38 protein-coding genes and 1 pseudogene are annotated in these 48,297 nt (G+C 41.1%); 20 read left to right on the forward strand and 19 right to left on the reverse strand.

Going from position 1 to position 48,297, the window contains the following annotated elements:
• The first annotated feature begins 223 nt into the window (after nucleotides 1–223).
• Together recD2 and JOC28_RS03995 are read left to right on the forward strand one after the other, a co-directional pair.
• A complete protein-coding gene (gene recD2, locus JOC28_RS03990) occupies nucleotides 224–2,722 on the forward strand; it encodes an SF1B family DNA helicase RecD2 (protein WP_205009349.1) in 2,499 nt (832 codons plus the stop codon).
• 212 nt (nucleotides 2,723–2,934) lie between these two features.
• Nucleotides 2,935–3,408, forward strand: coding sequence for a hypothetical protein (locus JOC28_RS03995; RefSeq protein ID WP_205009350.1), 474 nt, complete (start codon nucleotides 2,935–2,937; stop codon nucleotides 3,406–3,408).
• A gap of 34 nt (nucleotides 3,409–3,442) precedes the next feature.
• Here the strand turns inward: JOC28_RS03995 and dinB are convergent, their stop codons facing one another.
• Nucleotides 3,443–4,555 (reverse strand): DNA polymerase IV, encoded by a 1,113-nt coding sequence (gene dinB / locus JOC28_RS04000; protein WP_205009351.1) that lies wholly within the window; start codon nucleotides 4,553–4,555, stop codon nucleotides 3,443–3,445.
• 288 nt (nucleotides 4,556–4,843) lie between these two features.
• On the opposite strand from dinB, the gene pflB reads away from it, so the two are divergent.
• Nucleotides 4,844–7,153 carry a formate C-acetyltransferase gene (gene pflB / locus JOC28_RS04005; RefSeq protein ID WP_205009352.1) on the forward strand — a complete coding sequence of 770 codons (2,310 nt, stop codon included), beginning with the start codon at nucleotides 4,844–4,846 and terminating at the stop codon, nucleotides 7,151–7,153.
• 142 nt (nucleotides 7,154–7,295) lie between these two features.
• Nucleotides 7,296–7,736: a GNAT family N-acetyltransferase gene (locus tag JOC28_RS04010; RefSeq protein WP_205009353.1), complete on the forward strand. Its 441-nt coding sequence runs from the start codon at nucleotides 7,296–7,298 to the stop codon at nucleotides 7,734–7,736.
• A gap of 18 nt (nucleotides 7,737–7,754) precedes the next feature.
• Here JOC28_RS04010 and JOC28_RS04015 read toward each other — a convergent pair whose 3' ends face one another.
• On the reverse strand, nucleotides 7,755–8,681 hold the full coding sequence (locus JOC28_RS04015) for a serine hydrolase domain-containing protein (protein WP_386701304.1): 927 nt from the start codon (nucleotides 8,679–8,681) through the stop codon (nucleotides 7,755–7,757).
• Nucleotides 8,681–9,430 carry a CppA family protein gene (locus tag JOC28_RS04020; RefSeq protein WP_205009355.1) on the reverse strand — a complete coding sequence of 250 codons (750 nt, stop codon included), beginning with the start codon at nucleotides 9,428–9,430 and terminating at the stop codon, nucleotides 8,681–8,683. Before JOC28_RS04020 ends, JOC28_RS04015 begins: the two co-directional genes overlap by 1 nt.
• Before the next feature lie 178 nt (nucleotides 9,431–9,608).
• On the opposite strand from JOC28_RS04020, the gene JOC28_RS04025 reads away from it, so the two are divergent.
• Complete coding sequence (locus JOC28_RS04025) at nucleotides 9,609–10,493, forward strand: TSUP family transporter (protein WP_205009385.1); 885 nt, start codon at nucleotides 9,609–9,611, stop codon at nucleotides 10,491–10,493.
• A gap of 59 nt (nucleotides 10,494–10,552) precedes the next feature.
• Here JOC28_RS04025 and JOC28_RS04030 read toward each other — a convergent pair whose 3' ends face one another.
• Entirely contained in the window at nucleotides 10,553–11,329 is a 777-nt protein-coding gene (locus JOC28_RS04030) for a trypsin-like serine peptidase (protein WP_239548875.1), read from the reverse strand.
• A gap of 153 nt (nucleotides 11,330–11,482) precedes the next feature.
• A complete protein-coding gene (gla, locus tag JOC28_RS04035; protein ID WP_205009356.1) occupies nucleotides 11,483–12,337 on the reverse strand; it encodes an aquaglyceroporin Gla in 855 nt (284 codons plus the stop codon).
• A gap of 334 nt (nucleotides 12,338–12,671) precedes the next feature.
• On the opposite strand from gla, the gene JOC28_RS04040 reads away from it, so the two are divergent.
• The 3 genes from JOC28_RS04040 to JOC28_RS04050 all read left to right on the forward strand — a co-directional run bounded on the left by JOC28_RS04040 (nucleotide 12,672) and on the right by JOC28_RS04050 (nucleotide 17,335).
• Nucleotides 12,672–14,948 carry a Xaa-Pro dipeptidyl-peptidase gene (locus JOC28_RS04040; RefSeq protein WP_205009357.1) on the forward strand — a complete coding sequence of 759 codons (2,277 nt, stop codon included), beginning with the start codon at nucleotides 12,672–12,674 and terminating at the stop codon, nucleotides 14,946–14,948.
• A gap of 71 nt (nucleotides 14,949–15,019) precedes the next feature.
• On the forward strand, nucleotides 15,020–15,319 hold the full coding sequence (locus tag JOC28_RS04045) for a YbaB/EbfC family nucleoid-associated protein (RefSeq protein WP_205009358.1): 300 nt from the start codon (nucleotides 15,020–15,022) through the stop codon (nucleotides 15,317–15,319).
• A 303-nt stretch (nucleotides 15,320–15,622) separates the two neighbouring features.
• The gene (locus JOC28_RS04050; protein WP_205009359.1) at nucleotides 15,623–17,335 is read left to right on the forward strand and encodes a hypothetical protein; all 1,713 of its coding nucleotides are present in this window, start codon (nucleotides 15,623–15,625) and stop codon (nucleotides 17,333–17,335) included.
• Nucleotides 17,336–17,475: 140 nt separating this feature from the next.
• Here JOC28_RS04050 and JOC28_RS04055 read toward each other — a convergent pair whose 3' ends face one another.
• Nucleotides 17,476–18,063 carry a 3'-5' exonuclease gene (locus JOC28_RS04055; protein ID WP_205009360.1) on the reverse strand — a complete coding sequence of 196 codons (588 nt, stop codon included), beginning with the start codon at nucleotides 18,061–18,063 and terminating at the stop codon, nucleotides 17,476–17,478.
• Between the two features lie 48 nt (nucleotides 18,064–18,111).
• Nucleotides 18,112–18,627 carry a DUF536 domain-containing protein gene (locus JOC28_RS04060; protein ID WP_205009361.1) on the reverse strand — a complete coding sequence of 172 codons (516 nt, stop codon included), beginning with the start codon at nucleotides 18,625–18,627 and terminating at the stop codon, nucleotides 18,112–18,114.
• 159 nt (nucleotides 18,628–18,786) lie between these two features.
• On the opposite strand from JOC28_RS04060, the gene JOC28_RS04065 reads away from it, so the two are divergent.
• Nucleotides 18,787–19,137, forward strand: a complete 351-nt coding sequence (locus JOC28_RS04065) for a metal-sulfur cluster assembly factor (protein ID WP_205009362.1) — start codon at nucleotides 18,787–18,789, stop codon at nucleotides 19,135–19,137.
• A gap of 82 nt (nucleotides 19,138–19,219) precedes the next feature.
• Here JOC28_RS04065 and JOC28_RS04070 read toward each other — a convergent pair whose 3' ends face one another.
• Entirely contained in the window at nucleotides 19,220–20,314 is a 1,095-nt protein-coding gene (locus JOC28_RS04070; protein WP_205009363.1) for a low temperature requirement protein A, read from the reverse strand.
• A 158-nt stretch (nucleotides 20,315–20,472) separates the two neighbouring features.
• On the opposite strand from JOC28_RS04070, the gene JOC28_RS04075 reads away from it, so the two are divergent.
• On the forward strand, nucleotides 20,473–21,102 hold the full coding sequence (locus tag JOC28_RS04075; RefSeq protein WP_205009364.1) for a cysteine hydrolase family protein: 630 nt from the start codon (nucleotides 20,473–20,475) through the stop codon (nucleotides 21,100–21,102).
• A gap of 106 nt (nucleotides 21,103–21,208) precedes the next feature.
• Here JOC28_RS04075 and ilvD read toward each other — a convergent pair whose 3' ends face one another.
• On the reverse strand, nucleotides 21,209–22,912 hold the full coding sequence (gene ilvD, locus JOC28_RS04080; RefSeq protein WP_205009365.1) for a dihydroxy-acid dehydratase: 1,704 nt from the start codon (nucleotides 22,910–22,912) through the stop codon (nucleotides 21,209–21,211).
• Between the two features lie 123 nt (nucleotides 22,913–23,035).
• On the opposite strand from ilvD, the gene aao reads away from it, so the two are divergent.
• Nucleotides 23,036–24,211 carry an aminoacetone oxidase gene (gene aao / locus JOC28_RS04085; RefSeq protein WP_205009366.1) on the forward strand — a complete coding sequence of 392 codons (1,176 nt, stop codon included), beginning with the start codon at nucleotides 23,036–23,038 and terminating at the stop codon, nucleotides 24,209–24,211.
• Nucleotides 24,212–24,316: 105 nt separating this feature from the next.
• Here aao and glgP read toward each other — a convergent pair whose 3' ends face one another.
• From glgP to JOC28_RS04100, 3 genes are all read right to left on the reverse strand, one after another.
• Complete coding sequence (glgP, locus tag JOC28_RS04090; protein ID WP_205009367.1) at nucleotides 24,317–26,578, reverse strand: glycogen/starch/alpha-glucan family phosphorylase; 2,262 nt, start codon at nucleotides 26,576–26,578, stop codon at nucleotides 24,317–24,319.
• Nucleotides 26,568–28,076 carry a 4-alpha-glucanotransferase gene (gene malQ / locus JOC28_RS04095; protein WP_205009368.1) on the reverse strand — a complete coding sequence of 503 codons (1,509 nt, stop codon included), beginning with the start codon at nucleotides 28,074–28,076 and terminating at the stop codon, nucleotides 26,568–26,570. The genes glgP and malQ overlap by 11 nt, the downstream gene beginning before the upstream one ends.
• 255 nt (nucleotides 28,077–28,331) lie before the next feature.
• Nucleotides 28,332–29,351 (reverse strand): substrate-binding domain-containing protein, encoded by a 1,020-nt coding sequence (locus JOC28_RS04100; RefSeq protein WP_205009369.1) that lies wholly within the window; start codon nucleotides 29,349–29,351, stop codon nucleotides 28,332–28,334.
• Between the two features lie 185 nt (nucleotides 29,352–29,536).
• Between JOC28_RS04100 and JOC28_RS04105 the strand changes: the two genes are divergently transcribed.
• The 5 genes from JOC28_RS04105 (at nucleotide 29,537) to pulA (ending at nucleotide 36,569) form a co-directional block, all read left to right on the forward strand.
• Nucleotides 29,537–30,784: an extracellular solute-binding protein gene (locus tag JOC28_RS04105; RefSeq protein WP_205009370.1), complete on the forward strand. Its 1,248-nt coding sequence runs from the start codon at nucleotides 29,537–29,539 to the stop codon at nucleotides 30,782–30,784.
• A 146-nt stretch (nucleotides 30,785–30,930) separates the two neighbouring features.
• Nucleotides 30,931–32,292, forward strand: coding sequence for a carbohydrate ABC transporter permease (locus JOC28_RS04110; protein ID WP_205009371.1), 1,362 nt, complete (start codon nucleotides 30,931–30,933; stop codon nucleotides 32,290–32,292).
• The gene (locus JOC28_RS04115; protein ID WP_205009372.1) at nucleotides 32,292–33,128 is read left to right on the forward strand and encodes a sugar ABC transporter permease; all 837 of its coding nucleotides are present in this window, start codon (nucleotides 32,292–32,294) and stop codon (nucleotides 33,126–33,128) included. Before JOC28_RS04110 ends, JOC28_RS04115 begins: the two co-directional genes overlap by 1 nt.
• Before the next feature lie 33 nt (nucleotides 33,129–33,161).
• On the forward strand, nucleotides 33,162–34,292 hold the full coding sequence (locus tag JOC28_RS04120) for an ABC transporter ATP-binding protein (protein ID WP_205009373.1): 1,131 nt from the start codon (nucleotides 33,162–33,164) through the stop codon (nucleotides 34,290–34,292).
• A gap of 21 nt (nucleotides 34,293–34,313) precedes the next feature.
• Nucleotides 34,314–36,569: a type I pullulanase gene (gene pulA, locus JOC28_RS04125; protein WP_205009374.1), complete on the forward strand. Its 2,256-nt coding sequence runs from the start codon at nucleotides 34,314–34,316 to the stop codon at nucleotides 36,567–36,569.
• A 319-nt stretch (nucleotides 36,570–36,888) separates the two neighbouring features.
• Here pulA and JOC28_RS04130 read toward each other — a convergent pair.
• The 3 genes and pseudogenes from JOC28_RS04130 to JOC28_RS04140 all read right to left on the reverse strand — a co-directional run.
• A pseudogene (locus JOC28_RS04130) lies at nucleotides 36,889–37,396 on the reverse strand (NADPH-dependent FMN reductase); the annotation flags it as partial.
• Nucleotides 37,397–37,662: 266 nt separating this feature from the next.
• On the reverse strand, nucleotides 37,663–38,271 hold the full coding sequence (locus tag JOC28_RS04135; protein WP_205009376.1) for an NADPH-dependent FMN reductase: 609 nt from the start codon (nucleotides 38,269–38,271) through the stop codon (nucleotides 37,663–37,665).
• Nucleotides 38,272–38,459: 188 nt separating this feature from the next.
• A complete protein-coding gene (locus JOC28_RS04140; protein WP_205009377.1) occupies nucleotides 38,460–39,320 on the reverse strand; it encodes a helix-turn-helix transcriptional regulator in 861 nt (286 codons plus the stop codon).
• A 92-nt stretch (nucleotides 39,321–39,412) separates the two neighbouring features.
• On the opposite strand from JOC28_RS04140, the gene JOC28_RS04145 reads away from it, so the two are divergent.
• From JOC28_RS04145 to rpsN, 3 genes are all read left to right on the forward strand, one after another.
• Complete coding sequence (locus JOC28_RS04145) at nucleotides 39,413–40,924, forward strand: FAD-dependent oxidoreductase (RefSeq protein WP_338058056.1); 1,512 nt, start codon at nucleotides 39,413–39,415, stop codon at nucleotides 40,922–40,924.
• Between the two features lie 19 nt (nucleotides 40,925–40,943).
• Entirely contained in the window at nucleotides 40,944–42,134 is a 1,191-nt protein-coding gene (locus JOC28_RS04150) for an MFS transporter (protein WP_205009379.1), read from the forward strand.
• Nucleotides 42,135–42,291: 157 nt separating this feature from the next.
• The gene (rpsN, locus tag JOC28_RS04155) at nucleotides 42,292–42,561 is read left to right on the forward strand and encodes a 30S ribosomal protein S14 (RefSeq protein ID WP_205009380.1); all 270 of its coding nucleotides are present in this window, start codon (nucleotides 42,292–42,294) and stop codon (nucleotides 42,559–42,561) included.
• Nucleotides 42,562–42,619: 58 nt separating this feature from the next.
• Here the strand turns inward: rpsN and JOC28_RS04160 are convergent, their stop codons facing one another.
• Nucleotides 42,620–43,099: a GNAT family N-acetyltransferase gene (locus JOC28_RS04160; protein WP_205009381.1), complete on the reverse strand. Its 480-nt coding sequence runs from the start codon at nucleotides 43,097–43,099 to the stop codon at nucleotides 42,620–42,622.
• Between the two features lie 4 nt (nucleotides 43,100–43,103).
• A complete protein-coding gene (locus tag JOC28_RS04165) occupies nucleotides 43,104–44,129 on the reverse strand; it encodes a threonine aldolase family protein (RefSeq protein ID WP_205009382.1) in 1,026 nt (341 codons plus the stop codon).
• A 104-nt stretch (nucleotides 44,130–44,233) separates the two neighbouring features.
• On the opposite strand from JOC28_RS04165, the gene JOC28_RS04170 reads away from it, so the two are divergent.
• Nucleotides 44,234–44,638, forward strand: coding sequence for a MarR family winged helix-turn-helix transcriptional regulator (locus JOC28_RS04170; protein ID WP_205009383.1), 405 nt, complete (start codon nucleotides 44,234–44,236; stop codon nucleotides 44,636–44,638).
• Nucleotides 44,639–44,840: 202 nt separating this feature from the next.
• On the opposite strand, the gene JOC28_RS10710 is transcribed toward JOC28_RS04170, so the two are convergent.
• Together JOC28_RS10710 and JOC28_RS04180 are read right to left on the reverse strand one after the other, a co-directional pair.
• The gene (locus tag JOC28_RS10710) at nucleotides 44,841–46,019 is read right to left on the reverse strand and encodes a restriction endonuclease subunit S (RefSeq protein WP_239548877.1); all 1,179 of its coding nucleotides are present in this window, start codon (nucleotides 46,017–46,019) and stop codon (nucleotides 44,841–44,843) included.
• 16 nt (nucleotides 46,020–46,035) lie between these two features.
• Complete coding sequence (locus tag JOC28_RS04180) at nucleotides 46,036–48,102, reverse strand: HsdM family class I SAM-dependent methyltransferase (protein ID WP_205009384.1); 2,067 nt, start codon at nucleotides 48,100–48,102, stop codon at nucleotides 46,036–46,038.
• Between the last annotated feature and the right edge of the window lie 195 nt (nucleotides 48,103–48,297).

The raw sequence follows: 48,297 nt of genomic DNA on the forward strand, positions 1-48,297 counted from the left end.
ACGAGCTGTGCAAAAAAGATAAACTGCCTTGTGTCTTATCGACACATCGTCAGTTTCCTATTTTTGCTTTGCTCGCTTAACGGCTTTTGTATCATCTGATTTGAACACAACCTACGAGCTGTGCAAAAAAGATAAACTGCCTTGTGTCTTATCGACACATCGTCAGTTTCCTATTTTTGCTTTGCTCGCTTAACGGCTTTTGTATCATTTTGAAAGGTTTTCTATGTCTTATTTTTTTTCTGGTAGGGTTGATCGTATTATTTTTGAGAATGCGTCAAACTTTTTCAAGATTCTTTTGTTGGAGATTGAGGATAGCGACAGCGATTATCCTGAACCCGATATTATCATTACTGGAACTATGGGGGATGTCATGGAGGGTGAAGACTACACCTTCTGGGGGGACTTGGTCCAGCATCCCAAGTATGGTCAACAGCTTAAGCTAGAACGTTATGAACGTGCTAAACCTAGTCAATCTGGTCTGGTCAAATACTTTTCTGGCGATAATTTCAAGGGAATTGGTAAAAAAACAGCTGAGAAAATTATCGATCTCTATGGTGAAGATCCTATTGACAAGATTCTAGAAGATCCGTCTAAGCTAGATAGTATCACTGGACTTTCTAAGGTCAATCGTGAAAAATTTGTTGCCAAGCTCAAACTCAATTATGGTACGGAACAAATTTTGACCAAGCTAGCCAGCTATGGACTCTCTTCCAAGTTTGCTGTGCAAATCTTCAATGAATACAAGGAAGACAGTCTCGATATTATCAAAGAAAATCCCTATCAACTGGTTGAAGAAATCAAGGGTATCGGCTTTAAGATGGCTGACCAATTAGCAGAGCAACTAGGTATTGCAGCTGATTCTCCCCAACGTTTCCGCGCAGCCCTTATCCATGTCCTCCTTGAACGCTCTCTTGAAGAGGGAGACACCTATCTGGAAGCTAGAGAACTCCTTGAAGGATCGCTCTACCTGCTTGAGGACAGTCGCCAGATTGAACTAGATCCTGCCCTTGTTGCCAATGAACTCAGCAACCTCATCGCAGAGGACAAGGTGCAGCATATCGGTACCAAGATTTTTGACAATAGCCTCTATTATGCTGAAGCAGGTATCCACAAGCACCTCAATCGTCTCTTGGAAACTAAGACCAGTCTCGACTTTTCCACAGAAAAAATCGAGCAGGAGATTGAGGAGATACAAGATGATTTGGGAATTTCCTATGATAGCGTTCAAAAGGAAGCTATCCACAAGGCTCTAACCAATAAGGTCTTCATCTTAACTGGTGGACCAGGAACAGGGAAAACCACTGTTATCAATGGTATTATCGAGACTTATGCCCGCCTGCGCCGTATCAATCTCAAAAAGGATGAGTCACCTATCCTCCTTGCCGCTCCCACTGGACGTGCAGCCCGACGCATGAACGAGCTGACTGGGCTCCCTAGTGCCACTATCCACAGACACCTTGGTCTGACTGGGGATAGCGATGATTTCCAGACTCTAGATGATTTCCTAGATGCCGACCTCATCATCGTGGACGAGTTCTCCATGGTGGACACTTGGCTTGCCAATCAGCTCCTATCTGCCATCTCCTCCAACACCCAGCTCATTATCGTGGGCGATAGCGACCAGCTACCTTCTGTTGGACCTGGACAGGTTTTGGCTGACCTTTTGAAAATAGCAGAGCTGCCACAGATTGCCCTAACTAAGATTTTTAGACAGTCTGATGACTCAACAATCGTTACCTTGGCAAGTCATATTCGACAAGGCCAACTACCAGATGACTTTACCAGTAAAAAAGCAGACCGTTCCTATTTCGAAGCTGGCCCTGCCTTTATCCCAAGTATGGTAGAAAAAATTGTTCAATCAGCCATCAAAAGTGGTATTGAACCATCTGAAATCCAAATCCTTGCTCCCATGTACCGAGGACAGGCTGGTATCAATAACCTCAACCAGCTGCTACAAGACTTGATCAATCCACTAGACGATGAGATCGAATTTCTCTTTAACGAGACCCGTTTTCGTAAGTATGACAAGGTTCTTCACCTCATCAACGATGCCGAATCCAATGTCTTTAATGGCGATATCGGTTATATCACAGACCTGATTCCCGCCAAATACACCGAGTCCAAGCAAGATGAGATTATCCTCGATTTCGACGGAACTGAAGTCAGCTACCCTCGTAACGAATGGCCTAAGATTACCTTGGCCTATGCCATGTCTATCCACAAGTCACAGGGCTCAGAGTTTCAAGTGGTCATTCTACCAATCACACGCCAAAGCGGGCGCATGCTGCAACGCAACCTGATTTATACCGCCATTACTCGTTCTAAAAGCAAGCTCATTCTCCTAGGAGAATACCAAGCTTTTGACTACGCCGTCCAAAATGAAGGTGCCAAACGTAAAACCTACCTTGTCCAACGCTTCCAAGAAGAAACCAAAGAAGTTATCAACAGCTCTGTGGATAATTTTCAAGATAAAAGTTCCAATAATCTTGAAAATTCAAGCCAAGAAACCCCTTCAAAACCCTTAAATGAAGCTATTTCTAGCGATAAAAAAGACTTATCAACTACTTATACACAAGTTGTTGATAAGTCAGTGGATAAATCTGTGAATTCTGTTCATAAGTCCCAATCTTACCGACTAACAGAGGACAATTGGACTGATATCGATCCTATGATTGGACTGACACAGAAAGATTTGGAGCTCTTCTTCACCAAGAAAGAGTAAGGCTGACTAAGGAAAGTTACTGAAAGATAATTTTTGCTTTGCTCGCTTAAGAGCTTTCGTATCATCGTATTCGAATACGGGACTAATTTTCTATGGGAAAAGAGAAATTATACCTAGACGCAAGCGTCGTCGGTAAATTTCCTATTTCCTTACGAAAATTTCCAGCAAGCTGGAATGTCCCTTTATATCATATTCTAACAAGGAGATTTTGTATGATTCTTACTTCGAGTGAAAAACTCAAAAAACATATTACTAATACATCAATTTTAACCATCATTCTTAATTTATTTATTGGTTTGATTGCTCTTTTGAACTTAATTGGGCTGATTTATGTAGCTACTCAAAGCGACAGCCAACTATCATCTAACTATGATAGTCAGACCCTTGCTGCCATTCGTCAAGCCCAAACCTTTGGCACTTATGCTCAAGCTATCCTCGTTCTTGCCCTCTACCTAGTCATCGCTGGGCTCTTGATTCGTAATCTCAGACGATTGAAAAAAGGGAAATCGATTTCCCTCTTGCCCTACTATCTTGGTTTTGTTTTGACACTTATTTCCCTTGGATTAGTCCTTTATAGCATTGCTATTGGACAAACAAGCCCACACATCAGTAATTTTGTTGCACCAGTTCTCTTTAGCTGCCTCTACGGTTATGGCTATCAGTGTAGCAAGACCTATCTAGGATAAAAGAAAGTCTGGAATTCACTCTTCCAGACTTTTTCTATTTACCTTGCTCTCTATCCTCCAGGAGATTCAACTCAATCGATTGATCCTCAAGTGAGGTAGCTGTAACGCCTAAAAGGCGGATGCCAGATTGATTTTCCTCCAATTCGTCAAAAATAGCATGAGCTTGTCTTTCGATAAGCGTAAAATCCTGAGTTGCCACTTCTAAGCTATGACGCTTGGTCAAGGTTGAAAAATCAGAATAGCGAACCTTGATAACAATACTCTTGGCTGATTTCTGATTCTTAATCAGGGCATCTGCTACACGTTGCGCATTTTTACTCAGCTCTGCCTTGATATCTTCCTCACTAAAAAGAAGTTTAGCATAAGTCCTCTCACTCCCAATAGATTTGCGGATGCGATTGGGCTTAACAGCAGAGTTAGAAATGCCACGAGCCTTACGATAAAGGTCATAGCCGAAACGACCAAAAAGGTCAATCAGCTGATTTTCAGAAACTTCCTGCAAATCTTTTCCCGTAAAGACACCAATCTCGTGCAACCTCTCAACCGACTTGATTCCAACACCGTGAAACTTCTCAATAGGCAAATCAGCTAGAAAGCTCTCTGCCTCATCTGGTAAAATCAAGGTTAAGCCAGCTGGCTTTTGAAAATCACTGGCCAGTTTAGCTAGAAATTTATTGTAGGAAACACCAGCTGAACAGGTCAAGCTCAGCTCCTTCCAGATATCGTGTTGAATCAGCTTGGCTATTTTTACTGCCGAAGCGCTAGCAATCTTATTCTCCGTCACATCCAGATAGGCCTCATCAATAGACATAGGCTCAACCAAATCTGTATAGCGCTTAAAAATCTCCCTAACCTGATAACCAACTTCTCGGTATTTACTGTAATTTCCCGAAATGAAAACGGCCTGGGGACAACGCTCAAAGGCCTCCTTGGAACTCATGGCAGAGTGGATACCAAACTTTCTCGCCTCATAGTTGCAGGTGGAAACCACCCCACGACCTCCTGTCTTTCTGGGATCACTCCCAATCACAACTGGCTTACCCTTGAGACTAGGATTATCCCTTTCTTCGACAGCAGCAAAAAAAGCATCCATATCGATATGGATGATCTTGCGTGATGTGTCATTGATGAGGGGAAATTCTAGCATAGACACTCCTTGGATAGACTAGACCTGGGTATAATACTTAGAATGGTTCATATCATTATTTAGACTAATTCTCAGTAAGTTTTTCATTACTTAGTATTATATAACATTTTGACTGTCAATACTATTTTCTGATATTTATAATACAGTTAATATTTTTTAGAAAACTGTATTATAAAAGAAAGTCAAATAATATGCTCAAATTTATTTGTGTAAACGCTTACTGTATGATAGAATATAATTGTAAGTATAACAGATTTACTGTTATTAGAATTAATAAGGAGAAATGTCATGGCAACTGTCAAAACTAACACTGATGTTTTTGAAAAAGCTTGGGAAGGCTTCAAAGGTACTGACTGGAAAGAAAGAGCCAGCGTATCACGCTTTGTTCAAGCAAACTACACACCTTATGATGGAGATGAAAGCTTCTTGGCTGGTCCAACTGAGCGCTCACTCAAAATTAAAAAAATCGTAGAAGAAACTAAAGCTCACTATGAAGAAACTCGTTTCCCATACGATAACCGTCCAACTTCAATCGCTGATATCCCAGCTGGTTACATCTCAAAAGAAGATGAATTGATCTTTGGTATCCAAAATGATGAGTTGTTCAAACTCAACTTCATGCCAAAAGGTGGTATCCGTATGGCGGAAACTACTCTTAAAGAAAATGGCTATGAACCAGATCCAGCTGTTCACGAAATCTTTACAAAATACGTAACTACTGTTAACGACGGTATCTTCCGTGCCTACACTTCAAATATCCGTCGTGCACGTCACGCTCACACAGTTACTGGTCTTCCAGATGCTTACTCACGTGGACGTATCATCGGTGTTTACGCACGTCTTGCTCTTTACGGTGCAGACTACTTGATGCAAGAAAAAGTTAACGACTGGAATGCTATCACTGAAATCGACGAAGAATCAATCCGTCTTCGCGAAGAAGTTAACATGCAATACCAAGCACTTGGTGAAGTTGTTAAACTTGGTGATCTTTACGGAGTTGACGTTCGTCGTCCAGCTGAAAACGTTAAAGAAGCTATCCAATGGGTAAACATTGCATTCATGGCTGTATGTCGTGTTATCAATGGTGCCGCTACATCTCTTGGACGTGTGCCAATCGTTCTTGATATCTTTGCAGAACGTGACCTTGCTCGTGGAACATTCACAGAGTCAGAAATCCAAGAATTCGTTGATGATTTCGTTATGAAACTTCGTACAGTTAAATTTGCTCGTACAAAAGCTTACGACCAATTGTACTCAGGTGACCCAACATTCATCACAACTTCTATGGCTGGTATGGGTAACGACGGTCGTCACCGTGTTACTAAAATGGACTACCGTTTCTTGAACACTCTTGACAATATCGGTAACTCACCAGAGCCAAACTTGACAGTTCTTTGGACTGACCAATTGCCATACTCATTCCGTCGCTACTGTATGTCAATGTCACACAAACACTCTTCAATCCAATACGAAGGTGTGACAACAATGGCTAAAGACGGTTACGGTGAAATGTCATGTATCTCATGCTGTGTATCACCACTTGACCCAGAAAATGAAGAACAACGCCACAACATCCAATACTTTGGTGCTCGTGTTAACGTTCTCAAAGCTCTTCTTACAGGTCTTAACGGTGGTTACGACGATGTTCACAAAGACTACAAAGTATTCGACATCGATCCAGTCCGTGATGAAGTTCTTGACTTCGATACAGTTAAAGCTAACTTCGAAAAATCTCTTGACTGGTTGACAGACACTTATGTAGATGCCCTTAACATCATCCACTACATGACTGATAAATACAACTACGAAGCTGTCCAAATGGCCTTCTTGCCAACTCACCAACGTGCTAACATGGGATTCGGTATCTGTGGTTTCGCAAATACTGTTGATACTTTGTCAGCTATCAAGTACGCTACTGTTAAACCAATCCGTGACGAAGATGGTTACATCTACGACTACGAAACTGTTGGAGAATTCCCACGTTGGGGTGAAGATGATCCACGTTCAAACGAATTGGCTGAATGGTTGATCGAAGCTTACACTACTCGTCTTCGTAGCCACAAACTTTACAAAAACGCTGAAGCAACTGTATCACTTCTTACAATCACTTCAAACGTTGCCTACTCTAAACAAACTGGTAACTCACCAGTTCACAAAGGTGTTTACCTCAACGAAGATGGTTCAGTGAACTTGTCTAAACTTGAATTCTTCTCACCAGGTGCTAACCCATCTAACAAAGCTAAAGGTGGTTGGTTGCAAAACTTGAACTCATTGGCAAGCCTTGACTTCTCATACGCTGCTGATGGTATCTCATTGACAACTCAAGTATCACCACGTGCCCTTGGTAAAACTCGTGACGAACAAGTTGATAACTTGGTTACAATCCTTGACGGTTACTTCGAAAACGGTGGTCAACACGTTAACTTGAACGTTATGGACCTTAACGACGTTTACGAAAAAATCATGGCTGGTGAAGATGTTATCGTTCGTATCTCTGGATACTGCGTAAACACTAAATACCTTACACCAGAACAAAAAACTGAATTGACACAACGTGTCTTCCACGAAGTGCTTTCAATGGATGACGCTCTTGCATAAGAGTTCATCACTAAGTCGAGCTTAGGCTCGACTTTTTTGTTTGTTTTACCCATAAACCCTACAAGATAATGGCGGTCTAGATGATAATAAAAAATATCTCAAAGGTCTTGATTATCTCTTCAAATCATTTTAAAATGACAGTATGAAAATTTTGCAGACTAGAGACACCATGTCAAAAACCTATCTTCATGCCATGAAAATCAGACATCAGGTCTTTGTGAAAGGACAGGGAATTCCTCGTTCTAGGGACTTGGATAAAGACGAGGCTAACTGCCTTCATTTTGTCCTCTATGATGATAATAATCAAGCTGCCGCAACCTGCAGACTCTTATTTTCGCAGACAGAAAAAAGCGCCAGTCTTCAACGAATGGCGGTCTTAGATAAGTATCAAGGTCATGGTTTAGGCAATCAGCTGCTCCAATACGTTTGTGACTTTGCCAAGGAAAGACAAATAAGGAGTATAAAGGCACATTCACAGCTATCTGCTCTGCCATTTTACCAGAAAAACGGCTTTATTCCTCAGGGAGAGACTTTTCTCGACACAGGAATTGAGCATCTCCTTGTCATTAAGAAGCTCAGCTAGACGAAAGACCCCTTTGCACTAAGCAAGGAGGTCTTTTTTGATGATTTCAATCAATTCATTACGGTCCAAAATCCACTGAGCACGCTCATCCTTTTCGTAAGTCCTATTACTTAGGAAAATAGCTGCGCTCTGCTGGGGGATATTTATCAAAATAAAGGTCCCTGTATAGCCAGTATGAAGGAGCCAATCATCCTGAAGATCCCAGGCAAGACTTCTTTCCTTAGAGCTGTAAGAATAGTTTTTGACTAGGTCCTCAGCAAAGTCATCTGTCAAATAGTGATTGACAAAACGCTCCAAATCTCTAAGGTTTGAAAATAGCCCTGCAGAGCCTGTGTGGACGCCTAAGACACGAGCCTTAGGATCATGGACAAGACCAGCTTTTTGACCTTTGACAGTCGGCACAGCCATTTCTCTAGGTCCAAAAGAGGTCTCAGTCATCTGCCAAGGACCAAAAATCTTGTCCTGAAAGAGCTGATCCAGAGTCTGCTTGTTCTGATACTCTAGCATAAGCCCCAACAAAATAAAGTTGATATCAGTATAGAGAAAATCCTTTTCTTCCTTAACTGTAATTTTATTAATCGCTGCAATCAGTTCCTCTTGATTAAGCTGGTCACGGTTGGGAATGAAAGGATCAATACCAGATGCGTGGGTCAACAGGTCTCTGATAGTCAGTTTCTCATTTTCAACTGCTGGATAGTAGGACTTGAGACTAGCGTCAAGGTCTAGTTGACCAGACTGATAAGCTAGGATCAACAAGGTGCCAACTCCAACAACCTTAGAAACACTAGCCAAGTCATAGATAAGCCCTGCCTTAACAGGCTCACTACCATCTTGAGTTCCAAAATAAGCCTCCTGCCATTTTCCCTTTTGGAAATAAGCAAGGCTAGCACCAGGATAGATAGCCTGACTGATCTGTTCTTCTATTTTTTGGAAAGTTTCTTCCATCATTTACGGAACCAAATCTCGATTTTTGAAGGATCAGACAAGACAAGGATAGTTTCTTTCTTATCCATATAAACGTCTAGCCCTTTAGCATCAAAGTAGGCTTTGATAGCAGCCATATCTGCTGATTCATCAAGCTTGAACTCAAAGATTTCCAAATCCCAAGTCACATTTGGCTCGACAGTCAAGTCTGCTCCTTCTCTTTGAGTGAAGCTGATTGTCAGCGGTAGACCGTCAGCAACTAGTTCTTGATAGAAGTCAGCAGTTTCTTGAGATGGGACGTTTAACTCAAAGCCATCAAATTGGAAATCAGCCAAACCTTCAAAACCTTCTACTGCTGTGAAGTCAGCCTCCTCAGTCACTTCAAGGCAGCTTATATCATCTTCTGCATGGAGTAGGAAAAGATCATCTTCTGGAGATTTAACCTCAAAAGCGTAGCCATTTTTTCCCTTGAAAATAGCTGTCGCATCAACTCCTCTAGCCAAGAGAGACTCAATGGAAGCTGCATCTGTCTTGAGACGAACACGCGCCAGCTTCTTAACACCGTCAGCAACCGCACGGGTACGCATCGATGGTGATTCTTCGATGATAAACTGGCGCTCTCTGTTTTCCCAACCAGTCATGATAGCAATAGCATTTTCTTCGTAGGTCAATCGCATCCCAAGATTTTCTTGATAAAATTGGATATTTAAATCACGATTGTTAACTCGAATAAGCGGTGTGTTAAAATACACATTTTCAAAAATAGACATCATTTCCTCCAATCTTTACTATTGTAATGTAAATCACTTGATTTGACAAATAATTATCGGTTTATAGCCCTTAATGTTAGCCTTTTGAGGAATTTTTCATAGACTTCTAAATATGGAAAATCTGACTTTGTTTTCAATCTGTATTTACTAACGAGAGACTTTGATTTATAATAATAGAATGACTAATAATTTGATTCTACATATCATTCAGTTGCTCTTGATCTTCTTGATCATTTTTATTTTTGCAACGATTATCCTGCATGCCCGTAAACAGAAAATCAATCTTCGTGAAAAATTCTTCACGGGATTTTGGATTGGTTTAGTGACTGACCTCCTAGATACACTCGGTATCGGGACATTTGCCACATCAACAGCCCTCTTTAAGGCGACAAAATTAGTTGATGATGATAAAAAGATTCCTGCAACTCTGACTACAGCTCACGTCATTCCTGTTCTGGTAGAGGCTCTGCTATTTATCACGATTGTTAAGGTGGATATTACAACCTTGGTTTGTATGGCTCTTGCATCCTTCTCAGGTGCCTTTGTCGGGGCTCGTATCACTAAGAATTGGAATACTAAGCAAGTGCAGCGTATTCTAGGTACTCTGCTTATCATTGCCTCTCTAATCATGGTTTACCGTATGTGGACTAATCCTGGTGCTGATAATTCAGATGCTATCCGAGGTCTTTACGGTATTTGGTTGATTGTCGGAATTATCTTTGACTTTATTATCGGAATGCTGATGACAATGGGACTTGGAAACTATGCGCCTGAACTGATTTTCTTCTCTCTGATGGGAATCAATCCGTCCATCGCCCTTCCTGTTATGATGCTAGATGCTGCAATGATTCTAACTGCCAGCTCTCGTGAATTTATCAAGTCTGACCGTGTCAATTGGCCTGGTGTTCTCGGTATCATTATCGGTGGCGTTATTGGAGTTCTTATCGCAGCACTCTTCCTCAGCAGCCTAGATATCAATAACCTTAAAATCCTGGTTGTTTTTATCGCCATCTTTACAGGTATCAGCCTCCTAAGATCATCATTGAAAAAGACTATGAAATAAAAAAGCACTCGCCAATGCGGGTGCTTTTTTGGTAAAGTATTTTATTTTAGGAAGCGAGATTAATAAAAGCTGACATTATAAACACCGTTTGGTGCTAAAAGTTGATTATAAATATCAGTTGTTAGGGGAGTAAATAGGATATTTGATGTCGCATTTTCAATATTAGTTGCCACACCAACAATTTCACCATCTACAATAATTGGTGAGCCAGACTGACCACTGACACCCTTGATATTAGTTGTTATAAGACCATCAGCTCTAACACCAGTAATTGTGCCAACTTCGTACTCCCAACGTCCCCAAAGGTTGAGACTGTTGCTGACAATGGTAAATTGTTTACCAACCAAGGATTGAGGATTGTTGTAAACTGCCAATCTGACCTGACTGGTATCAATCTGTTGTGTCTTGCTGCTTGGCTCTGCAATTTTAACCAAGGCAATATCACGTTTTACATCACGATTACCAGTGTAACCTGGCATAACGATGAAAGGATTATCATAAGATGTCCTTTGAATCTGAGATGCCTCATAATAAGGTGAAGCATCTCCCCATACTGCTACTGCAGACGTTGTCTGACTGGTTACCTGACCTGTGCTGTTGTCAGCCACACCATGGGCAGCTGTCAATAACAAATTAGGTGCAATCAAGGCAGATGAACTTTTCTTGCTTGAGCTGCCTCCGACATTTACCTGCAGATAGTGCGAGATATTGTAAGGATAGCTATTTCGTAAAGCGTCGTCAGATACATGACTTGTTTCTGCATTTACTACACTAGCTGACAATACTGTAACTAAGGCCAAACAGGCAAACATCATAAGTTTCACAAAACGTTTCATAAATATACCTCCTTGAAGACAGTATATCATAGTCGAAGTTCAATGTAAACGCTTTTTGTTTATATTTTCCGTTTTTTCACAATTTTTTATCATTTTTATTTTATTTGTTAAGAAAAAGAAAAAAGCCGAGCAAGCTCGACTTTCGTTAATATCTTATAGGTAAAGGTATTTGAACAAGGCTACCGCAAGAATTGAAGCAAGGATAGGTGCTACAACTGGTACCCATGAATACCACCATTTTGAATCGCCTTTAGCTTCACCAAGAATTGATTTTGGCAAGAAGTGGTGAACAAGACGAGGACCAAGGTCACGTGCTGGGTTAAGAGCTGGACCTGTAGGACCACCAAGTGAGATAACAAGCGCAGCAACAAGGAAACCAATTCCAAGGTGAGCTACTGCCAAGCTACCACCCAAGATGTGTGATACTGATTTTGAAACTTCATCAGCTGTGTAAGCACCAGCATATTGTTCAACAACTGCTTGAACGTACTCAGCACCAAAGAAGTTTTTAGTAAGTGCAAGTGCACCGAAGAAAAGAACGAATGAACCAACAAACTCATTGGCGAAACCGTTGATCATAGCTGCTTTACGGCTTGCTTTTGTGCCATCATCCATGTTATCGATTGTTGAGAATGATCCCAAGATGTGGTTTGGATTTTCAGTTTTAAGGAAGTAAGGGCGATAAACCATTACAACGATCAACTGACCAAAGATCGCACCTAGAACCTGTGCGATGATATATTGAGGAACGTGTGACCATTCGAAAAGTCCTGAAACAGCAAGACCAAGTGTGAAGGCTGGGTTGATGTGGTTACCTGAAACGTTACCAAACATAAGAGCTGGCATCATAACACCAAAACCATAACCAAAAGCGATTGTCAACCAACCTGCGGCATGTCCTTTAGTTCCTTTAAGGTCAACGTTAGCTACAGCACCGTTACCAAGGATAATAAGGAGAGCAGTTGCGATAAATTCTGTGATATACTTCACAGTCCATGTTACATCCATGAGTTTGTTAAATTCCTTTCAACATTTGAGTTTTTTTAGACAACTAACATTTTATCAAGTATAATGAATAAAGTAAAGCCATTATGCGGAATTAAAACGCTTACTTCCTATCTTATTTATTCTCTTTTGGATACTATACAGAGCATCCGCTTACAGAAAATATGGTCAGATTTTCTTCTTAAAATTGAACCTACCAATTCAATTAAAGAAGAACTATTAGTAGCTTGTCCACTCTTTTCAACTATCAGCTTACATACTAGCTTGATGTATGTGAGTCCTATCATTTTCCAGTAAACTGGATTCTCCCTTTATATCATGTTTTTAGGAGTTTCTTATGAGATATAATCAATTTTCTTACATTCCAACTAGTCTTGATGATGCTGTCAAGGAAATGAAGGCACTTGGTTTTCAGGTGTCTAAGGATTTTTCTGACAAGCAGAATTTAGAGATTTTTGCCAGAAAGACTTTCTTTCAATATCAAAATACAGACTATGCTCTTAGCCAATGGATTGCAGACTGGGAGACTGACCTGCTTAGTTTCTTCCAATCTGACCGTGAACTAAATGACAAGGTCTTTAACATGGTTGCCCTCCAGTTGCTGGAATTTATTCCTAATGTTGATTTTACTGACTTGGAGGCTTTTCTGGATAAGATTGCCTTTCCTATTACAGGCGGAGCTTTCTTACAGAAACTCCATCAGCTGCTAGCGACTCGTACGGTCAATGGTGCCAGTCTTATCGACCGTCTGGTTTCCAAAGGACTAATCCCCATCAGCAATGACTATGTCTTTTTCAATGGCAAGAGCTTGGCAACTTTTGATACTTCTGATGTCATTCGTGAGGTGGTCTATGTAGACAGTTCTATTGACAGCGATGGAGATGGACTGACAGATTTGGTCAAGGTTAGCATCATCAGACCTAACACCCACTACAAACTAGCAACGACCATGACTGCTAGTCCTTATCATCAAGGTGTCAATGGTCCTGCTAGCGACAAGCTGACCCACAAGATGGAGGGAGATTTGACGGTCAAAAAGGCTGGGCAAATCAATCTAGAAGCGCCAGCTATTCCCCAAACAAAAACCTATATCAATGAGGCTAAGGTCGTGACAGAGAGCGAGGAGACCTTCTCTAGCTACTCCAGCTACACGCTCAATGACTATCTGCTGGCTCGTGGACTGGCAAATATCTATGTCTCTGGCGTCGGTACCCTGCATTCTGAGGGCTTTATGACCAGCGGAGACTACCAGCAGGTACAGTCCTATAAGGCGGTTATTGATTGGCTCAATGGCAGAGCTATCGCCTATACTGACCATAGCAGACAGCGTTCAATCGAGGCAAACTGGGCTTCTGGTAAGGTAGTCACAACAGGTCTGTCCTATCTCGGGACCATGTCAAATGCTCTGGCGACGACTGGTGTAGAGGGACTTGAAGTCATTATTGCAGAAGCAGGTATCTCCTCATGGTATGACTACTATCGTGAAAATGGACTGCTGGTCAGTCCTGGTGGCTATCCTGGTGAAGACTTGGATAGTCTGACAGAATTCACCTATTCACGCGCCCTGCTTGCTGGTCAATATCTCCGCAAACAAAAAGACTATCAGACCTATTTGGATAGCCTCAGCGCAGCTATTGACCGAAAAACGGGCGACTACAACCAGTTCTGGCATGACCGCAACTACCTACCACAAGCTGACAAGGTCAAGGCAGAGGTGGTCTTCACCCACGGCAGTCAGGACTGGAATGTTAAGCCAATCCATGTCTTCAATATGTTCAATGCCCTGCCTCATCATGTTAACAAGCACCTCTTCTTCCATAATGGTGCCCATGTTTACATGAATGCTTGGCAGTCTATTGACTTCCGTGAGAGCATGAATGCCCTGATTAGTCAGAAACTCCTCGGTCACGACAGCGATTTCCAACTGGCAAGTGTCATCTGGCAGAACAACCGTAGCGAGCAAACTTGGCAGATCTTGGAGCATTTTGGAAATGGCGGAGCTTCTGAGATTTTTAGTCTGGAAAGTACGGATTCTGTCATCCAAAACCACTACGATAAGGAAGACTTTGAGCGTTATGGTAAGGCTTATCAGACCTTTAAAAATGACCTCTTCACTAAGAAAGCTAGAAGCATCTCTATCGATATTCCTATCACAAAAGACCTTCTTATCAACGGTCGCCCAAGACTGACCCTAAAAGTCAAATCCTCTGAGAATCGTGGCTTGATTTCTGCCCAGCTCTTGGAAATAGGGCAACAGAAATATCTTCAAGCTATCCCAGCTCCACTTGGTCGAGAAAGCCTAGACAACGGACGTTCATTTAAGGAAGAAGCTCTGCGTGAATTACCATTTGGTCAAGCTGACTATCGTGTCATCAGTAAGAGCCACCTCAATCTCCAAAATCGCTCTAACCTCCTTGAAATCGAAGAGGTTACTGCAGATGATTGGATGACTGTCAGCTTTGAATTGCAACCGACCATCTACCAGTTGCAAGAAGGAAATACCATCAGACTCATCTTCTACACCACAGACTTTGAGCATACCATTCGTGACAATAGCGATTACCAACTCACCATCGACTGGCAAGATAGCCAGTTGGAATTACCAGTGGATTGAAGCTCTGCTATTTATCCTAAAAGCTAAAGATGGTATAATAGAAATCAATGTAGGAAAGGAAGTAAACGATTATGATGAATATGCAAAATATGATGAAGCAAGCGCAAAAGCTTCAAAAACAAATGGAAGCAAAACAGGCTGAATTGGCTGCGACTAGCTTCTATGGTAAATCAGCTCAAGACTTGGTACAGGTTCAAGTGACTGGTGACAAGCAAGTAACTAATATCAGTTTCAACCCTGCCGTGGTTGATCCAGAAGATCTTGAAACTCTGTCAGATATGACTGTTCAAGCACTTAACGATGCTATGAACCAAGTTGATGAAGCAACTAAGAAAACAATGGGTGCCTTTGCTGGTAAATTGCCATTCTAATGCCTTAAAATGGTTAAAAGATTGGGAGGTTTGGACCAAGTCCAACCTCTTTTTTCTTTGCTTTTTTAATAAAGAAAGCAATAATGAGGGACGTTTTTCGTAAAATAACTTTTATACTTCTAATTAAATGATATTTCACATCTTTGTAAAAAGGAGAAAAAACGCTTGTCTTATTTGTTTTTCTACAAATTGATGTAACTTTTATCATAATTCTTATTGAAATTATCTGAATTTTAGGTATAATGAAGATGTCGTTTTAATGTCTAATATTTTTCTTAGACTCGTTTAAAAAGGGAGAACATTATGGGAAAAAAAGGTCTTAGTTGGCATAGTCCTAAACGTCAGTTAATTGGACTTACTACTGTTACAGCTCTTAGTCTTTTTGTTCTCAGTCACGGTATCACAACTTATGCTGATGAAACTAGCACTGAGACTGACGCTAGTCTTGTAACAACTGTTGCGCCTCTTGAGGAGCAGACGACTGCTCCTACACCAGAAATTCCAGCAACTTCTGACGCTACAAGTCAAGAGCCAAGCACAACAACAGCAAACAGCAGCCAGTCTAGTCAAGCTAATCAGACGACTGAGACAAGTGATAGCTCTGCTATTGTAACAGAAGCTGAAACAACAACTAGCCAGCCTAGCACTGAAGACAAGTCTGAAAGTAAGCAGGCTAGTGGTTGGAAGGGAACTGATGATGGTAAGTGGTACTACTATGATGATAAAGGAAACTACCTAACAGGTCAGCAAACTATTGATGGTAAGGAATATTACTTCAACAAGGATGGTAGCCAGTTAAAAGGTGGATCTGTTATTATCGACGGAACAACCTACTTTGCCGACGAAGATACTGGTATCCTAGATAAGGGACAATGGGTTTCTGATGGTCAATGGCGCTACCCTTCTGGAGAGGTTGATTACTACTGGGCTTATACAGCTAATGGTAAAAAAATCACTGGTTTCCAAACAATTGATGGCAAAGAATACTATTTCTATTCTAGCGGTCGTCAGGCTAAGGGCTACTTGATTGAAAATGAAGATAATAGCTATAGCTACTTTGATGGAAATTCTGGTGAAAAAGTTTATGGTCCTAAGTGGGTTACTATTCTTTACAAATTCCCTAGAGGCGTTGCTATGACAAAACAAGCCTATATTGATGAAGATGGCAAAGCGGTAGACGGTTTGCAGGTTATCAATGGTAAAACCTACTACTTCACCAATAATACACTTGTCACTAGCCAAAATCAGACAATCAATGGCGTTGACTACTACTTCGACCGTTACGGTGTCGGAACTCGTCTTTCAAATCCAGATTTAAAAAACACCTACTATACTGAAAATGGTAAATGGTACTATGCTGGTGAAGATGGTAAGGCAGTTACTGGTGCTCAAACCATTGATGGTGTTCAAGTCTACTTCAATGATGACGGAAGTCAGGTTAAGGGGGACTTTGAAGATCAAAATACTTACAGCGGTCACTACTACGATCCAGACACTGGTGCTATGTGGACCAACCGCTTCGTTGAATACAAGGGTGATTGGTACTATCTAGATGAAGAGGGAGAAACTGTTCGCGGTCCTCAAGTCTACAATGATACTATCATCTACTTTGACACTGATGGTAAACAGATCAAGGGTGAGATGACTTACCAACGTACCTGGACAAAATCAGCAACTGGTAATTACTTCTACATGGCTGATAACAATTTCGCCTACTATTACTACGATGCCGAAACAGGTGCCCGTGCACAAAGCCAATACATCGAAGTCGAACCTGGTCACTGGTACTATTTTGATGAAAATGGTAAACGTGTGAGCGGTGCTCAAACTATCGACGGTCAAGATGTTTACTTTAACAAACAAACTGGTATCCAAGTCAAAGGTGGATTTGTCACAATTGATGGCAACCAATATTACTATGATAAGGATAGCGGTGCCCGTGTCAAAAATGAAACAAGAACAATCGATGATGTTGTCTACACTTTTGACGCTAATGGTGTAGCAAGCAAGGCCTAATCTCTATACATGAAAAACCTCAGTCTAAGGGCTGAGGTTTTATTGTAGATTGAAAATAGAGTAAGCAAATCACTGCAAATAGAACTGACCTTTACAAAGCGACTCAAATCCGTCCAAAGCTTTATCCAATTCACCGTAGCTTAGTCGAAAAAGCCACCGAGAGCAGCGAAGGGATTATCACCGTGGGTCTCTTCTTGTTGAGTCAGATAGGATTTGTTGTCATCAAATTCTAGGAATTTTTCATAGACTCTAGCAGTCATGCGAGCATCTTCGAGACTGTTATGCCCTTTTCCTTTGATATCAAGAAAGTCAGCAACGCTGGTCAATTTTAGGTTGACAATGCCGTTAAGGTCTGTGCTGCGTCGTTCAAAAGATTCGTCATAGATATCTATGGCATACTGTTCTGTTAAATCGAGTCCATTCTCAATCAGGAGGGGGAGATCAGACTTGATAGCATTGTAGCCCAACAGAGCAGTCTCTCCAACAAAAGCTTTAAAGTCTGTCAAGACGGTGTCAAGCTGAGGAGCGTTAGCAATTTTTTCAGCGGTAATCCCTGTCAAGCCATTGATAAAGGACTGTAAAGGAACCGAGCTGTAAACATAGCTGTCAAAGCTAGCCACTTCTTGGTGATCAACAAACTTAACTGCTGAAATTTGGATGATGTGGCTGATGCCATCAACCGTGTTAAACTCTAAATCAAAAGCAATGTATTCTTCTAAAACTTCCATTATCTTTTCCTCTAGCAAAAAAGCTGGCGCTGAGTCCAGTTTTTAGCTTTATTTTCCAAAAAGTCTTGCAAAGAAGCCTTTCTTAGCCTCTTCTTCCTGCTTAGTTTGAATCTCTTCAAACTCTGCCTTGGCTTCATCAAGCTCCAACTTAAGGGTCTTGCTATCTTCCATAGCTGCCAAGGTTAGTTGCTGTTGCTGGTCAAGTTGCTTGTCCTTCTCTGAAATCTGAACATCCTTGACACGCAACTGCTCATCCATGTTAGACAATTGTTGGTCTTTAGCCTTAAGTTGCTCGTAAAGGCGTGTAATCTCGCTATTTTTCTCATCAACAAGCATCTCAAGCACTTCACGTTGTTTTGTTTCTTCATCAATTGGCTCGTCTTCAAAAATCGTTTTTTTATAGATTTCTTCCAACTTGATCAAGCCGCTGCGCTTAACAACAGTGACGCCTTTTTCATTTTTTTCCAAGTCCTCCTCTGGGAGACTCTTGACACGATTATTGACTGCTTGACGGCTGACGCCAAGGATTTCAGCCAGCTCGCTAACTGTTTTTTCAATCGTCATAATATCCTCTTTTATACTGAATTTACTCATAAAAATAGTAACATAATCACTCTCTCATGTCAATTTTAGCTCAAAAGATATAGGGCTTTTCAGGATTGAAAATCTAGGCAGAATATGGCATAATAGGACAAATACTTTTGAACATAGAGGAAATAAATTATGCGTGACGATATCATTATCAATGACCGTGCTGCTGCGCTTTCAGAGCGTTTGATTGAGACTTTTGAAACTATCTTCGATCCTGAAATTGAGCTAGATATGTACAATTTGGGACTCATTTATCAAATTGATCTGGACGAAACGGGTCACCTTCACCTGCTCATGACCTTTACAGATACTAACTGTGGTTGTGCTGACACCATGCCTGCTGAGATTGTCGACAAGTTGACACAGTTTGATGAGATTTCAAGTGTTGATGTTGAAATCACCTATAATCCCGTTTGGAAAATGACACGCATCTCTCGTTACGGTCGTATCGCTCTCGGTATCAGCCCACGCGGAGGAAAATAAGCAAAAGCCCTGCTAGAAAGGAGATTCCACTCTAGTAGGGCTTTACTTTACACTGATTGACAGTGGACTATACTGTTTCTTCTTAGTTTTTAGAATAATAGCGGTGCAGAAAACTAAAAAGACTTAGGAAAAGAAGACTCGATAACAGAAGAAAAATATCTTTGTCGCTCTGCCATTGTCCCAAAAGAAAACTGATGAGATAAAGAAGTAGCGAGTCAATAAGAAGTTTCTTGCCCTCAGGACCTCTAGGTCTATGAAAGAGATTTTGCCACAGAATCCCCAAAAGATAAAGTCCCAAGCCACTGTATAGAAGTAAGAAGAGATTGGGAGCCGTCATCAGATGACTTTTCATCATAGCTAGTGCGACTGTTACCATAGAGAGGCCCAGTAAAATCGGATAATGAACATAGACCAGCCTCAAACCCAGATTAGACTTAGGAAGGCAGTGGATATGCTGGTAAAACTCAAAGTGATAAATATGAAAAAGCAGGATAACCAAGAGAAAAACAAGTGGAGTTTCAAGCGAAAAGCTTTCCAATCTAAAATAATCGGAAATCCCACTCATAACCATCTCACCAAAAGCAATGATGACCAAGAGGGTAAAACGTTCTAGCAGGTGCTCATAATCAAAAGGCAGGCTCTTCAGAGCATTTCGATAGAAATAAAGGAGGAAGAGTCCTATCATAAAGGCTAGCAAAAATGGATAAATCCCCAAAATAGGATAGAGCAACAAGGCAGTCAGAACCAAACTAAAACGCCAGACTAAAATTCTAAGATAGGTCCTAGCGAGTCTTCGTTCAAGCTCTTTCTTTGTTCGCCGTGAGGCTAGGAAAAATTGCAGAGCTAAACTGGAGGTTAAGGATAGGACAAGCAGGCTAAAGGGGATAAAATTTCCCTGCCACTCCAAGCTAAAACTGTTGGAAACCAGTAAAATCAAAGCCATATCTAGATAGAGAAAGAATCTTTCTTGCGGACTATCCTGCCCAAAAAGATTGACAAAAAAGGTCTGAAATACCCAAATTGTAATCAAAAAGAGAAAGGTCACCAGAAAGACTAGAAGACTGGTCCAGCTGATTGTTCCATGGTGTAAATGATGTAGGAGCTCTGTTGACTGACCAATAGCATAGACGTAAACCAGGTCAAAAAAGAGCTCTGAAATTGCAACTTTCTTATGCACTGTCATCTCCTTAAAACATAAAATGAGCAAAATGATTTACAAGTCATTTTTTCTTTGATAAGATAATTGTACCGAACGGTTGGTTTTTGTTCAAGCTATTGATTCCAATTGCTTAATTGAAGCTACCGTAAATTAAATTATTGACTAAGGAGATTTTTATGTTAAATCCTAAAAACGTTGCTATTGTTATCACTGACCCTCAGGTTGAATTCTTGAAACCAGCTGGTAAAGGCTTTGGTGCAACTCAAGAAACACTTGAAAAAGTCAACACAATCGAAAACCTCATTAACCTCTTTGCAGTTGCGAAAGAACGTGGCTTCAAACGTTTTATCTCAGCTCACTACTTCTACCCACACGATAAAAAATGGCAATTCAAGGCAGCTGGTGAGACAATGATGATTGACAACCAAATGTTCTGGCGCAATAGCCAATATGAGGCGATTCCAGAAGGTTCAGGTGCCGACATTATCCCTGAAATGAAAGAACTTATGGATGATGACACTATCATCGTTAACCCACACAAAATCTTCGGACCAGAAAGCAATGACTTGGCACTTCAACTTCGTAAAAATGGTATTGACACAGTTATCCTTGCTGGTATGAACGCCAACCTCTGTGTTGACTCACACATGCGTGAATTGATTGAGCTTGGTTTCAACGTTATCGTTGCCAATGATGCTGTCGGTGCACCAGGTGAAGCAGCCTACCAAGCCGCTCTTACTAACTACGGCTACATTGCTAACCAATCACTTCCAACTGAAGAAGTTATCCAACTCCTCGAAAAATAAAACGTCATTAGTTTCCCTAAACTCTTTCCAAAAATATAAACATCTCTACTTTTCTAAATTAATATACAGAAAAATCGCTTAGCTAGGCTAGGCGATTTTTTGATGATTAAGCTTTACCGCTCTTATCCATGTTCCAGAAGTCTGTCACGGCACCGCGTGAAGCTGATGAAACGATGTGAGCGTATTTACCAAGAACACCACGTGAGTAAAGTGGTGGCAAGACTGTTTCAGCCTTACGACGTTCGATTTCTTCATCAGAAACGTGCATGGTGATTTCTTTAGTATCTTGGTCAACTGTGACAAGGTCCCCTGTGTGGAGGTAGGCGATTGGTCCACCAACCTGTGCTTCAGGAGCGATGTGTCCAACAACAAGACCGTAAGTACCACCTGAGAAACGTCCGTCTGTCAGAAGGGCAACCTTGTCCCCTTGACCTTTACCAACGATCATTGATGACAATGACAACATTTCTGGCATACCAGGACCACCTTTAGGACCTACGAAACGAACAACAACTACGTCGCCGTCAACGATTTCGTCAGAAAGAACGGCTTCGATAGCTTCTTCTTCTGAGTCAAAGACCTTAGCTGGACCAGTGTGATTACGAACTTTAACACCTGAAACCTTAGCAACGGCACCTTCTGGAGCCAAGTTACCTTTAAGGATGATAAGTGGTCCGTCAGCACGTTTTGGATTTTCAAGTGGCATGATAACTTTTTGACCTGGTGTCAAGTCATCGAAGGCTTCCAAGTTTTCAGCAACTGTTTTACCTGTACATGTGATACGATCTCCGTGAAGGAATCCGTTTTTAAGAAGGTATTTCATAACAGCTGGCACACCACCGACTTCGTACAAGTCTTGGAAAACGTATTGACCTGAAGGTTTCAAGTCAGCCAAGTGAGGCACGCGCTCTTGGAAATCGTTAAAGTCTTCAAGAGTCAAATCAACATTTGCAGCGTGAGCGATTGCCAAAAGGTGAAGTGTAGCATTGGTTGAACCACCAAGTGCCATAGTTACTGTGATAGCATCTTCAAAGGCTTCACGTGTCAAGATGTCTGATGGTTTAAGACCCATTTCAAGCATCTTAACAACAGCACGACCTGCTTCTTCGATATCAGCTGCTTTTTCTGGTGACTCAGCTGGGTGAGAAGATGATCCTGGAAGACTCATCCCCATAACCTCGATAGCTGTCGCCATTGTGTTGGCAGTGTACATACCACCACATCCACCAGGGCCAGGGCAGGCATTACATTCAAGCTCTTTAACTTCTTCAGCAGTCATGTCGCCATGGTTCCATTTACCGATACCTTCGAAAACAGAAACCAAGTCGATGTCTTTTCCGTTAAGATTACCTGGGGAAATCGTACCACCATAGGCAAAGATAGCTGGAATATCCATGTTGGCAATAGCAATCATAGAACCTGGCATGTTCTTATCACAACCACCGATAGCAACAAAGGCATCCACATTGTGACCACCCATAGCGGCTTCGATAGAGTCAGCGATAATATCACGAGATGTCAATGAGAAACGCATCCCTTGTGTACCCATGGCAATCCCATCGGCAACGGTAATCGTACCGTACTGAACTGGCCAAGCTCCCGCAGATTTAACACCTTCTTTAGTCAATTTACCAAAGTCATGCAAGTGCATATTACATGGTGTGTTTTCAGCCCAAGTTGAGATAACACCGACAATCGGTTGTTCAAAACTCTCATCTGTCATACCAGTCGCACGAAGCATGGCACGGTTAGGCGATTTAACCATGCTGTCGTAAACTGATGAGCGATGTTTCAATTTGTTTTCACTCATTTATATTTCCTTCTTCCAAGTTTTTTCTTCCTATATTCTACCATAAAAAATAAATAAAGACACTAGAAATATTTAGAATATTTCTAACTATCTCAGAAAATTGTTTTATGTTAGAATAGGGTCATGACACATTTTGAAACCATTATTATCGGAGGGGGACCTGCTGGCATGATGGCGGCTATCGCAAGTAGCTACTACGGTCAGACCACTCTCCTCATTGAAAAAAATAAACGCCTGGGTAAGAAACTGGCTGGTACTGGCGGTGGCCGCTGTAATGTCACCAACAACGGTAGTCTAGATGATTTGCTAGAAGGCATCCCCGGCAACGGGCGCTTTCTTTACAGCGTCTTTTCACAATTTGATAACCACGACATCATCTCCTTTTTTGAGGACAATGGGGTTGCCCTAAAAGTTGAAGATCATGGGCGTATGTTTCCGACGACGGATAAATCCCGCACCATCATCGACGCTCTAGAGAAGAAAATCAAAGAACAGTCTGGACAGATTCTGACCAATACAGAAGTCGTTTCCGTCAAGAAAATTGACGAACTCTTTCAGATTAAGACCAAGGAACAAACATTCACAGCAGATAAGCTGGTTGTGACAACTGGCGGAAAATCCTATCCTTCAACTGGATCAACAGGTTTTGGTCTTGAGATTGCCCGTCATTTCAAGCTAGAAGTGACTGAGTTAGAGGCTGCGGAAAGTCCGCTCTTGACTGACTTTCCTCATAAGCTCTTGCAGGGAATCTCGCTGGACGATGTTACCCTCAGCTACGATAAGCATGTCATCACACACGATTTGCTCTTCACCCACTTTGGTCTCTCTGGGCCAGCAGCTCTGCGCTTGTCAAGCTTTGTCAAGGGAGGAGAAATTGCCCATCTAGACCTGCTACCACAGATGTCTTCGGAAGAATTGCTGAGCTATTTGACCGAAAAAAGGGAAAAATCCATCAAAAATGCCCTCAAGGAGCTCCTACCAGAGCGCTTGGCAGACTTTTTAGCCCAGCCCTTTGCTGCCGACAAGGTCAAGCAACTGACAGAAAAAGAGCTAACGCAGCTGCTCGCTAACATCAAGGATATGCAGATTCCAATCACTGGCAAGATGTCCCTAGCCAAGTCCTTCGTAACAAAAGGGGGCGTCGAGCTCAAGGAAATCAATCCCAAGACCCTCGAGAGTAAGAAAGTTCCAGGACTCCACTTTGCAGGTGAGGTCTTGGACATCAACGCCCACACAGGCGGCTTCAACATCACCGCTGCCCTCTGCTCAGGTTGGGTGGCAGGAAGTTTGCATTGGTGAGAAATGACCACTAATAATTGAAATACAAAAACGGATTGAGGTTTTCTCAATCCATTTTTTGTAAGGAAATGTCTGATGTTTAACTAAGCTCGCACTGGCTTAATCTTAGCTGTGCCAGATGTCTTGGTTGTACTGTTCAATCGTACGGTCTGATGAGAAGAAGCCTGCTTTGGCAATGTTTTTAACAACTTTTGTCATCCAAGCATCTTGGTCTTCGTAGTCAGCAAGCATTTGTTCTTTGACAGCAATGTACTCTTTAAGGTCAATGAGGGTCATGAACCAGTCTTTAACGATAAGTTCGTTGTGAAGACGGCCAAGGCGTTCACCATTACCAAGCGCTAGCAATTCATCGCTGACGATAAAGTCAACTGCTTCTTTGATGGCTTGGTCACCTTCGTAGTAGTCGCGTGATACGTAACCGCTTGTCGCATAAAGGTCGATAATCGTATCTGAGTCTTTACCAAATGTGTAGATGTTTTCTTGTCCAGCAAGCTCTGCAATTTCCACATTGGCACCGTCCATAGTACCAAGAGTAAGGGCACCGTTGAGCATGAATTTCATGTTACCAGTACCTGATGCTTCTTTTGAAGCAAGGGAAATTTGCTCAGAGATATCAGTCGCTGGGATAAGATGCTCCGCTACGGTGACATTGTAGTTTTCAACAAGGTGAACATTGAGGTATGGTGATACCTCAGGGTCATTGTTGATAAGCTCTGACAAGCTGAGGATCAAGTGGATAATATCTTGGGCAATGATATAGGCAGGAGCTGCTTTACCACCAAAGATAACTGTGATTTTACGCTGTGGAAGATTACCACGTTTGATTTCCAAATATTTGTGGATAACATAGAGAGCATTCATCTGTTGGCGTTTGTACTCGTGGAAACGTTTGATTTGTGTATCGATGATTGAATTTTCGTCAAGTTCGATACCTTTATTGTCTTTGAGGTAACGTTTAAGAGCTAGTTTGTTGTTGTGCTTGATTTGGGCAAGTTTAGCATGAACATCCTTGTCATCTGCAAATGCCAAGAGTTTTTCAAGCTTAGCAGCGTCTGTTAGGTAGTCATCTCCAATCAATTCCTTGATGTAGTCAGCAAGGTCTTGGTTAGCAAATTCCAACCAGCGACGGAAGGTAATACCGTTTGTTTTGTTGTTGAATTTAGCTGGGTAAAGGTCATAGAAGGCTTTCAATTCACTGTTTTTAAGGATTTCAGTGTGAAGTGCTGCAACCCCATTGACAGATGTTGAGAAGTGGATATCCATGTGAGCCATGTGAACACGACCAGATTCGTCGATGATTTGAACAGCTGTATCTGCAACTTCTGCACGGATAAGGGCATCCAATTTTTCAATGATTGTTACCAAGTGTGGCACAACTTCATTGAGGTATTCCAAAGGCCATTTTTCAAGAGCTTCTGCCAAGATAGTGTGGTTTGTGTAACCAACCATGTTCTTAACGATTGAGACTGCTTCAGCGAAGTCGATAGCGTGTTTTTCAGTCAAGAGACGGATAAGCTCAGGGATAACCATTGATGGGTGAGTATCATTGATTTGAACATAGGCGTAATCAGCCAAGTCGTGGACATTTGAACCACGTTCGATAGCTTCGTCGATCAATAGCTGCGCAGCATTTGATACCATGAAGTACTGTTGGTAGATACGGAGCAACTCACCGTTTTTGTTTGAATCATCTGGGTAGAGGAAGAGGGTCAAGTTACGGACGATATTTGTCTTATCAAACTCGATACCGCCTTGGATTTGACCGTAGTCAATACCTGTGATGTCAAAGAGGTTAAGGTAGTTCTTAGTCTCACGTTTATAGCCCAAAACGTCGATACGGTCCAAGCGAGATTTAAGGGTAAAATCTTTAAATGGCACATCGTATGAAATATCAGTTGGAACCAACCATGAATCATTTTCAATCCAGTAGTTTGGTTCAGTTTCTTGCTGGTTGTTGCGGAAGACTTGTTTGAAGAGACCACAGTGGTAGTTAAGACCAACACCTTCACCGTTGATGCCAAGACTTGAAATTGAGTCAATGAAACATGATGCCAAACGTCCCAAACCACCATTACCAAGTGATGGCTCTAATTCAACATCTTCAACTTCTGCGATTGACTTGCCAACAGCTGCCAATTCTTCCTTAACATCCTTGTAGATACCAAGGTTAATCAAGTTGTTTGAGAGAAGTTTACCGATTAAAAATTCTGCTGAAATGTAATAGACTTTGCGTTTAGCAGTGTTTTTTGTTTTGCTAGCTGCTTCTTCTTTAACGTAGTTTAATAATTTAAGGTAGATTTCTTCATTTGAAAGTGTGGCAAGGTCACGACCTTGTTCTGTAACATAGCTTGTAAAATTAGTTGTCATCTTCTTGTGTTCCTCGTGCATAAAGTTCTGTAATCTTAAGTAGATAATCTTTGTGTTCTTGTTTTAGGTCGTCCTTAGTCATACGCCATACCCAGTTACCGCCAAGAGTATTTGGAATATTCATACGGCTTTCTGCTGGAAGGTCAAGGACATCCTGCATAGAAGCGATTGCTGTGTTGCTTACTGTTGAGAAGAGCTCACGTAACATCATTTGTGTAACGCTTTCGTCTTCTTTGCGGTTAGTATAAGCATCGACAAATGCCTGTTGTTCTTCGTCGAGATTGTCATACCAGCCGTTGGCAACTTCGTTATCGTGTGTTCCGACATAGGCAACGCTATTTTGTGTGTAAACATGTGGAATATCAATGCTTTGACCAGTAACGTCATAGAAGCCGAATTCCAAGATTTTCATACCTGGGAAGGCTGCATCTGCTAAGAGTTTCTTAGCCTTGTCATCGATATATCCAAGGTCTTCTGCAATGATTGGAAGGTCACCCAGCTCTGCTTTGATAGCATTGAAGAGGTCGATATTTGGACCTGAAACCCATTTCCCATTGATGGCTGTTTCTTCACCAGCAGGAATTTCCCAGAAGTCTGAGAAGCCTTTGAAATGGTCAATACGGAGGTAGTCATAGAGTTTAAATGACTCTTGAATACGGTAGATCCACCATTTGTAGCCAGTTTCTGCATGGTAGTCCCAGTTGTAGATTGGGTTACCCCATAGCTGACCTACATCTGAGAAGTCATCTGGAGGACATCCTGCAATGCAGAGCGGTTGCTTAGCATCATCAAGTTTGAAGAGGTCAGACTGTGTCCAAACTTCAACACTATCAGCTGAGACATAGATAGGCATGTCTCCGATGATGGCGATGCCCTTCTCATTAGCATAAGTCTTGAGCTCTTGCCATTGGCTAAAGAAGAAAAGTTGCACAACCTTGTGATAAAGGATTGCATCTTTCAATTCCTCACGGTAGCTAGCTAGTGTCTCTTCATCACGATAGATTGCCTTTTGGTCATCCCACTCTTGAAGAGCTTTAAGACCGAAGTGCTCTTTGAGAGACATAAACTCAGCATAGTCTTGCAACCATGTGCTTTGCTCCGCTTCAAAGTCTGCTAGAAGTTTGACACCTTCTTGGCTAGCTAGGAAGTTAGCGACAGCTTTTTCCAAGATAGGACGGCGTGCTTCAAATAGCAGAGCGTAGTCAACTTGATTGTCAGCATGGCTGAAGGTCACACCTGCAAAGTCTGCTGGGCTAAGGTAGCCTGCGTCTACTAATTTGTTAAAGTCAATAAGATTTGTATTACCTGCGACTGCTGAGAAGGATTGGTAAGGCGAGTCACCGTAGCTAGTCGTTGTCAATGGCAAAATTTGCCAGTAGGTTTGTTTTGTTTCAACTAAGAAATCGATAAAGTCATAGGCTTCTTTCCCAAAAGTACCGATTCCAAATTCTCCTGGTAGAGAAGTAATATGCATTAAAATACCACTTGCACGTTTCATTCTTAGATTGCTCCTTCATTTGATTTCATAAAAAGTATAACGCAAACGTTTGCATAAGTCAAGGCGTTACTTGAAACTTTTTTTGCAAAAGAAAACTGTCAGCAGTTCTATACTCCTAACAGTTTTCTTTTTCTACTATATTGTAGTGAGTGGATTGAGAAAGGAATAGGACTAGGCAAGGAGTTGAAGATAGAACTGGCGTTCATCAAAACACCTTAACAACGTCCTAACCTTTATTCAATTCACTATAAGACACTATTTTGAGTCCAAACGTCTCACACTTTCTCTTTCTTTCAAATCAAAAGGCACAATAATTTTTTCTGCCTTAGCTTCACGGTTCTTGATTTTCTCAAGAAGGCGTTGCAGACTAGTTCTTCCCAGAGTATCGATATTGATATCAAAGCTGGTCAGATAAGGATGGACAATACGGGAATAAGTCGAGTTATTAAAGGATACGATTGAAATATCGTGGGGGACATTCAAGCCATAGAAGGATAGGAACTGCATAAATCGCACAGCTATCATATCATCAATTACAACCACTGCAGTAATCTGATTGGATCTGATTGACTCGATTAGATGATCCAAGGTTTCTGGCTGGTGTCGATCAAAATGCCCACTGTCAAAGATAGGAAGGTCAAGGCTGCTTGTTCCACGAACATAACCGAAATAGCGCTCTAGATAGACTTCACTCTGCTTGTCATCAGTAACAAAGAGGATGTTACGATGCCCCTTGTTATGCAGATAATCAACGGCAGTTCTTGCCATGAGCTGATTGTCATTGTCAATGAAGGTTACTTCATTCATAAGCTCTTCAGCCTGTCCAACGATAACAAAAGGGATAGCATTATCTCTCAAATACTGGCTAACAGGGTCACCTTTTTCAGAATAGAGAATGATAAAACCATCTACCAGCTTCTGCTTATACATGAGGGCAACCTGATTGTAAAGATCATCTAGCGATGAACCTGTTGCAATTGAGACCGTCAAATCGTGCTGTCTAGCTTCGTCATTGACGGCTGCCAAAATTTCCATAAAGAAGGGCTGGCTGATGCGATCGGGTGTCGTCATCGGTGGCAGAACGAGACCAACTGCCTTGGTCAGACCACTAGCTAAACGCGCAGCGGTGACATTGGGAACATAGCCCAAGTCCTCCATTGCCTTTCTGACTTTTTCTTTTGTCTTTTCTGATATACTTGAACTGTTTTTTAGGGTTCGACTGACTGTAGAGGCATTAACTCCTGCTCTAGCAGCAACATCTTTAATTGTAACCACTACTGTCACCTCATTTCTTTCTCATTTATCATAACTTAGATTTTACAATAGATTGGGAAAGCTCGCAAGAAATTGGGAGAATAATTTTATTTTTCAAATTTTGTGCAAAAAGACCTTGACAATTTTTGCAAACGATTGCATAATATGAGTGTAAAGTTTTTATATCTGCTTAGGAGGTTACTATTATGAAAAAATGGCAGAAAATGATCGCAACTGTAGCTGGTGTTACACTAGCAGGAGCATTCCTCGTTGGAGCAAATGCTCAAAAGGTTGAGGCTGCATCAAGCAAGACCACTATTAAATTGTGGGTGCCAACTGGAGCTAAAGCGTCATATCAAGAAGTCGTTAAAGAATTCGAAAAAGAAAACTCAGGATACAAGGTTAAAATCGTCGAATCAAATGACTCAAAAGCTCAGGAAAACGTTAAGAAAGACCCAAGCAAGGCTGCTGATGTCTTCTCTCTTCCTCACGATCAACTCGGTCAATTGGTAGAATCAGGTGTTATTCAAGAAATCCCTGACACATACACTAAAGAAATCAAAGCCAATGACACTGACCAAGCCATTGCAGGTGCTCAATACAAAGGTAAAACTTATGCCTTCCCATTCGGTATTGAGTCTCAAGTACTCTTCTATAACAAATCAAAATTGTCTGCAGAAGATGTAGCAAGCTATGAAACAATCACAAGCAAAGCAACATTCGGTGCAACATTTAAACAAATGAATGCCTACGCAACTGCACCACTCTTCATGTCAGTTGGTGACACACTCTTTGGAGCTGACGGTGAAACTGTTGACGGTACAAACTGGGGTAACGAAGCTGGTGTATCAGTTCTTCAATGGATCTCAGACCAAAAATCAAACAAAGGTTTCGTCAACTTGACTTCAGAAAACGTTATGTCTAAATTTGGTGACGGATCTGTTGCAGCTATCGAATCAGGTCCTTGGGACTTCGCAGCTGCTCAAAAAGCAATCGGTGCTGAAAACCTCGGTGTTGCTGCTTACCCAACTGTAACTATCGGTGGTAAAACAGTTCAACAAAAAGCCTTCCTCGGTGTTAAACTCTATGCCGTTAACCAAGCACCTGCTGGTTCAGATACAAAACGTATCGCTGCTAGCTACAAACTTGCTGCTAAATTGACAAGCGCTGAAAGCCAAAAGAACCAGTTCACTTATGAAGGACGTAACATCGTTCCTGCAAACAAAGAAGTTCAAGCATCATCAGAAGTTCAATCTGACGCATTGGCACAAGCAGTTATCAAGATGGCTTCATCTTCAGACTACACAGTCGTAACACCTAAACTTAGCCAAATGACTACATTCTGGACTGAAAGTGCTGCTCTTCTTAGCGATACTTACAATGGTAAAATCACTGCTGATCAATACCTATCTAAATTGCAACAATTTGACGAAGATTTAGCTGACGCTAAATAAGGACTGTTTTTAAGGGTAGGACATCTCAAAAGTCCTACTCTTTTCTTTTTTAGTTACTATTTCCTTTGGAAATTATTATTAAAGTTTCCAAGAGTGAAAATTTTAGTAGTGATTTTCAAACAATAGACGTCTTAAAGGAGGATCTTATGAATCAAAATTATGACACAGTTCCGGTCCTAGAAGCCTTCAAAAAAGGTGGACCTGACATTAAACTCTCTTTTCTGATTATGGGATTTGCTAACTTCTGTAACAAGCAAATCATCAAGGGAACACTCTTTCTCCTGTCAGAAATTCTCTTTCTTATCGCCTTTGTCAGCCAGGTTATCCCATCTCTGCAAGGCCTTATTACCCTTGGAACTGAGAGCCAAGGCATGACAACCAAGACCATCGATGGTATCAAGATGCAGGTAGCAACTGAAGGAGACAACTCAATGCTTCTTCTTATCTTTGGGCTTGCTTCTGTTATCTTCTGTCTGGTCTTTGCTTACATTTATTGGTGTAACCTTAAGAGTGCCCGTAACCTTTACGTCATCAAAAAAGAAGGTCTCAAAGTTCCTAGCTTTAAAGAGGACTTCCAAACATTGACAAACGGTCGTTTCCACATGACCCTCATGTCAATTCCAATGCTTGGTATCCTGCTCTTTACCATTCTACCTTTGATTTATATGGTCTGCTTGGCCTTTACCAACTATGACCACAACCACCTTCCTCCAAAGAGTCTCTTTGACTGGGTTGGTTTCTCAAACTTTGGTAATATCCTTAACGGCCGTATGGCTGGTACCTTCTTCCCTGTCCTTTCTTGGACTCTTATCTGGGCTGTCTTTGCCACAGTAACCAACTTCTTCTTCGGTATCGTCCTTGCCTTGATTATCAATACCAAAGGACTTCGTTTTAAGAAAGTTTGGCGTACGATTTTCGTTATCACAATCGCTGTGCCTCAGTTCATTTCTCTCTTGATCATGAGAAACTTGCTCAACGATGCTGGTCCTGTCAATGCCCTGCTTGAAAAAATCGGCTTGGTATCAGCAGCCCATCCTATTCCCTTCCTTTCAGATCCTATCTGGGCTAAATTCTCAATCATCTTTGTTAACATGTGGGTCGGTATTCCAGTAACCATGTTGGTCGCAACAGGTATCATCATGAACCTCCCTCAAGAACAAATCGAAGCGGCTGAGATTGACGGTGCAAGCAAATTCCAAATCTTCAAATCAATCACTTTCCCTCAAATTCTCTTGATTATGGCACCAACCCTAATCCAACAATTTATCGGAAATATCAACAACTTCAACGTTATCTACCTCCTTACTGGTGGTGGTCCTACTAACTCTGACTTCTATCAAGCTGGTAGCACAGACCTCTTGGTGACATGGCTCTACAACTTGACTGTTACAGCAGCTGACTACAACCTAGCTTCTGTTATCGGTATCTTGATCTTCGTCATCTCAGCAGTCTTCAGCTTGCTTGCCTACACTCGTACAAGTTCTTACAAGGAAGGAGCGGCTAAATAATGCAAAATAAGAAACGCTTAACACTCAGTTTTACCTATATTTTATTGATTGTCTTGTCAATCATCTGGCTCTTTCCCATCGCCTGGGTTGTCCTAACCAGCTTTCGTGGTGAAGGCACTGCCTATGTTAACTACTTTATTCCTAAAACATGGACCTTTGAAAACTACACCAAGCTCTTCACCCAGAATGTCTTTCCATTTGGACGCTGGTTTATGAATACTTTGGTCGTTGCTGTTTTCTCATGTATCATTTCAACCTTTATCACAGTTGCCATGGCTTACTCACTCAGCCGTATCAAATTCAAACACAGAAATGGTTTCTTGAAACTTGCTCTTGTTCTTAACATGTTCCCAGGTTTCATGTCAATGATTGCGGTTTACTATATCTTGAAAGCCCTCAATCTTGACCAAACACTTACTGCCCTTGTACTTGTTTACTCATCTGGTGCAGCGCTTGGTTTCTACATTGCCAAAGGTTTCTTTGATACTATTCCTTACTCACTCGATGAGTCAGCTATGATTGACGGAGCTAGCCGCTTGGACATCTTCTTCAAGATTACACTCCCACTATCAAAACCAATCATCGTTTACACAGCCCTTATGGCCTTTATCGGACCATGGATCGACTTTATCTTTGCTAAGGTTATCCTTGGTGATGCGACTCAAAAATACACTGTTGCCATCGGACTCTTCTCAATGTTGCAACAAGATACTATCAATGACTGGTTCATGTCCTTCACAGCAGGTTCAGTCCTTATCGCTATCCCAATTACCCTCCTCTTCATGTTCATGCAAAAATACTATGTTGAAGGTATCACAGGCGGATCTGTTAAATAATCTCGAAAAAGCACTTAGTTAGGAAGCAATACTATGACAACTTTAAATCTCAATCACATCTTTAAAAAATACCCAAACAGCACTCACTACTCTGTTGAAGATTTCAACTTGGACATCAAGGATAAAGAATTCATCGTCTTCGTTGGACCTTCTGGTTGCGGGAAATCAACAACTCTCCGTATGGTAGCTGGTCTTGAAGACATCACAGAAGGGCAACTTCTCATCGATGGTGAAGTGGTGAATGATAAATCACCTAAAGACCGCGACATCGCCATGGTCTTCCAGAACTATGCCCTTTACCCACACATGTCAGTTTACGAAAACATGGCTTTCGGTCTTAAATTACGCAAGTTCAAAAAAGATGAAATTGACTCACGTGTTCGTGAAGCGGCAGCTGTTCTTGGCTTGACAGAATTCCTCGAACGCAAACCAGCCGACCTCTCAGGTGGTCAGCGTCAGCGTGTTGCCATGGGCCGTGCCATCGTTCGTGACGCTAAGGTGTTCCTTATGGACGAGCCTTTGTCAAACTTGGATGCTAAGCTCCGCGTCTCAATGCGCGCTGAAATCGCAAAAATTCACCGTCGTATCGGAGCAACTACTATCTACGTTACCCACGACCAGACTGAGGCCATGACCTTGGCTGACCGTATCGTTATCATGAGTTCAACTAAGAATCCTGACGGTTCAGGAACTATTGGTCGAGTTGAACAAATCGGTACACCGCAAGAGCTCTACAATGAGCCTGCTAATAAATTCGTCGCAGGCTTTATCGGAAGCCCAGCCATGAACTTCTTTGAAGTGACAGTCGGAAAAGAATCTCTTACCAATGAAGATGGTCTTGATATCGCTCTTCCAGCTGGACAAGCTAAGACTTTAGAAGAAAAAGGCTACCTCGGTAAAAAAGTTATCTTCGGTATTCGTCCAGAAGACATTTCAAGCAAGAATATCGTTCAAGAAGCCTATCCAAATGCTAATGTAACAGCTGAAGTTGTTGTTTCAGAGCTTCTTGGAGCTGAAACCATGCTTTATGTCAAACTCGGTGAGACAGAATTTGCTTCTCGTGTTGATGCCCGTGACTTCCACAATCCAGGTGAAACTGTCAACCTCACTTTCAATGTTGCCAAAGGTCACTTCTTCGACCTTGAATCAGAAAAACGTATCTAGAAACACTCTATGGAGCTATTTATGAAACTTATTCTTCACTACTATTCCAAAAACAAGAAACAGCTAGAGCTAAAAACACAACAGGCAGAGCTGATTTGGCTAGAAGATGATGGTTTCGGAAAAAGAGGAGAGCTTACTCTTGAGGGCTCTCCTCTTTTAGAGACCATTATTGTAAGCGATGACATAACTGATTATCTTATTCCGACAACTGTCGCTGACTATCCTGAAGTTTGGCTGGTCGAGGGCGACAGCCAAGTCTATCTAGCCTATGAAGCTGCCATGACAAGTCCCTCTCATGAAAACGGTGACAGCGCAGCCTTTGACATGGCAGTAAAGCACGAGACTTTCGATAAGACTTGGGGCTTTGATGGCTGGCTGGGTTACCGCTATCAGCCTGAGGCTAGCCAGTTTAGACTTTGGGCACCGACTGCTAAGGCTGTGGAGCTTCTTCTTTTTGACAATGCTGATGCTGATAAGGCTGATCAAGTCATCCCTATGACACGTGGGCAAAAAGCTGATTTCCAAGACCACAAGCAAAATACACAGGGAGTCTGGTTTGCAGAGCTTGAGGGCGACCATGAAGACCTTGTCTTCTGCTATCATATTCATCATTTAGATGGAAGAGTGGTCGAAAGCAGAGATCCTTACAGCACCGCTGCAACTGCCGATGGTAAACGTTCTGTCCTTCTAGATGCGCAAGTTATCGTTCCTGACAATTTCCAAGTGCGTCATGGCAAAGATGCAAGCTGGCGTCTGGCAAATCCTAGTCAGGCAACTGTCTATGAAATGCACATTCGTGACTTCTCTATTGCTGAGAATTCTGGGGTTCCTGAGGAACTCTGTGGTAGCTACCTCGGAGCTTGTCAGACTGGCACGCGCAATGCTCAAGGACTCCCCACTACTTTCGACTATCTGAAAGAAAGCCCTGTCAGCTATATTCAACTCCAGCCCATCTTTGACCACCACCAAAGTTTTGATGAAAAGGGAAATCTCCTCTACAACTGGGGCTACGACCCTGAGAATTACAATGTTCCTGATGGTAGATTTTCAAGTAATCCTAAAGATCCCAAGGCTCGTATCCTAGAGCTCAAAAGTCTTATTCAAGCCTATCACGATGCTGGGATTGGTGTCATCATGGACGTTGTCTACAATCACACCTACTCTAAAACCGACTCAGCCTTCCAGCTGACAGTTCCTTATTATTACTACCGAGTAGCCGCTGACGGGGCGTTTAGCAATGGTTCAATTTGCGGCAACGAGACTGCCAGTGAAAAAGAGATGTTCCGTAAGTACATGATTGACTCAGTTCTCTACTGGGCTGAGACCTACAATATTGATGGCTTCCGATTTGACCTCATGGGCTTGCATGATATTGATACCATGCTTGCTATTCGTCAGGCTCTGGATGAGATTGATCCAAATATCATTATCTATGGAGAAGGCTGGGACATGCCTTGCGGTCTCAATCAGGAAGAAAAGAGCATCAAGGCTGTGGCTGACAAACTAGCTGGCATTGGCTTCTTCAATGATGATGCCAGAGATAATATCAAGGGTGCTGAAATCTTCGGCGAGCTCAAAAAAGGCTTTGTTTCTGACCAGCCTGTTGAAAAAGAGCTGATGAAGGCTATTGCTGGCAGCTCAGCATTTGTCCCATATCAAAAGACCAGCCAGGTCCTTAACTATGTCGAAGCTCACGACAACTACACCCTCAACGACCTGCTACTAGCTCTGCATCCCAAGGATGAGCAGGATATCCACGACCGTCGTTGCCAATTAGCTAGCGCTCTAAACATCATTTCCCAAGGAATCTGCTTTATGCAAATTGGGCAAAGTTTCAACCGTACCAAGCTAGTTGCCACAGAGGAAAACGGACGCTTGAGCGCAGAGGACCAAGAGCGAGCCATGAACAGCTACAATGCACCTGACAGTGTCAATCAGCTCGACTGGAACCTAGCTAGTCGCTATCAAGCCAGTGACGACTTCCTCAAGCAACTGATTCAAATCAAACGTCAAAGCAAGCACTTCTCACTAGAAGACTATCAGGAGATCACACAGGCAATCACAGTCAACCAAGCCCAGAACGGATCAGGACTTATCAGTTACGATATTGCACTCGATAAAACCTACCGTATCCTCATTACCAATCGTAAAAAAGACCTCCTACCACTCCTGCAAGACTGCAAGAAAAAACAGCTGCTCATCAGCAACTGCCTAGAAGAAGATTTAAAAGAAGACATTCTCACAGCCTATTCCTTGACAATTTTTGAGGTGGAGTAAATAATGTAAAAAACACATAGTATCGCTAATCTACGCCTACTATGTGTTTTTCTACTTTCTTACACCAATTCTATCCTATCAAAAATATCTTCCTTAGGTTCAATTCCCAAGTCAGGTCCAAAAGTGTCATTCAAAGCCTGTTCAAAAGGACTTGTTGCAGGAGCACTAGCTGTGCTTACTGCATTAGTTGTTGCTGACCAACTTTCTGATGCTCCTGAATTAGCATCTACATCAGCTTCTCCGACTACTGGTGCTGACTCTTGTACTACTGGTATTTCTTTCATACCATTGATAACTGCAAGGAATTTTAAGAAGTTTGTCAAGCAGGTTTCTAAAAACTTAGCTGTTCCTTCATCTTTCAAGAATCCTTTTTCATCAAAAGCCTCCTTACAATTACCTAGAAGAAACTCATTTCCTGGCAAAACCATGGCATTAACACCAGGAGCATCCAAGATTTGACGAAGATGGAGCTGGGCACGAGATGATCCTTGTTGATAGTAAGAAGCGCCTACTATCATAACTGGTTTGCCATCAAAGGGATGAACATTGAAGGATAGCCACTCTAAGCAACTCTTAAGAACTGCTGAAATAGTATGATTATGTTCTGGTGTCGCAATAATAACAGCATCCGCTGCTTCAATTTTACGAACCATATTCTGAATCTGAGGTGTATCTGTCTGATCATCACTTTGATTGAACAAAGGTAGCCCTGCAATTTCCAAAATTTCCAAATCAAATAGGTGACTAAAACGATAACCAATATATTGCAATAAGAGACGATTATGTGAAAAGGGTGCCTGAGACCCAACAATACCAATAATTTTCATATGATTTTCCTTTTCTAATGATACAAAGGGCGTTAAGAAAGGCGTTTGAAAATATGCGGTAAGTCCGAAATCTTTGATTTCGAAGACGCACCCACGTCAGGGCGACTAGGTACTTTAGTACCAGACGCCTACGACGCTATCGGCAGAAAATCCTGATTTTCTAGCCAGCTCATCTTTTTCACTAGCCTTTCAGCCCGTGTTCAAATACGATGATACAAAGGGACAATTCCAGTCTCGCTGAAAAATTACGAGCTTAGACGATTGATCTAAACCTTATCCCAAGAGAAGTCTGAGACTGCTTGTTTGTGCTGAGCATGGGTTGCTGTCAACTGACTAGTGATTGCTACAAAACGTAGGAAATCTTCAAATAAGGCATCCAGCTCTGCTATTTTTTCAGCATCTTTCAAATCACCTGCTTCATCAAATGCTTGTAAGGAATGTGATAAATGATATTCTGAACTTGGCATAATATAGGCGCGTAACTCAGGAGCATCTAAAATCTGACGCAACTGTGCCTGTGCTCGTGAAGAACCCAAGGTTCCATAAGAGGCTCCTGTAATCATAACAGGTTTATCCACAAGAGGATGGCTCCCCACAGAAAACCACTCCAAGGCATTCATCAGAGCTGCTGGAATAGCGTGATCGTACTCAGGCGTTGAGATAATAAGTCCATCAGCTTCCGCAATCTTAGCCTCAATCGAAACAACAATCTCTGGCAAATTACCCATAATGCCTTTATTGAAGAAAGGAATATCCTTAATTTCAACCACCTCAATATCAGCCTTGTCTGAAAAATGACGACTCATATAATGAAGTAACTGGCGGTTAGTTGATTGGTCAGAATTGGTTCCAACCAGTGCAATCAATTTAGTCATAAGTGAATCCTTCTATGAGATGGACGACAAAATCGAATTCCTGTAGAAGACTAATTTGGAGTCTCATCCTCATCTCTCTAATCATCTTTTCCACAAGTTTTATCTTGTGAACTTATTAACATTATAACTCAGAAAAAGATCAATAAATCAAAAAAGTCATATCTAAAAACATGACTTTTTCTATCTTTCTAAAGAAGTTTGGTGTGTTCTTGACGATATTCTCTTGGAGTCATTCCCACCTGAGCCTTAAAATTACGGTGAAAATTCGAAACAGCCTTATAACCCAGTTCCTGACTGATTTCTTCCAAACCTTTAGTCGTCATACTAAGCTGCTCCTTAGCAATCTCCAACTTAATGTGGGTCTTTAATTCATTAAAGGTCGTTCCATAAAGGTTTTGACAGAGACGGGAAAAATAATTAGGTTGATATGCAAAATGTGCTGCCGCTTCTTTAAGTGAAATATCATAGATATGCTCCCGAACATATTTCATGATGACACCTGCTTGGGTATCCCTAGTCGCATAGCGTACCTCACGGTCAGGAAAATTAGACTGCGTTTTTGAAATCTTTGCCTCATGCTCGCGCAGCAATTCTGTAAAGAGCAAACCAGAGACCTTCTGACTCTGAAAATGACTGTAATCATCACTTTGCTCTTCTAGTATTTCCATAGCATCCAGATAGGCATGACAAAGGCCAGCATCTAGATTTGTAAATAAAACATATGCCTGACCAGGGTTCTCAGCATTCATCAGATCATGAATAATGGCATTGTCTCCCACAGTATATTCAGTTAATTGACCAGGAATATCGAACTCCAAATCATATTGGCGAATCAAGATAGGACTCTGATCAATTGACGAAAAGGTAAATTCCTCAAAAGCTTGTCCCAGTAAGATATCAAAAGCATTCAAAGATAAGTTCCCTTGGTTAAAACGACAGGTCACTGGACTCAGTATTTCCAATAGATAGAGATGTTTCTGATGATGGCTTTGCTTTTTCAGGCTTAATTGACAGCCATAGGTCACACAATTACTGATTTTTTGAAACATGGACGCCTCCTAAAAGTTATTTTTCGTCACTTTATAAGATACTTAGAGCGCTTTTATTTGTGAAAGAATTCACCTATAATTATAGCATAAATATTTTAAGTGAGGAATTTCACATGGTAAAAGAATACACTGTTGATGTTGTCGTTGCAGGTGCTGGAGGTGCTGGTCTATCTGCTGCTCATGCCGCCGCTCAAAATGGATTAAAGGTTTTAGTTTTGGAAAAACTTCCTCAAGTCGGTGGTAATACAAAAATCTCATCTGGTTTCTTCGCTGTAGGAACTGACGAACAAAAGGCTCTTGGCTATAATCTAAGCACACAAGAAGCTATTAATGAACTTCAAAAACACAATCACTATCTTTCAAATGGTGCTCTGCTTAAAAATGTGATCGAACATGCCAAAGAAACTCTAGAAGAAATTAAAAGTCTAGGTATGGAAATTCAGCTTAATCCTATTGAAAATACCACTCAATTTGCCCATAGAGATAATAAGTACCAAGGTGGTTCTTATCACATGTACATGGATAAAAATCGTACTTTCCCAGCCGTTCAAAAGTCTATTGAATCCGAAGGCGCTGAATTTATCTTCGGAGTAACCATGACAGAATTACTTCAAGATAATGACGGTCGTGTCACTGGACTTAAAGCAACTGATGCTGACGGTCAAGAATTGATTGTCCATGCCAAAGCATCTATCATCACAACAGGGGGATTTGGAGCTGATAAACGCCGTGTTGCTAAAGTCATGCGCACCATTAATCTACGTTCTCTTGGAGTTCCAAACATGGGTGAAGGTCTCTCAGCTATGGAAAAAGCTGGTGGTGTCAATATTGATGGCTCTGCTCTTATCCACGCAGCCCAGATGGCAGAATCTGTGGTTAGCCAAGAAACCAAAGGTAAACAGCTAGCTGGCTTCAATAACTCACCTTTGACTCAACTCCTCTTGTCACCACTACTCTGGGTAGATCCAAATGGCGCCCGCTTTACCAATGAAGATGTGGTCTATGACACTGTTCAATGGTCAAATGCAGCCTACGGTATCGGATCAAAATACTTCTATATTGTTGACAAGACTACTCTTGACAGTTACAGCCAAGGTGCCAAACTAGTCATTTCAAAATCTGGACCAGGTGCCTCAGATGCCAAGGGTGATTTTGTCGCTCTAGCTGACGAAGCTGTTCAACAAGGCATCTGCTTCAAAGGCGATAGCATCGAAGAACTAGCTCAAAATGCTGGATTTGATGTATCTGCTTTTCAGGAAACTATTTCTGAATACAACCAAGCTATTGCTAATCAAGATGATACACGTTTCAGCAAGTCACAAGCTTCACTTCAATATAGTGTCCAAGAAGGTCCTTACTATGCCTTCATTGGCCAAGTTGTCTATCTTGGAACAGTCGGTGGTGTTCGAGTTGACAAGGACTTACGTGTCCTAGATGTCCACATGAAAGCTATCCCAGGTCTCTATACTGGTGGTGCCAATGCTGGTGGTTATTATGCACCTCGTAACTACCCAGCCTATGAAGGACTAGCTTCTGGATTCTCTTGGACATCTGGACGACTTGCTGGTCTAGCTGCCGTTTCTGATATTATGAAAAATGCTTAAATAGACTTAGGAGATTTATATGTCACAAAAAACTGTCAATGCCTCTTCATGGCTCTTTAAAGCTTCACTGCTGTCGCTATCATTGTTAGCTCAGACTGCACCATCAATCTCAATTGCAAATACACAGTTGGCTCAGCAATTTCCAAATGTCTCACAATCAAGTATCGAATTAATCTCTACCTTACCAAACTTCAGTGTCTTGATTTTGATTCTTTTTGCAGAGGCAATCGGAAATAAATTTGGTATCAAGCGTACTATCCTTTTTGGACTAGGTCTTTATACTATCGGTGGTGTTCTTCCTGCTCTTGTTTCAAGTTTTCCTGTTATCATCGCAGCACGTCTCTTGATGGGCCTAGGTATCGGTCTCTTCAATCCCTACTCAGTTAGCCTCATGTATCGTTTTTATGAAGGACAACAACTAAAAGGAATGCTAGGTTTTCAAAATACAGCTCAAAACCTAGGTAATGCTGCCTTTGGTTTCCTACTATCAGCCTTGATTATTAGCGGTTGGCGGACAGCCTTCACTGGATTCTTTGTTGGACTGATTCCACTGATTCTTATCTGGCTCTTTGTTACTATACCTGATGATAAGGGTGAAATGGCGGAGCAGGCACCTGCGAAAGCAAGCTTTAAAGAAGCTGTCAATGGACATATTTTACTACTAGCTCTGCTTTTTCTCATTACCTTTGCCATGTTCCTCATGATGACCATTAAAATGGCAGTTCTTGGTCAAGAGACAGGACTCTTCTCACCATCAGCTGCCTCTTCTATCCTAGCTCTCCTAGGTCTAGCCTCTATGGTTGCTGCCCTTCTCTATGCTCCTGTATCAAAACTTATCGGTAACTTTATCTTGCCAGTATCATTTACTGGTATCGCAGCTGGATTCTTTATCGTTGCCAATGCCAATTCAGTCGCAACTGTGACGACTGGTGTGGTTATTGCAGGAATTTTCTTTGGATGGGTCTTCCCACAAGCCTTCCTAAGAGTTGCGCAAGTTGGTCCTAAAAATGGTGGTACCTTGACAACTTCTGTCATCCTAATGGGAATCAACCTAGGTGCTGCCTTTGCCGCTCCTATGGTCAATGCTGTCGCAGGTCTCTTCGGTATGTCAAGTGTAACAGGTGTCCTCAGCCTTGTCGGTATCGGATTTACAGTCCTTGCTATTATCGAATACATCTACAACTTCTTTGATCGTAAACCTAAGAACTAAGCATTGAGTTACCAGCACTGAGTCACTTTGATTCAGTGTTTTTCTCAAATAAATTACTTAACCAGTTAATTTCTTCTTGACCTTTCACTCAAAAGTGGTATGATAGATATAGTTAACTGGTTAATTATTTTACAAACATAGATTAAAGGAGATGGCAATGGCAAAAAAATCAAAGATTGCTCGCTATGAAAGACAGTTAAAATTAATTGAACAATATGCAGACCTACGCCGTGAACTTAAGGCAAAAGGAGATTACGAAGCACTCCGCAAACTTCCTAGAGATTCTAATCCCAATCGTCTCAAAAATCGCGACCGCATCGACGGAAGACCTCATGCCTACATGAGAAAATTCGGCGTCAGCCGTATCAATTTCAGAGACCTAGCCCACAAAGGACAGCTCCCTGGCGTCAAAAAAGCCAGCTGGTAATAGTAATAGAGAAAGAAGTTTTTATCACACAAAAGAGGTTGGAATCTTCCAACCTCTTTTAGTCTAAACGGTAAAGATAGTTCCTATTATCAACTTCCAAAAATGGAAAATCTTCAGGCAAATCCTCTTTTTCAACAAGTTTAAAACCTATTGTTTGGTAAAATCGCTGAGCAGCCTGAAAACGGTCTACCGTCCCAAGATAGACAGACTCGATACCTGTTTGTCGACAATAATCTAATAATTTATCTATTAGAGCTCTACCAACTCCTAGCTGACGATAGTCGGCTGCAACAAACATCTTCTTTAAGGCTGCCGAAGAATTCTTCAGACTCAGCAAGCCAATACAACCTATGATCTGATTAACATCATTTTTAGCAACCCAGAATTGACCACCAGTCTTTTGATAAGTAGCTTCCAAATCTTGTAAATCAGTCTGCTCACCATCAGCAATCACGATACCAAACTCTTGGCGCTGAATGTGTAACACCAAATCAGCCACTTCCTGATTATCAGATTTATCAAAAATTTCAATTCTCATAGGCTTACAAAATTTGTTTCAAGTCAGCAATATCCTGATCAGTCGTTGACCATGAGGTCGCTAGGCGAACAATTGTGTGCTGGTCATCGTATTTTTCCCAAAAGCTGTAAGCTAACTTCTGACCAAGCTCTTCAAGCTGGCTATTTTCCACAATGATAAACTGCTGATTGGTTGGTGATTCGTAGTAGAAACGGTAACCCTTCTCTTTCAAAATCGCCTTGAGTTCCTCAGCTTGAGCAACAGCCTTACGACCGATTTCAACATAGAGATTATCTGTGAAGAAACGACTGAACTGAAGACCAAAAATTCTTCCCTTAGCCACAAGTGCACCATGCTGTTTCACGATTGGTGTGAAGTGCTTAGGCATATTATTCTTGGTGAAGACGATAGCCTCACCGATAAGAGCACCTAGCTTAGTTCCACCGATATAAAAGACATGGCAGAGCTCTGCAATTGTCTCCAAAGTAAGATCAGTCTCCTTAGAGCCCAAGGCATAACCGAGGCGTGCGCCATCCATAAAGAGGGGAATCTGATACTGGTCACAAATCTGAGAAATAGCCTCTAGCTCAGCCTTGGTGTAAAGGGCACCATACTCGGTAGGATGTGAGATGTAGACCATGCCAGGAAAGACCATGTGCTCGTGGTTACCATCATTATAAAAATCAGTCAGATAAGCCGCAATCTGGTCTGCTGAAATCTTACCATTCTCATGAGGAAGCGTCAGTACCTTATGCCCTGAAAACTCAATAGCACCAGCTTCATGAGTGGAGATATGCCCAGTCTCCGCAGCAATAACTCCCTCATAAGACGCCAACATACTGTTGATAACGACCTGATTGGTCTGAGTTCCACCTGTCAAAAATTGAACCTGAGCCTGTGGACAATTAGTAGCTTGACGAATCTTATCAACAGCTTCCTGTGTATAAGTGTCCATGCCATAGCCAGCAAGATTTTCTTCATTAGTCTCAACCAAGACCTTCAAAAGCTCTGGATGAACACCTTCGTTATAATCATTTTCAAAATGTAACATGACCTTACCTCGTTTCTTAACTTGTATCTAGTATAACTCATTTTAATTGCAAATGCAATAAAAATATGCTAGAATTTTGATTAAGAAAGATAAAGGAGTCAGTTATGTTCACCATCATTCGCACCATCGGAGGCATCACGCGCACTATCCAAGCCGATTCCAACAAGAATTTCAAGGAGCTTGGGCTTAACAACAACCTCTTCATCTACATCATCCGCGTCTGTGAACAGCCTGGTATGTTTTTGGGACAATTAGCTGACGCTATCCAGATTGATCGTAGCACTAGCTTTCGCACCGTCAAAAAACTGGTCCAGCAGGGCTATTTACAAGTGGAAAATGATAAAGACAATCAAAAAATCAAGCGTGTCTATCCCACACAAAAAGCCAGAGACATCTATCCCCAGCTTCACCAATACGAAAAAGACCAGTCAGACAAGCTCCTAGACAAGCTAAGCTCAGAAGAAAAAGAAGCCCTAGCAGAGCTTCTCCTTAAAATCGCACCATACTAAATCCCCCACAGCTTGGCTGGAGGAAGTCCACAGACTATTCTATCTAGAATGGAGACTTTATGTTAGCAATTTACTTTATTATATTCGGATTCCTGCTTCTTCTAATAAATTTTGGGAACTATATACTAGTTTACACCAACCACAATATATAGTATTTGCGTGAATATCAAAAAAGGCGACTTCCAAGAGGAAATCAGCTTTTTTACTCGTTGATAATATTTTGAGTCGCAGTTATAATTTTATCCTTATATCTTACAACATCTTCAATAGACACTTTTTTGATAGCTTGTATATATTGGCTCATATATTCAAAATCAATATTCCCATGGACATCAACAGGTAATTCTACTAGTATTTCTGAAATAACATCCAAAGCGAATGATTGCTGCCCCCAAACAAAATTCGCAAATGATTTTTTCATTGAACTGATAATGTATAGAGCTATATTTTCAGTCAAAGTACCGTAAGCTTTATTTAATTTGAATACTTGTATTTTATCTCCTGTAAAATAGGCATTTGGCTGATAATACATGGTAGCAGTATCTTGTCCAAAAGAGATGGTATCTTTAGGGTTGAGATATTGTTCATCAAAGTTTATATAACCTCGAATACCATTCTTACTTTCCCCTCTTGCTACATAGGGAAATCGACCATCAAAAGTGATACTATTGGCATTTATCTTCTTTTTGGTTGGAACAATGTCAAACAATCCTTTTTCGTTCACTTCAATCAATTTACCACGCATAACATAAGTCGAAGCTAATTTGAAGGACTTAAATTTTGGCTTGTAATCTAATAAAGTGTGTTCTTCATCTGTCAAATGGTAGTCATTTAAGCTAGTTGCTATCAAATAGGCTTCCAGCTCTTGGACGCATTCAGCTTCCAGCTCTTTTATAAAATTTTCCATAAACTGCCAGTCAATCTCAGATTGTAAATAATTGTTTTTGTCCGTATGTGATATTAAAGGTAGCTTTATTATTCCTTGCTTAATCACTGATTGTTTAGGAGTTGTATAACCGTTAAATCCAGATTTGGAAAGCCAATTGTTTAATAATGCAACAATAAACAATCCTGTTCTTCTAGTTAATTTTCGGTTGCTCAATCTTACGATGTTTTGACTGGTATAATACTGGCTATCTCGATATTGAGCAACTATTGTTCCAACTTGTGAGATAGTAATAGTATTGCTTGGATTCGGTGGAAAATTAAAGTCTGAGGACTTCACTAGCCCTTGAACACCGTAATTAATTTCGGTACGACCAATAAATTCAGAATCTCCAAGTGGAGTAAAGTTCACATTTTTAGCATCTGTTGAAGTTGTTCCTATCAAAGTAAATATGCTTCCAATGGTAAAATCTCCATATTTCCTATCTTTTAACATTTTTCAGCCACCCTTCTTACTTCATAAGTTGAGTAACTTGCCAAGATAAAAAATCGCCAACAGACTTCTTAAAATCCTCTAACTGTGGAATACGTTCAATTTTTGCATGCTGATTAAACGTCCAATCATTTCCATTTAAAGTAATCCTATCTCTGATAACTTTCCCATTTTCTACCGTATAGTAAGATGTATCAGGTAGATTTCCTAAAACGATGTCCACAACTTCTTGATACCTTGCTTTAGCATTATCAGTATCACGTAGATTGACGGCTTGGCTAGATTTTTTGCGATTTTGACGAGTATAGCCATCTTCAGAAAAATCAATAAAAGTTACTGCCTGTTTTTCATTATGTGGTTCATTTACCTTGAATACATAAATAGCTGTTTGTACACTTGCTTTTCCACCAAATAAATCGTTTGGCATGTGAATTGATGCAATTAAGGAACTTTTCTCTAAGATACGTTTTGTATATGGTAGTCCTTGGCTTGAGCCAGCATTTTCTTGTATTAAAACTGCTCCATAACCCCTCTCCATTTTTGAAAAGGCTTCTTCAACAAAATTAAATCCTTTACCAGATGCAGAGTATGGCGGATTCAACAAGAAGACATTAGCTGGGAAACTCTCTCTATGGTATAACTCATGAGAGTTTCCGTTTTTCATATTACTAGAGCCATCTCCCATCAAAATCATATTAAGAATAGCTAAAATATAGATATTCCCGAGAAGTTCAATTCCTAGTAACTGTTGTTCTTTGATGTGCGAAATCTTATTAGATAATTTTTCCTTATCTTGAATTTTGGAACGTGCATCTTTTAGCATGGCATCCATTGCCGATACTAAGAATCCACCTGAACCCATCGCAGTATCCCAAACATAGGAATCCATGTCAGTACGTGTCAACTTGACCATCAATTCTGTAACATACCGTGGTGTTAAGACAACATCATTTGACACATCATTTTCAATAGACACCCAGTCGTTGAGGGAATTTAGGATTTTTCCTGTGAAATCAAGTTGTAAATCTGATTCTAGTAATGGAATGATAGTATTATAAACATCAGTGAAAATTTGTTTAATTAAGGATTCTCCATTATGAGGTTTCCAAAGAACTTGTTTTGTAAAGATTGGTCTCAGCAAATCTTCAATCATTGTTATTTTATGAGAATCTGCTTTACGTTTTTTCAAAAATGTTTTGATTCTACGTATAATTGTCTGACCGTCATTCTCTACTTTATCGTCATTTCCTTCAAGGGCTTTTGGGGTTAATCGGCTAACTCCACTTGTCTGTAAACCTGCCATGATAAGACCAGAAAAGACATATAATTTCTCATTGGTGGTTAGAGCATTTTTTAAAGATGCGTTTTCATAAATCTCTTGGTGTATTTTCTTGACTGCTTTTTCAAGTTCATCTTCCGTCCTATGAGTTAGAACTTCTAATTCCTCTTCGGATAGAGTTAGTCTATCTAAAATATCAAAGAATTTTTCTAAATTGGAATCTTTCAACAAATCCCATGATTTATCCAAATCAGCAATATGCTTAGGTTGGAGTTTGTTCAACTTTGATAGATAGTAGGCTTTTTGTTCAGGATTTTTTACTTTGTTATCTTCATCAAGTTCAGTTCCGTTAATCCCTATAAAAATAATCTCATCATGAATTGAAAACTCACTCTCTAATATATTTTTTGCATAATGGTAGGCTCCATTTACTGCGAACTGGACAATAGCAGTTGTGTTAGGGTCGCCTTTTTTATGTGGATTTCTAACACCTTCTTTTGAATCAGATGCCCATGGTACAATTTGAACTATGTTCCCATCTTTATCAAGTTTTTCCAGCTTATTCTTAGAACCCTTTGCTTCAATAATAACTGGAATTTGCCGATTTAATGTCTTAGAATTAAGCATTATCATAATATCAGGGTAATTACTGCCTGTTCCACCAGATTTGGAAGGAGCTGAGGTCAAAGCATCAGAAATGCTTTTACTCATCAAATTTGCTTGAGTTTTACCATAGTATGTAATACCTAAGTTATCAAGATTTGTTTTATAAAATTCTTCTACTTTTTCTTCGATAGACTTAGGCATTGTACACCTCTATTCTACCAAAACAAAAAACTTCTCCACAAAAACGTGAAAAAGTCTGTTTTAGGGGTTGACAAAAAACACGTCCGATTACATAATCAGCGTGAGCTGTGAGCTGTGAGCTGTGAGCTGTGAGCTGTGAGCTGTGAGCTGTGAGCTGTGAGCTGTGAGCTGTGAGCTGTGAGCTGTGAGCTGTGA

It is taken from the genome of Streptococcus loxodontisalivarius (assembly GCF_016908645.1).
In the GTDB taxonomy this organism is placed as follows: Bacteria; Bacillota; Bacilli; order Lactobacillales; family Streptococcaceae; genus Streptococcus; species Streptococcus loxodontisalivarius.

What these genes read in the sequence shown, in the direction of transcription:
- recD2 (WP_205009349.1), top strand. Translation starts at nt 224, where the DNA reads ATGTCTTATTTTTTTTCTGGTAGGGTTGATCGTATTATTTTTGAGAAT.
- JOC28_RS03995 (WP_205009350.1), top strand. Translation starts at nt 2,935, where the DNA reads ATGATTCTTACTTCGAGTGAAAAACTCAAAAAACATATTACTAATACA.
- dinB (WP_205009351.1), bottom strand. Translation starts at nt 4,555, where the DNA reads ATGCTAGAATTTCCCCTCATCAATGACACATCACGCAAGATCATCCAT.
- pflB (WP_205009352.1), top strand. Translation starts at nt 4,844, where the DNA reads ATGGCAACTGTCAAAACTAACACTGATGTTTTTGAAAAAGCTTGGGAA.
- JOC28_RS04010 (WP_205009353.1), top strand. Translation starts at nt 7,296, where the DNA reads ATGAAAATTTTGCAGACTAGAGACACCATGTCAAAAACCTATCTTCAT.
- JOC28_RS04015 (WP_386701304.1), bottom strand. Translation starts at nt 8,681, where the DNA reads ATGGAAGAAACTTTCCAAAAAATAGAAGAACAGATCAGTCAGGCTATC.
- JOC28_RS04020 (WP_205009355.1), bottom strand. Translation starts at nt 9,430, where the DNA reads ATGTCTATTTTTGAAAATGTGTATTTTAACACACCGCTTATTCGAGTT.
- JOC28_RS04025 (WP_205009385.1), top strand. Translation starts at nt 9,609, where the DNA reads ATGACTAATAATTTGATTCTACATATCATTCAGTTGCTCTTGATCTTC.
- JOC28_RS04030 (WP_239548875.1), bottom strand. Translation starts at nt 11,329, where the DNA reads ATGAAACGTTTTGTGAAACTTATGATGTTTGCCTGTTTGGCCTTAGTT.
- gla (WP_205009356.1), bottom strand. Translation starts at nt 12,337, where the DNA reads ATGGATGTAACATGGACTGTGAAGTATATCACAGAATTTATCGCAACT.
- JOC28_RS04040 (WP_205009357.1), top strand. Translation starts at nt 12,672, where the DNA reads ATGAGATATAATCAATTTTCTTACATTCCAACTAGTCTTGATGATGCT.
- JOC28_RS04045 (WP_205009358.1), top strand. Translation starts at nt 15,020, where the DNA reads ATGATGAATATGCAAAATATGATGAAGCAAGCGCAAAAGCTTCAAAAA.
- JOC28_RS04050 (WP_205009359.1), top strand. Translation starts at nt 15,623, where the DNA reads ATGGGAAAAAAAGGTCTTAGTTGGCATAGTCCTAAACGTCAGTTAATT.
- JOC28_RS04055 (WP_205009360.1), bottom strand. Translation starts at nt 18,063, where the DNA reads ATGGAAGTTTTAGAAGAATACATTGCTTTTGATTTAGAGTTTAACACG.
- JOC28_RS04060 (WP_205009361.1), bottom strand. Translation starts at nt 18,627, where the DNA reads ATGACGATTGAAAAAACAGTTAGCGAGCTGGCTGAAATCCTTGGCGTC.
- JOC28_RS04065 (WP_205009362.1), top strand. Translation starts at nt 18,787, where the DNA reads ATGCGTGACGATATCATTATCAATGACCGTGCTGCTGCGCTTTCAGAG.
- JOC28_RS04075 (WP_205009364.1), top strand. Translation starts at nt 20,473, where the DNA reads ATGTTAAATCCTAAAAACGTTGCTATTGTTATCACTGACCCTCAGGTT.
- ilvD (WP_205009365.1), bottom strand. Translation starts at nt 22,912, where the DNA reads ATGAGTGAAAACAAATTGAAACATCGCTCATCAGTTTACGACAGCATG.
- aao (WP_205009366.1), top strand. Translation starts at nt 23,036, where the DNA reads ATGACACATTTTGAAACCATTATTATCGGAGGGGGACCTGCTGGCATG.
- glgP (WP_205009367.1), bottom strand. Translation starts at nt 26,578, where the DNA reads ATGACAACTAATTTTACAAGCTATGTTACAGAACAAGGTCGTGACCTT.
- malQ (WP_205009368.1), bottom strand. Translation starts at nt 28,076, where the DNA reads ATGAAACGTGCAAGTGGTATTTTAATGCATATTACTTCTCTACCAGGA.
- JOC28_RS04105 (WP_205009370.1), top strand. Translation starts at nt 29,537, where the DNA reads ATGAAAAAATGGCAGAAAATGATCGCAACTGTAGCTGGTGTTACACTA.
- JOC28_RS04110 (WP_205009371.1), top strand. Translation starts at nt 30,931, where the DNA reads ATGAATCAAAATTATGACACAGTTCCGGTCCTAGAAGCCTTCAAAAAA.
- JOC28_RS04115 (WP_205009372.1), top strand. Translation starts at nt 32,292, where the DNA reads ATGCAAAATAAGAAACGCTTAACACTCAGTTTTACCTATATTTTATTG.
- JOC28_RS04120 (WP_205009373.1), top strand. Translation starts at nt 33,162, where the DNA reads ATGACAACTTTAAATCTCAATCACATCTTTAAAAAATACCCAAACAGC.
- pulA (WP_205009374.1), top strand. Translation starts at nt 34,314, where the DNA reads ATGAAACTTATTCTTCACTACTATTCCAAAAACAAGAAACAGCTAGAG.
- JOC28_RS04135 (WP_205009376.1), bottom strand. Translation starts at nt 38,271, where the DNA reads ATGACTAAATTGATTGCACTGGTTGGAACCAATTCTGACCAATCAACT.
- JOC28_RS04140 (WP_205009377.1), bottom strand. Translation starts at nt 39,320, where the DNA reads ATGTTTCAAAAAATCAGTAATTGTGTGACCTATGGCTGTCAATTAAGC.
- JOC28_RS04150 (WP_205009379.1), top strand. Translation starts at nt 40,944, where the DNA reads ATGTCACAAAAAACTGTCAATGCCTCTTCATGGCTCTTTAAAGCTTCA.
- rpsN (WP_205009380.1), top strand. Translation starts at nt 42,292, where the DNA reads ATGGCAAAAAAATCAAAGATTGCTCGCTATGAAAGACAGTTAAAATTA.
- JOC28_RS04160 (WP_205009381.1), bottom strand. Translation starts at nt 43,099, where the DNA reads ATGAGAATTGAAATTTTTGATAAATCTGATAATCAGGAAGTGGCTGAT.
- JOC28_RS04165 (WP_205009382.1), bottom strand. Translation starts at nt 44,129, where the DNA reads ATGTTACATTTTGAAAATGATTATAACGAAGGTGTTCATCCAGAGCTT.
- JOC28_RS04170 (WP_205009383.1), top strand. Translation starts at nt 44,234, where the DNA reads ATGTTCACCATCATTCGCACCATCGGAGGCATCACGCGCACTATCCAA.
- JOC28_RS10710 (WP_239548877.1), bottom strand. Translation starts at nt 46,019, where the DNA reads ATGTTAAAAGATAGGAAATATGGAGATTTTACCATTGGAAGCATATTT.
- JOC28_RS04180 (WP_205009384.1), bottom strand. Translation starts at nt 48,102, where the DNA reads ATGCCTAAGTCTATCGAAGAAAAAGTAGAAGAATTTTATAAAACAAAT.